The 57,671-nt window shown below is 61.4% G+C and carries 47 protein-coding genes and 1 riboswitch (1 of these 48 running past the window's edge); of the genes, 34 read left to right on the forward strand and 13 right to left on the reverse strand.

Going from position 1 to position 57,671, the window contains the following annotated elements:
* The coding region (locus tag RNA01_RS23910) for a hypothetical protein (RefSeq protein ID WP_210245777.1) at window positions 1–188 on the forward strand (188 nt) is incomplete at its 5' end.
* 191 nt (window positions 189–379) lie between these two features.
* Here RNA01_RS23910 and RNA01_RS19080 read toward each other — a convergent pair.
* Both RNA01_RS19080 and RNA01_RS19085 read right to left on the reverse strand, forming a co-directional pair.
* Entirely contained in the window at window positions 380–1,825 is a 1,446-nt protein-coding gene (locus tag RNA01_RS19080; RefSeq protein ID WP_147181758.1) for an aldehyde dehydrogenase, read from the reverse strand.
* 58 nt (window positions 1,826–1,883) lie between these two features.
* Window positions 1,884–3,335 carry an aldehyde dehydrogenase gene (locus RNA01_RS19085; RefSeq protein WP_147181759.1) on the reverse strand — a complete coding sequence of 484 codons (1,452 nt, stop codon included), beginning with the start codon at window positions 3,333–3,335 and terminating at the stop codon, window positions 1,884–1,886.
* Between the two features lie 118 nt (window positions 3,336–3,453).
* On the opposite strand from RNA01_RS19085, the gene RNA01_RS19090 reads away from it, so the two are divergent.
* Both RNA01_RS19090 and RNA01_RS19095 read left to right on the forward strand, forming a co-directional pair.
* Window positions 3,454–3,888 (forward strand): hypothetical protein, encoded by a 435-nt coding sequence (locus RNA01_RS19090; protein ID WP_147181760.1) that lies wholly within the window; start codon window positions 3,454–3,456, stop codon window positions 3,886–3,888.
* On the forward strand, window positions 3,885–4,331 hold the full coding sequence (locus RNA01_RS19095; RefSeq protein ID WP_235916771.1) for a helix-turn-helix transcriptional regulator: 447 nt from the start codon (window positions 3,885–3,887) through the stop codon (window positions 4,329–4,331). Before RNA01_RS19090 ends, RNA01_RS19095 begins: the two co-directional genes overlap by 4 nt.
* 237 nt (window positions 4,332–4,568) lie before the next feature.
* On the opposite strand, the gene RNA01_RS19100 is transcribed toward RNA01_RS19095, so the two are convergent.
* A complete protein-coding gene (locus tag RNA01_RS19100) occupies window positions 4,569–4,784 on the reverse strand; it encodes a hypothetical protein (protein ID WP_147181761.1) in 216 nt (71 codons plus the stop codon).
* 184 nt (window positions 4,785–4,968) lie between these two features.
* A riboswitch (cobalamin riboswitch) is annotated at window positions 4,969–5,182 on the forward strand.
* Window positions 5,183–5,234: 52 nt separating this feature from the next.
* Here RNA01_RS19100 and RNA01_RS19105 point away from each other — a divergent pair.
* From RNA01_RS19105 to RNA01_RS19130, 6 genes are all read left to right on the forward strand, one after another.
* Entirely contained in the window at window positions 5,235–5,888 is a 654-nt protein-coding gene (locus tag RNA01_RS19105) for an energy-coupling factor ABC transporter permease (RefSeq protein WP_147181762.1), read from the forward strand.
* Window positions 5,889–6,085: 197 nt separating this feature from the next.
* The gene (locus tag RNA01_RS19110) at window positions 6,086–7,036 is read left to right on the forward strand and encodes a phosphoribosylaminoimidazolesuccinocarboxamide synthase (RefSeq protein WP_147181763.1); all 951 of its coding nucleotides are present in this window, start codon (window positions 6,086–6,088) and stop codon (window positions 7,034–7,036) included.
* Window positions 7,037–7,164: 128 nt separating this feature from the next.
* Window positions 7,165–7,716, forward strand: a complete 552-nt coding sequence (locus RNA01_RS19115; protein ID WP_147181804.1) for a TetR/AcrR family transcriptional regulator — start codon at window positions 7,165–7,167, stop codon at window positions 7,714–7,716.
* 159 nt (window positions 7,717–7,875) lie between these two features.
* Window positions 7,876–9,078: an efflux RND transporter periplasmic adaptor subunit gene (locus tag RNA01_RS19120; protein ID WP_147181764.1), complete on the forward strand. Its 1,203-nt coding sequence runs from the start codon at window positions 7,876–7,878 to the stop codon at window positions 9,076–9,078.
* A gap of 41 nt (window positions 9,079–9,119) precedes the next feature.
* Complete coding sequence (locus RNA01_RS19125) at window positions 9,120–12,233, forward strand: efflux RND transporter permease subunit (RefSeq protein WP_147181765.1); 3,114 nt, start codon at window positions 9,120–9,122, stop codon at window positions 12,231–12,233.
* Between the two features lie 142 nt (window positions 12,234–12,375).
* Entirely contained in the window at window positions 12,376–13,788 is a 1,413-nt protein-coding gene (locus tag RNA01_RS19130) for an efflux transporter outer membrane subunit (RefSeq protein WP_147181766.1), read from the forward strand.
* Window positions 13,789–13,894: 106 nt separating this feature from the next.
* On the opposite strand, the gene RNA01_RS19135 is transcribed toward RNA01_RS19130, so the two are convergent.
* Window positions 13,895–14,725: a MerR family transcriptional regulator gene (locus RNA01_RS19135; protein ID WP_147181767.1), complete on the reverse strand. Its 831-nt coding sequence runs from the start codon at window positions 14,723–14,725 to the stop codon at window positions 13,895–13,897.
* Window positions 14,726–14,881: 156 nt separating this feature from the next.
* Here RNA01_RS19135 and RNA01_RS19140 point away from each other — a divergent pair, with 156 nt between their 5' ends.
* Window positions 14,882–16,165, forward strand: a complete 1,284-nt coding sequence (locus tag RNA01_RS19140) for a 4-aminobutyrate--2-oxoglutarate transaminase (protein ID WP_147181768.1) — start codon at window positions 14,882–14,884, stop codon at window positions 16,163–16,165.
* Complete coding sequence (locus tag RNA01_RS19145; protein WP_147181769.1) at window positions 16,165–17,649, forward strand: NAD-dependent succinate-semialdehyde dehydrogenase; 1,485 nt, start codon at window positions 16,165–16,167, stop codon at window positions 17,647–17,649. Before RNA01_RS19140 ends, RNA01_RS19145 begins: the two co-directional genes overlap by 1 nt.
* A gap of 131 nt (window positions 17,650–17,780) precedes the next feature.
* Here RNA01_RS19145 and efp read toward each other — a convergent pair whose 3' ends face one another.
* Window positions 17,781–18,350, reverse strand: coding sequence for an elongation factor P (gene efp / locus RNA01_RS19150; RefSeq protein ID WP_147181770.1), 570 nt, complete (start codon window positions 18,348–18,350; stop codon window positions 17,781–17,783).
* A gap of 147 nt (window positions 18,351–18,497) precedes the next feature.
* On the opposite strand from efp, the gene epmA reads away from it, so the two are divergent.
* From epmA to RNA01_RS19200, 10 genes are all read left to right on the forward strand, one after another.
* Window positions 18,498–19,562 carry an EF-P lysine aminoacylase EpmA gene (gene epmA, locus RNA01_RS19155; RefSeq protein ID WP_147181771.1) on the forward strand — a complete coding sequence of 355 codons (1,065 nt, stop codon included), beginning with the start codon at window positions 18,498–18,500 and terminating at the stop codon, window positions 19,560–19,562.
* On the forward strand, window positions 19,559–20,599 hold the full coding sequence (locus tag RNA01_RS19160; RefSeq protein ID WP_147181772.1) for a lysine-2,3-aminomutase-like protein: 1,041 nt from the start codon (window positions 19,559–19,561) through the stop codon (window positions 20,597–20,599). Before epmA ends, RNA01_RS19160 begins: the two co-directional genes overlap by 4 nt.
* A gap of 195 nt (window positions 20,600–20,794) precedes the next feature.
* Window positions 20,795–21,046 (forward strand): acyl carrier protein, encoded by a 252-nt coding sequence (locus RNA01_RS19165; protein WP_147181773.1) that lies wholly within the window; start codon window positions 20,795–20,797, stop codon window positions 21,044–21,046.
* Window positions 21,046–22,227 carry an acyl-CoA dehydrogenase family protein gene (locus RNA01_RS19170; protein ID WP_147181774.1) on the forward strand — a complete coding sequence of 394 codons (1,182 nt, stop codon included), beginning with the start codon at window positions 21,046–21,048 and terminating at the stop codon, window positions 22,225–22,227. The genes RNA01_RS19165 and RNA01_RS19170 overlap by 1 nt, the downstream gene beginning before the upstream one ends.
* Before the next feature lie 5 nt (window positions 22,228–22,232).
* Window positions 22,233–23,141: an amino acid--[acyl-carrier-protein] ligase gene (locus tag RNA01_RS19175; protein WP_147181775.1), complete on the forward strand. Its 909-nt coding sequence runs from the start codon at window positions 22,233–22,235 to the stop codon at window positions 23,139–23,141.
* 4 nt (window positions 23,142–23,145) lie between these two features.
* The gene (locus tag RNA01_RS19180) at window positions 23,146–24,114 is read left to right on the forward strand and encodes a DUF1839 family protein (protein WP_235916772.1); all 969 of its coding nucleotides are present in this window, start codon (window positions 23,146–23,148) and stop codon (window positions 24,112–24,114) included.
* A gap of 9 nt (window positions 24,115–24,123) precedes the next feature.
* Window positions 24,124–26,598 carry a glycosyl hydrolase 2 galactose-binding domain-containing protein gene (locus RNA01_RS19185; protein ID WP_147181777.1) on the forward strand — a complete coding sequence of 825 codons (2,475 nt, stop codon included), beginning with the start codon at window positions 24,124–24,126 and terminating at the stop codon, window positions 26,596–26,598.
* A 195-nt stretch (window positions 26,599–26,793) separates the two neighbouring features.
* Complete coding sequence (gene purU, locus RNA01_RS19190) at window positions 26,794–27,678, forward strand: formyltetrahydrofolate deformylase (RefSeq protein ID WP_147181778.1); 885 nt, start codon at window positions 26,794–26,796, stop codon at window positions 27,676–27,678.
* 105 nt (window positions 27,679–27,783) lie between these two features.
* Window positions 27,784–30,711 carry an aminotransferase gene (locus RNA01_RS19195; RefSeq protein ID WP_147181779.1) on the forward strand — a complete coding sequence of 976 codons (2,928 nt, stop codon included), beginning with the start codon at window positions 27,784–27,786 and terminating at the stop codon, window positions 30,709–30,711.
* Between the two features lie 174 nt (window positions 30,712–30,885).
* Window positions 30,886–31,290 (forward strand): DUF3307 domain-containing protein, encoded by a 405-nt coding sequence (locus tag RNA01_RS19200; protein WP_147181780.1) that lies wholly within the window; start codon window positions 30,886–30,888, stop codon window positions 31,288–31,290.
* Between the two features lie 10 nt (window positions 31,291–31,300).
* Here RNA01_RS19200 and RNA01_RS19205 read toward each other — a convergent pair whose 3' ends face one another.
* Window positions 31,301–32,218, reverse strand: coding sequence for a LysR family transcriptional regulator (locus tag RNA01_RS19205; protein WP_147181781.1), 918 nt, complete (start codon window positions 32,216–32,218; stop codon window positions 31,301–31,303).
* A 213-nt stretch (window positions 32,219–32,431) separates the two neighbouring features.
* On the opposite strand from RNA01_RS19205, the gene RNA01_RS19210 reads away from it, so the two are divergent.
* The 3 genes from RNA01_RS19210 (at window position 32,432) to RNA01_RS19220 (ending at window position 37,028) form a co-directional block, all read left to right on the forward strand.
* Window positions 32,432–33,715 carry an NAD(P)/FAD-dependent oxidoreductase gene (locus RNA01_RS19210; protein WP_147181782.1) on the forward strand — a complete coding sequence of 428 codons (1,284 nt, stop codon included), beginning with the start codon at window positions 32,432–32,434 and terminating at the stop codon, window positions 33,713–33,715.
* Window positions 33,716–33,777: 62 nt separating this feature from the next.
* Window positions 33,778–35,319, forward strand: a complete 1,542-nt coding sequence (amaB, locus tag RNA01_RS19215; protein ID WP_147181783.1) for an L-piperidine-6-carboxylate dehydrogenase — start codon at window positions 33,778–33,780, stop codon at window positions 35,317–35,319.
* A gap of 179 nt (window positions 35,320–35,498) precedes the next feature.
* Window positions 35,499–37,028 (forward strand): bifunctional aminoglycoside phosphotransferase/ATP-binding protein, encoded by a 1,530-nt coding sequence (locus RNA01_RS19220; protein ID WP_147181784.1) that lies wholly within the window; start codon window positions 35,499–35,501, stop codon window positions 37,026–37,028.
* Here RNA01_RS19220 and RNA01_RS19225 read toward each other — a convergent pair.
* From RNA01_RS19225 to RNA01_RS19240, 4 genes are all read right to left on the reverse strand, one after another.
* Entirely contained in the window at window positions 37,025–37,927 is a 903-nt protein-coding gene (locus tag RNA01_RS19225) for an energy transducer TonB (protein ID WP_147181785.1), read from the reverse strand. The genes RNA01_RS19220 and RNA01_RS19225 overlap by 4 nt on opposite strands.
* Window positions 37,924–38,400 carry a TonB system transport protein ExbD gene (gene exbD / locus RNA01_RS19230; RefSeq protein WP_147181786.1) on the reverse strand — a complete coding sequence of 159 codons (477 nt, stop codon included), beginning with the start codon at window positions 38,398–38,400 and terminating at the stop codon, window positions 37,924–37,926. Before exbD ends, RNA01_RS19225 begins: the two co-directional genes overlap by 4 nt.
* A gap of 5 nt (window positions 38,401–38,405) precedes the next feature.
* On the reverse strand, window positions 38,406–39,377 hold the full coding sequence (gene exbB / locus RNA01_RS19235) for a tonB-system energizer ExbB (protein WP_371864079.1): 972 nt from the start codon (window positions 39,375–39,377) through the stop codon (window positions 38,406–38,408).
* Window positions 39,378–39,653: 276 nt separating this feature from the next.
* Window positions 39,654–40,589, reverse strand: a complete 936-nt coding sequence (locus RNA01_RS19240; protein WP_147181788.1) for a LysR family transcriptional regulator — start codon at window positions 40,587–40,589, stop codon at window positions 39,654–39,656.
* 307 nt (window positions 40,590–40,896) lie between these two features.
* Here RNA01_RS19240 and ppsA point away from each other — a divergent pair, with 307 nt between their 5' ends.
* The 5 genes from ppsA to RNA01_RS19265 all read left to right on the forward strand — a co-directional run bounded on the left by ppsA (window position 40,897) and on the right by RNA01_RS19265 (window position 47,774).
* Window positions 40,897–43,293 (forward strand): phosphoenolpyruvate synthase, encoded by a 2,397-nt coding sequence (gene ppsA / locus RNA01_RS19245; RefSeq protein ID WP_147181789.1) that lies wholly within the window; start codon window positions 40,897–40,899, stop codon window positions 43,291–43,293.
* Between the two features lie 221 nt (window positions 43,294–43,514).
* Window positions 43,515–44,753 (forward strand): ABC transporter substrate-binding protein, encoded by a 1,239-nt coding sequence (locus RNA01_RS19250; RefSeq protein WP_210245779.1) that lies wholly within the window; start codon window positions 43,515–43,517, stop codon window positions 44,751–44,753.
* Window positions 44,754–44,870: 117 nt separating this feature from the next.
* Complete coding sequence (locus tag RNA01_RS19255; RefSeq protein ID WP_210245778.1) at window positions 44,871–45,770, forward strand: carbohydrate ABC transporter permease; 900 nt, start codon at window positions 44,871–44,873, stop codon at window positions 45,768–45,770.
* Complete coding sequence (locus RNA01_RS19260; protein ID WP_174824569.1) at window positions 45,767–46,660, forward strand: carbohydrate ABC transporter permease; 894 nt, start codon at window positions 45,767–45,769, stop codon at window positions 46,658–46,660. Before RNA01_RS19255 ends, RNA01_RS19260 begins: the two co-directional genes overlap by 4 nt.
* 4 nt (window positions 46,661–46,664) lie before the next feature.
* Entirely contained in the window at window positions 46,665–47,774 is a 1,110-nt protein-coding gene (locus tag RNA01_RS19265) for an ABC transporter ATP-binding protein (protein ID WP_147181792.1), read from the forward strand.
* A 27-nt stretch (window positions 47,775–47,801) separates the two neighbouring features.
* Here RNA01_RS19265 and RNA01_RS19270 read toward each other — a convergent pair whose 3' ends face one another.
* Window positions 47,802–48,725 carry a 1-phosphofructokinase family hexose kinase gene (locus RNA01_RS19270; protein WP_147181793.1) on the reverse strand — a complete coding sequence of 308 codons (924 nt, stop codon included), beginning with the start codon at window positions 48,723–48,725 and terminating at the stop codon, window positions 47,802–47,804.
* Window positions 48,726–48,967: 242 nt separating this feature from the next.
* Here RNA01_RS19270 and RNA01_RS19275 point away from each other — a divergent pair, with 242 nt between their 5' ends.
* Complete coding sequence (locus tag RNA01_RS19275) at window positions 48,968–49,588, forward strand: riboflavin synthase subunit alpha (RefSeq protein ID WP_147181794.1); 621 nt, start codon at window positions 48,968–48,970, stop codon at window positions 49,586–49,588.
* Window positions 49,589–49,677: 89 nt separating this feature from the next.
* On the opposite strand, the gene RNA01_RS19280 is transcribed toward RNA01_RS19275, so the two are convergent.
* Together RNA01_RS19280 and RNA01_RS19285 are read right to left on the reverse strand one after the other, a co-directional pair.
* A complete protein-coding gene (locus RNA01_RS19280) occupies window positions 49,678–50,688 on the reverse strand; it encodes a diguanylate cyclase (protein WP_147181795.1) in 1,011 nt (336 codons plus the stop codon).
* A gap of 409 nt (window positions 50,689–51,097) precedes the next feature.
* The gene (locus tag RNA01_RS19285) at window positions 51,098–52,276 is read right to left on the reverse strand and encodes an acyl-CoA dehydrogenase (RefSeq protein WP_371864080.1); all 1,179 of its coding nucleotides are present in this window, start codon (window positions 52,274–52,276) and stop codon (window positions 51,098–51,100) included.
* 108 nt (window positions 52,277–52,384) lie between these two features.
* Here RNA01_RS19285 and RNA01_RS19290 point away from each other — a divergent pair, with 108 nt between their 5' ends.
* The 4 genes from RNA01_RS19290 to RNA01_RS19305 all read left to right on the forward strand — a co-directional run.
* Window positions 52,385–53,308, forward strand: coding sequence for a LysR family transcriptional regulator (locus tag RNA01_RS19290; protein ID WP_147181797.1), 924 nt, complete (start codon window positions 52,385–52,387; stop codon window positions 53,306–53,308).
* 77 nt (window positions 53,309–53,385) lie between these two features.
* On the forward strand, window positions 53,386–54,063 hold the full coding sequence (locus tag RNA01_RS19295; RefSeq protein ID WP_147181798.1) for a FadR/GntR family transcriptional regulator: 678 nt from the start codon (window positions 53,386–53,388) through the stop codon (window positions 54,061–54,063).
* A 2-nt stretch (window positions 54,064–54,065) separates the two neighbouring features.
* Window positions 54,066–55,343: a CynX/NimT family MFS transporter gene (locus tag RNA01_RS19300; RefSeq protein WP_147181806.1), complete on the forward strand. Its 1,278-nt coding sequence runs from the start codon at window positions 54,066–54,068 to the stop codon at window positions 55,341–55,343.
* A gap of 106 nt (window positions 55,344–55,449) precedes the next feature.
* On the forward strand, window positions 55,450–57,671 hold the 5' portion of the coding sequence (locus RNA01_RS19305) for an alpha-2-macroglobulin family protein (RefSeq protein WP_147181799.1). Its footprint extends 3,238 nt past the window's final position; the window shows 2,222 of its 5,460 coding nt (coding positions 1–2,222); the start codon lies at window positions 55,450–55,452; its stop codon lies off the right edge, out of view.

Raw genomic sequence — 57,671 nt, forward strand, 5'->3', positions numbered from 1 at the left:
CTCGCCAAACCGTAAAGCCCGGCAAACAATCAGCGTCTCAGCCAATTTTAAGAGGTTTAAGTCTGAACCAGAGTGCCGCTCGCCTCGTCGGCGCCGCCCTCTCGTTCGGTGAAGCGGCTTATACGGCCACTCCCTTTTCCCGTCAACAGCCAATTGTCAAAAAACTGTCGTTTTTGATAAGCAGCTGAAAAAACGAGATAAATTCAGACCATGCATTCAACTTAGATCCGGTCCGCTGGAAATAGTCTCGCCAACGCCTTAGCAATTGCTGCTCTATAAACGGGAGCCACAATCTTCAATTTTAATGCTGGATATCCGATCGCGCGATGGGTGTGGGACCAGCGAGAACCCCTTCCCGCTGGCCGCTTCGTGGCTATCCTCAGAACGGATAGTGCTGCTGCGGATCCTCGATCGTTACCCAGCGCAGCGTGGTGAATTCGGCGATGGCCGCCTTGCCGCCGAAGCGACCATAGCCGCTGCCCTTGACGCCGCCGAACGGCATCTGCGCCTCGTCATGCAGGGTCGGACCGTTGATATGGCAAATGCCGGTCTCGAGCTGGTCGGCCACCCGCAAGGCACGCTGCACATCGCGGCTGAAGACAGCGGAGGAAAGACCGTATTCGCTGTCATTGGCGACACGGATCGCCTCCGCCTCGTTAGCCACCCGGATCACCGGCTTGACAGGTCCGAAGGATTCCTCGGTAAAGACACGCATGCCATCATGGACGCCGTCGATGACCGTCGCCTCGAAGACCGAACCGTGGCGTTCTCCGCCCGCCACGACCTTTGCCCCCTTCGCCACCGCATCGGCCACCATGGCCTCCATCTTGGCGGCCGCCTCCGGGCTGACCAGCGAGCCGAGGACGACATGGCCACGCGGATCACCGGCCGGCAGTTGCGCGGCGCGCGCCGAGAGCTTGGTGACAAATTCGTCGGCGACCTTTTCATCAACGATGAAGCGCTCGGTCGACATGCAGATCTGACCCTGGTTCATGAAGGCGCCGAAAACGGCCGCATTGACCGCACCGTCGATATCCGCGTCATCAAGGACGATCAAAGGGGCCTTGCCGCCGAGCTCGAGCAGCGCCGGCTTCAGGTGGCGACCGCAAAGTTCGCCGATGATCCGGCCAACGCGCGTCGAGCCCGTGAAGTTGACCCGTTTGACCTCGGGCGCGGCGATCAGGGCCTCGACGACCTGCGGCGCGTCCTCGGGCGCATTGGTGATGACGTTGACGACACCAGCCGGCAGGCCCGCCTCGACCAGCACCTGGCCGATCATCACATGCAGGCCGGGGCATTGTTCGGAGGCCTTCAGGATCACCGTGTTGCCGCAAGCGAGCGCCATAGCGATGGCGCGCGTGCCGAGAATGACCGGCGCGTTCCATGGAGCGATCCCGACGCAGACGCCGGCCGCCTGGCGAACACCCATCGACAACGAACCCGGCTTGTCGGACGGAATGATCTCACCGTGGATCTGGGTGGTCATCGCCGCCGCCTCGCGCAGCATGTTGGCGGCCAGCATGACATTAAAGCCCGCCCAGGGGGCGGTGCCGCCCGTTTCGGCCGTCAGCAGGGCGATGAAATCAGGCGCCTTGGCGTCCATCACATCGGCAGCCTTGGAGAGAAGTGCGCGCCGGGCGCCGGGGCCGGTCTTCGACCAGGCCGGGAATGCGGCCGAGGCCGCAGCGACAGCCGCCTTGACGTCCTCGACGCCACAGGCCGGCGCCGTGCTGGCGACGGCTCCGGTAAAGGGATCGTGGCGGACAAAGGTCTTGCCGGAGATTGCTCCGACCGCTTCGCCATTGATGATCTGCTTGATGTCCATCTCTCGGTGTCCTCTTTGTTTATGGGAATGGGCTGACGGAAAAGTGGTGGTGGTGATCCTATATCGGATAGGGTTCGCGGCGCGGATTGACGGTGATCCAGCGCAATTCGGTAAAGGCTTCGATCGCCTGTTGGCCGCCGAAGCGACCGTGGCCGCTGGCCTTGACCCCGCCAAATGGGGCATGCGGGTCGTCGGAAACTGTCGCCCCATTGATGTGGCAGATGCCGGATTCAATGCGCCGCGCCACCGCGAGCGCCTGACTGATGTCACGGCCGAAAACAGCGGCCGACAGGCCATATTGGCAATCATTGGCGATCGTCACAGCCTCATCGACATTTCTTGCCCGGATCAGCGCCGCAACCGGCCCGAAGCTCTCCTCGCGATAGAGCCGCATGTGCGGCGTGACATGGTCAAGCACTGTCGCATCCATGAAGTTGCCATGGACCGTTCCGCCGGCCAGCAGAAGCGCACCCTTATCACGCGCATCATCGACAAGCCCTCTTACCCGCTGCACCGCCTCCGCGCCGATCATCGAGCCGAGTGCCATGCCCGATACCCGCGGCTCACCGGCTCGGATCGCCCGCGCTCTTGCGGCAAAACGCTCGGCAAAATCGTCGGCGATCGCGTCGAGCAAGATGATCCGCTCGGTCGACATGCAGATCTGCCCCTGATTGAAGAAGGCGCCGAAAGCCGCCGCATCGGCTGCATGATCGAGATCGGCGTCAGCGAGCACAAGGAATGGCGCCTTGCCGCCAAGTTCCAGCAGACAGGGCTTCAGATGCCGCGCCGCGATTTGCGCGACGATCCTGCCGACGCGGGTCGAGCCGGTGAAATTGACGCGACGGACGGCCGGATGGGCGATCAGAACCTCAACAATGTCTTCGGCATCGGCTGGCGCATTGCTGACGACATTGACGACACCCGGCGGCGTTCCTGCCTCGATCATCACTTCGCCGATCAGGCGATGGGTCTGCGGACACAGTTCGGAAGCCTTGAGCACCACAGTGTTTCCACAGGCGAGCGGCATGGCGATCGCTCTGACCCCGAGAATGACAGGAGCATTCCACGGCGCCATGCCGAGGCAAACACCGGCCGGCTGACGCAGCCCCATGGAGAGCAAGGCACCTTGGTCGGAAGGCAGAAGAGAGCCGCAGATCTGCGTCGCCATGCCGGCCGCGTCACGCAGGATCTCCGCACCAAGCTCAAGATTGAAACGACACCAGGCCTCGGTGGCCCCCGTCTCGGCGGTCATGGCGGCGATAAAATCATCCGCGCGGGCCAAGAGGCGGCCGGCTGCCTCGGTGAGGATTTTGCGTCGCGTGTTCGGCCCGGTCACGGACCAATCGGAAAAAGCCGCGGCTGCGGCATTGGCCGCCCGGCTCGCATCATCCAACGTCGCGGCCGACGCGATCGTCGCGGTAGCGCCGCTGATCGGGTCAAGCCGCGTGAAAGCCGCCGAGCCCTCGGCGTCCTCGTCGCGATTGTCGATAATGAGCCTCGAATGGAACATGCCTATAATGCCTCCTCCCAAAGGCAGGGTGACATTAGACGGCTGGTACGCACTTGAGAATGCGATATTTTGGGTTTAAAATGAGTTTTTTCGGGAAAATTTCGAGAGGCGCGAGACCATGGAGCAAGATGCCAACGAGACCGACTTCCTGTGGCTCCAGCCGTCCCTTGCCCCGCGAACGCTACGCGTCGTTTCCGGGACAAGAACGATGGGACGACTTCTCTTCGTCCAAAGCGGCCGGGCGCGTCTCGATGACGACTCAGGTGCAGAAGCCTGGACGGGTCCGTGCCTCGTCATGCTGCCCGGCGGGGAGGACCTCCCGCTTTTTATCGAGGCTGGGTCAAGCACCAGCCTGATCAGCCTTGGCCCCGCTATGCTTGATGAACAGGCACAAGAGAGGAGTGATCTTCTGCTCGGTCTTCTGGCCGGAGACGGTCGGGCGGCCGCCGTGGAGCGGCGCGACATGGCGCGGCTTTCGCCGCTGCTTGCCGGCCTTGCGCGGGAGCGTGACGGTGACAGCGGCGACGCGCGCCGGCCGCCGGTTGCTACTTGAAACTTGTCCTGATCGAGGCCTGCCGCCTGATGCTTCAGGACCACGACACAGCCGCGACCGAGGCCGGATCGGCAAGCCTGCTTCATCGGTTCCGCCAACTGGTCGAGCGCAATTTCCGGCGCCAGCGCCCCATGACCGCCTATGCCGACGATCTTGGCATAACGGCAGACCGACTGCATGACATCTGTCGTCGCACGACGGGCCGACCACCATTGCAGCTTGTCCATGAACGACTGACGCGCGAGGCGATGCTGCACCTCGAGCGTTCGGCTCGCACTATTCAGCAGATCGCAGAGCAATTGGGGTTTCGCGACCCAACTTATTTCAGCCACTTCTTCAAACGGCAGACCGGTCTGTCTCCAGCCGCCTACCGCCGGCGCGTCCGCACGGCAGGCGAGGAGCAACGAGCTGCCGGCGCAGCGAGCTACGCCGACTGGCCTTGAGAGGCGCCATAAGGCATATACGTCCTGTCATGCCCTTCGTCCGGCATCATCACCACAAGCTTGGAACACACAACGCGTTCCCGTCGCAGCGCCAATGCCGGGGCATGGTCATGGAGCAAGAGTGGTCAATCTGTCGGCCGCCGGCATCGACAGCCGTGTGGTGTTCTTCGCACCCCGCGAACAAGGCCGCCATGCCGCCGCATTTATTGCCACCGTCAGCCCCGGGTACGCAAGCCTTCAGCCCTTGGTGATCAGGATCAGAATCACGAACATGCTCGGCACCGCCGCCAGCGCCGGAATGATAATGGCCGGATAGCCGAAGGTGAGGATGGCGAGCAGCCAGACAAGCAGCAGATTGAGAATGAACAATACCTTGGCGGTGATCGGCCCGCTGACGGCCTCCTTCAGCATCCAGCCGAACACCGGCACGTGGTAGACCATCCTCGCAATCATCGCATTTTCCTTTCCGGGGCAGGCCCGTTCTTGATTTTCGTCACACCTATCGACTCAGACAGGGAGCGACAATGCGGCAAAATGACATTTGCCAGATGCAATGGCGGTGAAGCAACGCCATCCCCCAGCAAAGACGGGCCGGCAAAATGGATGGCGCTTCTGGACATGCGCTGGGCATTGATCCTATTAGTGTCGAAGTGATGGTTTCACCGATCCGAACGGAGAGGTGAACGAAGAGGGAATACGGTGAGGATTACCCATCAGGGGCCGAAACCGTGGCTGCCCCCGCAACTGTGAGCGGAGAGCAACGTCCATAATGTCATTGGCCTTGACGGCTGATAAGGCGGACCGAGCGAAGACCCGCGAGCCAGGAGACCTGCCATTACAGACGCCGCGAGAGCGGAACCCCACTTAAAACCGCGCGGCGGGCGCGGACGAAAGGAATGACAAATGCATATTGAAGTTGGAATTATCGATCCGGTCCGTATCGCCTTGGCGAACGCGGCAGCCCTCGCCGTTGTGGCCTCGCAGGTGCCGGCACTCATCAAGAATCCGCTCAACATCCCCAAGACCGCGCTGGCAGCCGTCGGCTTCTCCGCGATGATGCAGATCTGGCACCTGCCGGTCGGCCCATCCGAACTCCATCTGATCGGCGCGACGACGATCTATATGCTGTTCGGCTTTGCACCGGCCATGCTCGGTTTCGCACTCGGCCTCGTTCTGCAGGTGTTCCTGTTCGAGCCCGGCGACATCCCGCATCTCGGTGTCAATGCGCTGTCGCTGATGATTCCGATGATCGCGGTTCACTACAGCTTCGGCCGTCGCCTGTTCGACGCCAATGTCCGTGATCGCTTCAGCCTCGGCAAGGTGCTGAGGATCGATGCGGTCTACTATGCCGGCGTCTCGACCATGGTCGGCTTCTGGCTGATGATCTCAAATGACAGCTTCGCCGTTGCCGACTGGGCGACCTGGGTTGCCGCCTACTTCCCGGTCTTTGTCGTCGAAGCCTTCATCACCTTTGCGACCGTTACCCTCATCAAGGGCATCCGTTCGAACGGGATCGTTGCCAAGATGACGGAAGTGAACCGGCTGACCTTCGCCTGAGCAAGTCGCGGCCGGGAGGCCACGAAAATGGCATCCAGAGGAGCGCGTGACCAGGTCACGCGCTTTTTTCTTTGAAAAAACCGCCCGCTTGCGCTACCGGCCTTACAGAAGCCGCCGCGCTCGAATTTCGGCTGGCTCAAAACCACGGTCCGGCTGGCATGTCCGCCGTTTCGACCCCTGATCAAAGGGCAACGCCGTTGCGCATTCTCTCCGAAGCACATTTCCCCGAACTGCCCAACTACTATCGTGGCAAGGTGCGGGAGAACTACGATCTGCCCGATGGCCGTCGCATCATCATCTCGACCGACCGCTTGAGCGCCTTCGACCGGATCCTCACCTGCATTCCCTACAAGGGCCAGGTACTGACCCAGACGGCGCGCTACTGGTTCGAGCAAACCGCCGACATCTGCCCGAACCACGTGCTCGACTATCCGGACCCAAATGTCGTGGTCGGCAAGCGGCTCGACATCCTGCCGGTCGAGATTGTCGTGCGTGGTTATCTCGCCGGCACAACGGGCACCTCGATCCTCACGCTCTACAAGAAGGGCGAGCGCAACATGTACGGCATCACCCTGCCGGATGGCCTGCGCGACAATCAGGCCCTACCGCAGGCGATCATCACGCCGACCAGCAAGGCTTTCGATGGGGGCCATGACGAACCGCTCAGCGCCGAGCAGATTGTCTCCGAGGGCCTGTTGACGAAGGAGCAGTGGGACACCGTCTCGCGTTATGCCCTGGCACTCTTTGCCCGTGGCCAGGAAGTCGCCGCCAAGCGCGGTCTGATTCTCGTCGATACCAAATACGAATTCGGCACAGACAGCGACGGCCGGATCCTGCTCGCCGATGAGATCCACACCCCGGACAGCAGCCGCTACTGGATCGCCGAGAGCTACCAGCAGAGCTTCGCGAACGGCGAACGGCCGGCGAGCTTCGACAAGGACTTCGTCCGGGCCTGGGTCGCCGAACGTTGCGACCCCTACAAGGACGAAATCCCGGAAATCCCGGTCGCGCTGGTCGAAGAGACTTCGAGGGTCTATATTAAGGCTTATGAGACGATCACCGGGCAGCAATTTGTGCCCGACGAGCGTGGCGAGACGCCGCGCGACCGCGTGCGGGCAAATCTCGCCGCCTATTTTCCGAGGGGCTGAGGACCTTGTCTACCTTGAGCGACCAAGCGAAATCACTAAAGGGCGCAGCATGTAGCAATGCTACGTCTGCTTCGCCGGTCCGCCGCACTAGACGCCCCGCCGAAGAAACGCGCGAAGCCATCCTCAATATGGCGGAGGAACTGTTTCGCACGCGCGGCTATGCCAGCGTAGCGATCGCCGACATCGCCGCCGCGCTCGGCATGTCGCCGGCCAATGTGTTCAAGCACTTCCATTCTAAGACGAGCTTGGTCGACGCGATTTCCGCACACCACATCGAAACCACGCTGGCCCGCCTTGCCTGCCTCGACGCCGGAAAGCCCGCACCCGAGCGGCTGTATGATCTCGTCAAGCAACTGATGGATAGCCATCTGCGCGATCTGGCGGAAAACCCCTATCTGTTCGAGATGGTGTTGCTGACAGCCAAGGACGACCTCGAGTGCGGCCACCGTTACCGAGACATGCTGCTCGCAACTGTCCGGACCATCATCGACGACGGCATTGTCCAGGGCACTTACACCGCCACCAACAGCCGCCAGGCCGCACAGACGGCCATATTCGCTCTCGCCTGCGTGCTACATCCCGTGATGATCGCCAACGAGAAGGCTGACATATTGGCAACACGTTGCCGCGAAGTCGTCGCCCTCATCAATGCTGCGCTGCAAAGCCCGCTTGCTAAGTGACGATAGTTCGAATACGTCACTTAGCGATAAATGCGAGGCCTCCGTTCCACTGACCAGTGGGGCGCGTGGCCGACTGATTAACGAGAGTTAATTTTCCTGGCAGTCCGTTCTATAGTAGCGCTAGATTGACTCCGCCCCATTGATGACCCGGAAAAGACAATGAAAAGACATCTTAAGCTGACCACAGCCCTTTTGGCCCTCTCCACCGCTCTGGTTGGCTGCAGCGACGCAGGCACAGCAAGTAAAGCTCCTGCCGGCGCCGAGCGTCCACCGTCCCCGGTCAGCGTCGTCATCATGAAAAAGGGCGAGCAACCCCTGACAACGCTTCTTCCGGGCCGAGCCGCGGCCTTTCAGGTCGCCGAGGTGCGCCCGCGCGTCAGTGGCATCATCAAGGAAATCGCCTTCAAGGAAGGCAGCGAAGTCAAGGAAGGTGACCTCCTCTACAAGATCGAGGACGACACCTACCGCGCCCAGGTCGCCCAGGCGGATGCAAGCCTTGCCAAGGCTGAGGCCAGCGTACCGAGTGCCGAGGCCAATCTCGCACGGTATGAGCGGCTCGTCGGCAGTGGCGCGACGCAGATCGAATTTGAAAACGCGAAAGTGACTTTGCTGCAGGCAAAGGCTGACGTTGCCGAAGCCAAGGCCGCGCTGAACTCCTCGCAGATCAACCTCGACCTCACCGAAATCCATGCGCCCTTCGAAGGCGTGACAAGCGCGTCGAACTTCTCGATCGGCAACGTCGTGACAGCCAACCAGACGGGTGCCCTGACCACGCTGCGTCGCCTCGACCCGATCTACATCGAACTGACGGAATCGAGCGCCAACCTCTTACGCCTGAAGCAGTCGATCGCCGCCGGACGCACGAGTGATGGCGAAGAGACGACCGACATCAAGCTGACGCTGGAAGATGGCATCGAGTATCCGCATGTTGGCAAGCTCGACATGTCGGAAATGGCGGTCAGCGAAACGACTGGCACCTATTCGATCCGCGCCGTATTCGACAATCCGGACAATCTTATCCTGCCGGGTATGTATGTCCGCGCTTTGGTCACGGTCGGCAAGGAAAACGGCTACCTGATCCCGCAGCGCGCAGCCATGCGTGATGCGCGTGGCGCATTGACCGCCAAATTTGTCAACGTACAGAATGTTGTGGAGACACGCACCTTCGCCGAAAGCAGCGTATCCGGCAACAACTGGCTGGTTGCCGAAGGGATCAATGACGGCGACAAGCTGATTGTCGACGGGTTCCAGTGGATCGGTGACGGCGCGCCGGTCGCACCGGTGGAATCGACCATCGACGACAAGGGATTCGTTGTTGAAACGCCAAAGGCACCGGAAGCAACCCCGGCCGCAAAACCCTGAACGGGCACGGCAGGCAGTATCAAGGCGCTAAGGGGTAACCAATGGCCAAATTCTTTATTCATCGTCCAATCTTTGCCTGGGTGATCGCGATCGTGATCATGCTGGGCGGAGCTATGGCGATTTTCACGCTTTCAATTTCCCAGTATCCGGAGATCGCACCGACCACCGTGCGCATTTCCGCGACCTACAACGGCGCAAGCGCCGAAACGGTCGAGAAATCAGTGACATCGATCATCGAAGACGGCATGACCGGCCTTGATGACCTGACCTATATGACGTCCTCGTCCAACACCGGACGTGCCACTGTAACGCTGACTTTCGGCAATAGCATCGAACCCGACATTGCCCAGGTCCAGGTGCAGAACAAGCTACAGCTCGTACAGTCGCAGCTTCCGGACGTCGTGCAGACGGCCGGTATCTCTGTAACCCGTTCAACGTCGAGTATTCTGCTCGTCGGCGCCCTGGTTTCGACGGATAGCGCCCGCAGACCGGTCGAACTCGGCGACATCTTCTCCTCTCAGATCGAGGACCAGATCAAGCGCCTGGAAGGCGTCGGCAGCATCGAAGTCTTCGGCACGGGCTATGCCATGCGCGTCTGGCTTGACCCGTTCAAGCTCAACAAATTTCAGTTGACGCCCAACGACGTCACCAGCGCCATCCAGGCCCAGAACACCCAGGTGTCTGTGGGTTCGCTAGGCGGCCAACCCGTTGCGGCGGGCCAGCAGTTGAACGTCACCGTGACCGCGCAGAGCCAGTTGCAGAGTGTCTCGGATTTCGAATCCATCATTCTGAAGGTGGAAACCGATGGCGCGACCGTTCGGTTGAGCGATGTTGCGCGCATCGAAATCGGCCAGGAGAGCTATTCCACCAACACCCGCGCCAACCGCAAGCCGGCGACCGGCTTCGCCGTCAACCTGGCAACCGGCGCCAACGCCCTGGATACGGCTGCGCGTGTGAAGAGCGCGCTGAGCGCAATTGCGCCGACGCTGCCCGAAAACGTCATCATCACCTATCCGTACGATACCTCGCCCTTCGTCCAGCTTTCGATCGAGAAGGTGGTCCATACGCTGATCGAGGCGATCGTTCTTGTCTTCTTCGTGCTGCTGATCTTCCTGCAGAACCTGCGCGCGACCTTCATTCCGATGATCGCCGTGCCGGTTGTTCTGCTCGGAACCTTCGGCATCCTGGCGCTGACCGGCTATTCGATCAATACGCTCACCATGTTCGCCATGGTTCTGGCCATCGGCCTGCTCGTCGACGACGCTATTGTCGTGGTCGAGAACGTCGAGCGCATCATGTCCGAGGAAGGACTTTCGCCGCTCGAGGCGACCGAGAAGTCGATGGGTGAAATCACCGGCGCGATCATCGGCATCGCTCTAGTCCTCACCGCGGTGTTCATTCCGATGGCCTTCTTCGGCGGCTCGACCGGGATCATCTACCGGCAGTTTTCGGTGACCATCGTTTCGGCGATGCTGCTTTCGGCCGTCGTGGCCATCGTACTGACACCGGCCCTCTGCGCAACCATGCTAAAGCCGATCGACCACACAAAAGAGCGGCACGGGCTCGGCGCCTGGTTCAATCGGAATTTCGACCGGACCACGAACGGCTATGTCTCCAGCATCGGCTATCTGCTGAAGCGCCCCATGCGCGTCATGCTGATGTTCGCCATCGTCGTTGGCGGCTGCGCCTGGATCTTCACGCGCCTGCCGAGCTCCTTCCTGCCACAGGAGGATCAGGGTGTGCTGATGACGATCATCCAGCTCCCCAACGGCGCAACGACGGCCCGCACCGAAGAGGTGATCAAGAAGATCGAGGACTACTATCTCGAGAAGGAAACCGCCGCCATTCAGGACGTCTTTGCGGTGTCCGGCTTCAGCTTCGTCGGACAAGGCCAGAACTATGCGCTGGTGTTCGCCAAGCTGAAGGACTTCGACGAGCGCAAGGCACCGGAACTCGCCGCCTCGGCGGTCGTGCGGCGCGCGATGGGATATTTCTTCACGCTTCGCGACGCCATGGTATTCCCACTTCAGCCGCCGGCCATCCCAGGTCTCGGCACATCCAGCGGCTTCTCCATGTATATCGTCGACAGCGGCAACACCGGAACGGAGGCGCTGACGGCGGCATCGAAAAAGCTCATTGGATTGGGAGCCTCGAACGCCAAGGTCAGCTCACTGCGATCCAACAGCCCCGATGCTGAAAGTCAGCTCAAGGTTCTGCTGGATCAGGAGAAGATGGGCGCCATGGGCGTAGACCTGGCGACGGTGAACTCCATGCTGTCCACGATATTCGCCGGCCGTGACGTCAACGACTTCACGCTCAACAATGAACTGAAGCCGGTTTACGTTCAGGGCGACGCGCCCTATCGCATGCAGCCGGACGATCTCGGCCACTGGTATGCCCGCAATAAAGGCGGCGAGATGGTGCCCTTCTCCGCCTTCAGTCAGGTCTCATGGGTGGGCGGCCCGCCGACCTTGGCGCGCTACAACGGCACAAGCGCTATTTCGCTGGAAGGGGCAGCAGGACCGGGCGTCAGCTCCGGCGACGCGATGGATGAGATGGAACGCCTCACGGCAAGCCTTGACGGCGGATACTCTGTCGCTTGGCAGGGAATTTCCTACCAGGAACGGCTGTCCGGCTCCCAAGCCCCCGTTCTCTACGCCCTGTCCATCCTGATTGTCTTCCTCTGCCTTGCCGCACTTTATGAAAGCTGGTCGATTCCCTTCTCCGTCATCATGGCCGTGCCGGTCGGCGTGCTCGGGGCGCTTACCGCAGCGCATTTCTTCGGACAGGCGAACGACGTCTACTTCAAGGTCGGCCTGCTGACGACGATCGGCCTCGCCGCGAAGAACGCCATCCTGATCGTCGAGTTCGCTCGCGATCGGATGGAGCAGGGAGCTAGTTTGATGGACGCCACCCTTGAAGCGGCACGCCTCCGCCTGCGGCCCATCATCATGACCTCGCTTGCCTTCATCCTCGGCGTTGTGCCCTTGGCAGTTGCCACGGGCGCCGGCTCGGCGGCGCAGAACTCGATCGGCATCGGCGTTCTGGGGGGCATGATGGCGGCGACCCTGCTCGGTATCTTCTTTGTACCGTCCTTCTTCGTGATCGTGCGCAAGCTCACAACCCGTGCAAAACCGAAAGAAGCGCTGTCATGACAATCAACGACTTGTTAGGTTAACAAAATGTCTGCGCCGGGGTTTGCGAATCACGGCGCAGTTGATGCATGGGGCGCACGGCGGATGGTCATAAAGGCCTTTCCCTGCGTTCGACACCCTGAATGCAATCTAGGATAAGACGATGGTATCCATTCGCGTAGCCGCTCCCCTTGCTCTGCTTCTGCTGTCCGGCTGTGTCACTGGCCCTGATCACACGCAGCCGCAGACCCCACTTCCAGAAAAATTTGCCGAAGGCGGCAAGAAGAGCAATGGCGAGGTCGCCATGGCAACTTGGTGGACCGCTTTCAACGACAGGCGACTGGATGGCCTGGTTGCACAGGGTATCGACCAGAATCTCGATGTTCTACAGGCGCTTGAGCGGATTACATCCGCAGAAGCCAGCGTCGTTGTCGCAGGCGCAGGCGCCCTGCCCTCTGTGAATCTGTCTGGCGACGAAACGCTCTCAAAGTCCAAGGGCACCCGCGACTACAGCGCCCGCACCAGCGACACCACCTCAACCGCCAGCGGCGGCCTCAGCGTGTCGTGGCTGCTGGATCTCTTCGGTCAATATCGTCGCGCCAAGGAAAGCGCCTCGGCCTCGCTCGATGCAGCCTATGCCAGCGCGGATGTAGCCAAGCTTTCCTACCTGTCCGACCTCGTCACCTCCTACATTGATGTGCGCTACTATCAGGAGCGGATTGCGATTGCCCGCAAGAACCTGGCTTCGCGGCGCGAAACGCTGAACCTCACCAAGCTGCAGCTGGAAGCCGGCGCAGCCTCGCGCCTAGACGTCGTTCAGTCGGAAGGCCTGGTCAACTCGACGCTTGCCGACCTGCCCGGCCTCGAGACCAATTTCCGCAAGTCGGCCCACCATATCGCCACGTTGCTCGGCCTGCCGGCATCTTCTCTCATCAAGGATTTGCAGAAGGGCTCGCCCCAGCCGATCGCCCGCCGCAGTATCAATGCCGGCGTTCCGGCGGACTTGATCCGCAACCGTCCCGACATCCGAAAGGCCGAACGAGATCTTGCCGCCGCCGTCGCCGAGATCGGCGTTGCCGAGGCTCAGCTCTATCCGTCGATCACTCTCGGTGGTTCAATCTCACCGTCGTGGATCTCGACAAAGTCGCTCGCCGGAAGCCTTACATCATGGTCCTTCGGCCCGAGCCTGACGCTACCGATTCTAGACGGCGGCCGCCTGAAGGCCAATGTCGACATCGCCCAGTCGTCCGCACGTGGCGCCTATCTCGCATGGAAGTCGTCCGTGCTCAGCGCGGTCGAGGAAGTCGAAAACGCACTGGCTGCGGTCAACCGCGACAGCCAGACCGTCAGCGCGCTGAGGGCGACCGTCCGCTCCTACGAAGAGGCCCTGTCGCTCTCGACCGCAAGCTACAAGGACGGCGCCTCCTCGCTGCTCGACGTGCTGGACGCCCAGCGTTCGGTTTCGACGGCGCAGGCGAGCCTAGCACAGGCTGTACAGCAGATGGCGATCGACTATGTTGCGCTCAACGTCGCCATCGGTGGTGGCTATGCCTTCGACAAGAAGGCGGGCATGTAAGCAGGCCCGCAAAACGAATAAGCCCGGCACCGGAAACGGTGGCCGGGCTTTTTTTTGGCTAAAATGCGCGAAGGCACGACAAAGGGCGCCGTGCCGCTACCGCGCGTCAGAAGGTGGCGGGCGTATTGATCCACAGAAGCACTGTCTCACCGTCGAAACGGTTGTGCCAGGAGTGCGGCCTGCGGCTTTCAAAATAGAAGCTGTCACCGGCGTGCAGCTCGAAGAAGCGGTCACCGTCGAGAATGATCTCCAGGCTGCCGGAAAGCACGTGGATGAACTCCTCACCGTCGTGCTGATAGGCCCCTTCGCTGGAGGCACCGGGCGCCAGCTGGAAGCGATTGCATTCCATCTGGTTGCGGCCCTCCGCCAGCACCTGGACCGTCACGCCGGAAGAAGTCGTTGGCCAGGTCGGCCATTTCCCGTCGCGAATGATCGATTCCCCCCCCTCACGCAGCTCCTGCCCGCTGAGTGAGGCAAGCGTCGTCCCGAGAACGCGCGCCACGCCATGCAGGGCCGTAAACGAGAGCCCCTGCGAGGTCCGCTCAAAGGTCGAAAGCTGGGATACCGATACGCCGGTCGCCTGCGCGACCGCTTCCAGCGTCTTGCCGGCATCGCGCCGCAAGCGGCGGATCTTCAGGCCTACGGGAATCTCGGTGGGTTCGGAGCCGTCTTCATTCTGGAAGTCAAAGGCGCTCCCATCCTCCCCTATAGCCTCATCACGAAGGCTTTCGCGTATGGCCGCAGGGTTCAGTCCTTTCTCGCTACGCAGCCAGGCGATCGTTTTTAGCCGTTCGACCAAGGCACGATCATACAGCCGCTGCCCGGACGGCGTGCGTATCGGCTGGATAAGATCCTGCGTTTCCCATAGCCTGAGCGTCGAAGGGGAAACCCCGGCCATCCTGGCCGCCTCGGCAATCTTGAAACGGATGTCATCCATGAGGACTAAGCCCTGTCTGCGCGCTGTCGCTGCCATGCGTAATAATCGCGACAAACCATATTGCAAGTCTACAGAAAAAATGTAGGAAATATTGCAGCCTTGCGATCGAACAGAATGGCCGACGCCGAGGGTCAACATTACCAGAGGATTTTTGAAATGAAGAACTCCGAAATCGCAGTTCGCAAGAACGACGCCATCTCGCGCGGCGTCGGCATGACCACCCAGATCTATGCCGCAAAGGCCGAAAACGCCGAGGTCTGGGATGTCGAAGGCAATCGCTATATCGACTTCGCCGGTGGTATCGCGGTTCTCAACACTGGCCACCGCCACCCGAAGGTCATCGAAGCGGTGAAGAAGCAGCTCGATTGCTTCACCCATACCTGCCATCAGGTCCTTCCCTACGAAAACTACGTCGCGCTCGCCGAACGTCTGAACAAGATCGTTCCAATCGCCGGCCCGAAGAAGACCATTTTCACCACCACGGGCGCCGAAGCCGTTGAAAATGCTGTCAAGATCGCCCGCTGCGCCACCGGCCGCTCGGCTGTCATCGCTTTCACCGGCGCCTTCCACGGCCGCACGTTCATGGGCATGGCACTGACCGGCAAGGTCGTCCCCTACAAGGTCGGTTTCGGCCAGATGATGGGCGACGTCTTCCACGTTCCCTTCCCGATCGAGATGCACGGCATCAGCGTTGAAGAATCCCTCGACGTGCTCGACAAGCTGTTCAAGGCCGACGTCGATCCTAAGCGCGTCGCCGCGATCATTCTTGAGCCGGTGCAGGGCGAAGGCGGCTTCTACGAAGTGCCGCGCGCATTGATGAAGGCCGTGCGCCAGTTGTGCGACGAGCACGGCATCCTGCTCATCGCCGACGAAGTCCAGACTGGTTTTGCCCGAACCGGCAAGATCTTCGGTATGGAAAACTACGATGTCCAGCCGGATCTCATGACCATGGCGAAGAGCCTCGCCGGCGGCTTCCCGCTGTCGGCCGTTACCGGCCGCGCCGACCTGATGGACGCACCTGGCCCGGGCGGCCTCGGCGGCACCTATGCCGGCAACCCGCTGGCGATCGCTGCCTCCCATGCCGTTCTCGACGTCATTGAGGAAGAAAATCTCTGCGACCGCGCCAATCAGCTGGGCGCTCGCCTGAAGCAGCGCCTGGAAGCCCTGCGCGCCGACATTCCGCAGATTTCCGACATTCGTGGTCCGGGCTTCATGGTTGCCGTCGAATTCGGCCATGCCGGCTCCGTCAAGCCGGATGCCGAGCTTACCAACGCCATTCGTCTGAAGGCACTGGAAAAGGGGCTTATCCTGCTGACTTGCGGCGTCTATGGTAACGTCATCCGCTTCCTGTCGCCGATCACCATTCAGGACGAGGTGTTCAACGAGGCGCTCGACATCCTCGAAGCCTCGATCCGCGAAGTCGTGGGGGAAAAGAAATAATGAGCATCTCCAACCTTCTGGCCTCTAAGCTGAAGGACGCTTCACTTGCCACCGACAAGGCGCTTGTCGGTGGTGAGTGGGTCTCGGCGTCCGACAGCGGCAAGACCTTCGAAGTCACCAATCCCGCGACCGGCGATGTGATAGCCGTCCTGCCGGATCTCGGTAAGGCGGAAGTGACCCGCGCAATTGACGCCGCCGACAAGGCGCAAAAAGCCTGGGCTAAGAAGACCGGCAAGGAACGAGCCGGAATTCTGCGCAAGCTCTTCGATCTGATGGTCGCCAACGCCGACGATCTTGCCACGATCCTGACCATGGAGATGGGCAAGCCGTGGCCGGAAGCCCGCGGCGAAATCCTCTACGGCGCATCCTATGTCGAATGGTTCGGTGAGGAAGCCAAGCGCGTCTATGGCGACACAATCCCCGGCCACCAGGCCGACAAGCGGATCATGGTTATCCGCCAGCCGATCGGCGTTGTCGGAGCGATCACGCCGTGGAATTTCCCGAATGCCATGCTGGCCCGCAAGATGGCACCTGCCATCGCCGTCGGCTGCGCCATGGTGTCGAAGCCTGCCGCCCAGACGCCGCTCTCAGCTCTGGCGCTCGCTATCCTCGCCGAGCGCGCGGGTGTCCCGGCAGGCGTGTTCTCTGTGCTGACCGCGACCGACGCAGCCATGGTCGGCAAGGAGCTTTGCACGAACGACAAGGTGCGCAAGCTGACCTTCACCGGCTCCACCAATGTCGGCAAGATCCTGATGCGCCAGGGTGCGGATCAGATCCTCAAACTCGGCCTTGAACTTGGTGGCAACGCACCCTTCATCGTCTTCGATGACGCCGATCTCGACGCGGCCATCGAAGGCGCCATGGTGTCGAAATACCGCAACGCGGGCCAGACCTGCGTCTGCGCCAACCGCATCTACGTACAGGCCGGCGTCTATGACGCCTTCGCCGAGAAGCTGGCGGCCAAGGTCGCCGCGCTGAAGGTCGGCGACGGCTTCGGCGAGGGCGTGACGACGGGACCGTTGATCGATGACAAGGCCCTGAGCAAGGTGTCGGAACTTGTCGCCGACGCCACCTCGAAGGGCGCGTCCGTCGCGACGGGCGGCAATGGCTCCGAACTCGGCGGCCTGTTCTTCCAGCCGACCATCCTGACAGGAGTCACCTCCGCCATGCGTGTGGCCCGGGAGGAGATTTTCGGCCCCGTTGCCCCGCTCTTCAAGTTCGAAACCGAGGAGGAGGTCATCGCCATGGCCAACAACACCGAGTTCGGCCTTGCTTCCTACTTCTATTCCAAGGACGTCTCGAAGATCTTCCGGGTCGCCGAGGCACTCGAATACGGCATCGTCGGCATCAACACCGGCCTGATCTCGACCGAGGTCGCCCCCTTCGGCGGCATCAAGCAGTCCGGCCTCGGCCGCGAAGGCTCGAAGTACGGCATCGATGATTATACTGAACTGAAGTACATGTGCCTGGGCGGCGTCGAATAAGCCTCAAGCCGTGCAAGCGATCGATCCCCGGCCTCACGCCGGGGATTTTCTTTTGTCCAGTCCAGAGAATTGAAAAGGCCCGGCGCCATTGGCGGCCGGGCCTTTTCGTCAAATCGGAGATGAGCCGAGAATCAGTTCTTTGCGCGCTCGACGTAGGAATTGTCTTCCGTTGCAATGACAACGCGCGTGCCGGCGTCAACATGCGGCGGGACAAGCGTGCGAAGACCGTTCGACAGGATCGCTGGCTTGTAGGAAGACGACGCCGTCTGCCCCTTCACGACCGGTTCGGTCTCGACGATCTCGAGCGTCACGTGACGCGGAAGCTGGATGGCGAGCGCAATACCTTCGTGCATGGAGAGAACGCAGGTCATGCCTTCCTGCAGATAAGCCTTCTGGTCGCCCATGGTTTCGGCATCGACCACGACCTGGTCGTAGGATTCCGGGTTCATGAAATGGAAGCCTTCACCGTCCTCATAGAGGAACTGGAAATTCACGTCCTCGACGAACGCGCGCTCGACCTGTTCGGTGGTGCGCCAGCGTTCCGACACCTTCACACCGTCAACGATGCGGCGCATGTTCACCTGCGTGACAGGCGTGCCCTTGCCGGGATGGAAGTTTTCGGCGGTGAGCACGACATAGAGTTTGCCGTCCACATCCAGAACGTTGCCCTTGCGAACTGAAGAGGCGATGACCTTGACCATTGGATTTCCTTGTAACTGCGAGGGTCCCGTCGTAAAGGACGACCCGCCGTCCCTGCTGACGTCTTTATTGAGATTTTCTTGGGCGCAACTAACCCAAAATCGACGAAATAGCCAGCCCGTGTTGCAACAAGGACCGAGAATGCCGGAATGATCGAACGTCGTCGCTCCTCTGCTGCCTGGTGGACGCCCTCGGCCCACGCCGACCGACGCCCCTTCCTGCTCGGCCGTAACGCCATCCAATCGGCTTTCCGGGACTATTTCGCCAGTCGCGACTTCATCGAGGTGGACACGGCGACACTTCAGGTTTCCCCTGGCAATGAGGCCCATTTACACGCCTTTACGACAGAGGCCATCGGCAACGACGGCGTCGCCTCGCCACTTTACCTGCACACCTCCCCCGAATTCGCTTGCAAGAAAATTCTGGCGGCCGGAGAGCCGCGCATCTCCTGCTTCGCCCACGTCTATCGTAACCGTGAGCGCGGCCCGCTGCATCACCCCGAATTCACCATGCTGGAATGGTACAGAGTCGGCGAAAGTTACGAAGTCCTGATGCAGGACTGTGCCGCTCTTCTGGCCCTGTCAGCCGAAACGATGAAGACCCGGGGCTTCCACTATCGCGGCCACGGCTGTGACCCGTTTCTCGAACCTGAGCGCCTGTCGGTGGCCGAAGCCTTCGAACGCCATGCCGCAATCGACCTGCTCGCCTCGGTTGAGGCCAGCGGCGCCACCGATCGCGATCACCTCGCGGCCGAACTGCGCAAGGCCGGTATGCGCGTCGCCGATGACGACACTTGGGCCGATCTGTTCAGCCGGGTGATCGTCGAGAAGGTCGAACCCCATCTGGGATTCGGCCGGCCCACCATTCTGGACGAATACCCCGTCTGCGAGGCGGCCCTTGCCCGACCGGCCGCGCGTGACCCCCGCGTCGCCGAGCGGTTCGAACTCTATGCCTGCGGCGTCGAACTGGCCAACGCCTTTGGTGAATTGACCGACGCCAACGAACAGCGCCGCCGTTTCGAGGCCGAGATGGCCGAGAAGCTGCGCGTCTATGGCGAGATTTACCCACTCGATGAGGATTTCCTCGACGCGCTGGCCATCATGCCGGACGCCTCTGGTATTGCGCTCGGTTTCGATCGCCTCGTCATGCTGGCGACGGGTGCATTGCGTATCGATCAGGTGATGTGGGCACCAGTGGCGGAGACCTCATCGTGACGTCGGCGAGCCTGCGCAGTGTCGACGACCTGATTGCCGCCGGGCTCGTTTCTGCCGATGAGCGCAAAAATCTCGACACGGTCGCCGCTCGCTATGCAATTTCGATCACGCCGACAGTCGGATCGCTGATCGACCGGACAAACCCCGACGATCCGATTGCCCTCCAGTATGTCCCGACGGCAGGCGAGCTCATCGAGACACCTGACGAGCGCGCCGACCCGATCGGCGACCACGCCCATAGCCCCGTCGAGGGTATCGTCCACCGTTACCCGGACCGCGTGCTCCTCAAGGTCGTACATGTCTGTCCGGTCTATTGCCGCTTTTGCTTCCGCCGCGAAATGGTCGGCCCTCAGGGCGACGGCAACCTGACGGCGGCCCAAGTGGAAAACGCCCTCGCCTATATCCGTTCTCATCCGGATATCTGGGAAGTCATCCTGACCGGTGGAGATCCGCTGATTCTCTCGCCTCGCCGCCTGCATGACATCATGGCAGAACTGGCGACGATTCCGCATGTGAGGATCGTGCGCCTCCACAGCCGCGTCCCCGCCGTCGACCCGGAACGCATCAACGATGCGCTGATCGACGCGCTCAAGGCCAGTGGCAAGACGCTCTATGTCGCGCTGCACGCGAACCACCCGCGTGAGATGTCGCAGCCCGTCCGCGACGCCTGCGCCCGGCTTGTCGACGCCGGCATCGCCGTGGTCAGCCAGAGCGTGCTCTTGAAGGGTGTGAATGACGACCCGGATGTGCTTGCCGCGCTGATGCGCATCTTCGTCGAGAACCGGATCAAGCCCTATTACCTACATCACCCGGATCTGGCGCCGGGAACAGGGCATTTCCGTCTGTCGATCGCCGAGGGCCAGGCCATCATGCAGGCCCTGCGGAGCAAAGTCTCGGGCCTTTGCATTCCGACCTATATCCTCGACCTGCCGGGGGGCCACGGCAAGGTGTCCATCGGCGATGGCATGTTGAGCGAAATCGAGCCCGGTCGCTATGCGGTCATTGATCGCAAGGGCGAGCTCCATAAATATCCCTAAGAGCGTGCGAATCGCCTCTGCACGCAGCAGGCGTCGCGCCATCTACAAACGTTAAACGCTTTCGCCGCACATCCATTGACGAACGTCAGAGCCGCTCATTTTTCCTTAACTACGGCATTTAGCGAAATATTATGCTTTCAACGCTAAGAAATCACCCAGCATTTAGCAAGAATAGCATCCGGGAAAGGTAAGTAGATGAACGAAACAATTCGGGCTTTGCTAGCGAAACTCGGTGGCCTGCCTGTATCCGTCGACACTGTCGCCGATGATGCCGATCTCTATGCGGCCGGCCTGTCGTCCTTCGCCTCCGTGCAGCTCATGCTCGGCTTGGAGGAAGCCTTCGATATCGAATTTCCAGATCACCTGCTGAACCGCAAATCGTTCGCCAGCATCGCCGCCATCGAAACCACCGTCCAATCCATTCTCACGGACAGAAAGGTCGTCTGATGGACGTTTCCCCGCAGCTCCACGAAACGAACCTGAAGGCCCGTGCTATCCGGGTCGCAACGGTCGCGGCTGTCTATGCCGACGATGTGGACAAGGTCGGACGCTTCCCCCGCGAAGCGATCGAGGAAATGAAGGCTGCCAAGCTGCTGGGGATCGTGATCCCCACCGAACTTGGCGGCGAAGGGCTGTCGACCTCCGAGATCGCGGAAGTCTGCACCATCATCGGCCAAGCCTGCGCCTCGAGCGCCATGATCTTCGCCATGCACCAGATCAAGACTTCAAGCCTCGTGTCGCACGGTCACGAGGCGGAGTGGCACCGGGATTTCATGCGGCGCGTCGCGAAGGAACAATTGCTCCTCGGCTCGGCGACGACCGAAGCCGGCATCGGCGGCAATATGCGCAACAGCATCTGCGCGATCGAAGTCACGGATGGCCGCTGCTACCTGGAAAAGGACGCGACCGTCATCTCCTACGGCATCGATTGCGACGCCATCCTGATTACCTCGCGCAGCCACAAGGACGCGGCGTCCTCCGATCAGGTGATGACCGTCTTCCTCAAGGATCAGTATACGCTCGAACGCACCCAGACCTGGGACACGCTCGGCATGCGTGGCACCTGCTCCGATGGCTTCATCTTCAAGGGTGAGGCGCCAGCTGAACAGATACTGCCGAAACCCTTCGCCGAGATCGCCGCACAGTCCATGCTGGCGAGTGCCCATCTCTTGTGGAGCTCACTCTGGTACGGCATCGCGGTCGACGCATTCTCACGCGCCCAAAGCTTCGTGCGCGCCGCGGCCCGCAAGGCGCCCGGTACGCAGCCACCGGGCCTCGTCCAGCTCGCAGAGATGTCGAGCCAACTGCAGGTCGTCCGCGCCAACATCGTCAGCGGTCTGCAAACCTTCGAAGCGGCCCGCAAGGACCAGGACCGGCTTTCGTCTATGGGCTTCGCCGTCGCGATGAACAACGTCAAGATCGCATCCTCGGAAATGATCTTGCCGATCATCAACCAGGCCATGCGGATCTGCGGCATCCTCGGTTACAAGAACGGCACGCCCTACAGCCTCGGCCGGCATTTGCGTGACGCCCACTCGGCCGAACTGATGATCTCGAACGATCGCATTCTCGCCAACACCTCCACCATGCTGCTTGTACACAAGCAAGAAACCGGATTGCTGGGATAGGAACCATGGATATGCAGGTAAGCTTCCTCGACCGCCTTTTCGAAAGCGGCCTCCTGATCGAAACCGGCGTCGATGGCCTCTATGGTCGTGGCGGACGCTTCGAGGACGTAATCGCCGCTTTCGAGCGGCTGATCGATCGCTACGGTTCTGCCGATGGCGCTGAGGCGATCCGCTTCCCGCCGGGCATGAACCGCGCCTATTTCGAAAAAAGTGGCTACATGAAAAGCTTCCCGCAGCTGGCCGGCACCGTGCACAGCTTCTGCGGCAACGAGCTCGACCATATCAGCCTGCTGAAGTGCATGGACGCCGACGAAGACTGGACGAGCGAGCAGAAGGCGACAGACATCGTCCTGACGCCAGCCGCCTGTTATCCGCTCTACCCGACCATCGCCAAGCGCGGGAATCTACCGGAAAAGGGCGGATTGTATGACCTTCAGTCCTATTGCTTCCGCCATGAGCCCTCGAACGATCCGGCCCGCCAGCAGCTGTTCCGCATGCGCGAATATGTCTGCATGGGCAGCCAGGAGCACGTCACCGACTTCCGCCAGCTCTGGATGGATCGCGGCCAGCAGATCATGGCGGAGGTTGCCCTGCCGGTCGAGATCGACGTCGCCAACGACCCGTTCTTCGGTCGCGCCGGCAAGATGCTCGCCAACAACCAGCGCGACCAGAACCTCAAGTTCGAACTGCTGATCCCGATCACCTCGACCACGGCACCAACCGCCTGCATGAGCTTCAACTACCATCAGGATGCCTTCGGATCGAAGTGGGGGCTCAACCAGGCTGACGGATCCGTCGCCCATACCGCATGCGTCGGCTTCGGCTTGGAGCGCATCGCCCTAGCCCTGTTCCATCACCATGGGCTCGACGTCGATCAGTGGCCTGAATCGGTCCGTGCCGCGCTCTGGAGCTGATCCGGTGACGCCTGCGGTATTCCCCGGACTGGATCCGGCCACCTATAAGCCGCATGCGCTGCATGCGAGCGATCGTATGTGGCCGGAGACCAACTGCTATGTCGACCTGTGGATCGAGGTGCTGGCCACACTTGGCCTTGCACCCGAGTCCATGCTCGGCTTCACGCTGACCCAGGACTTCGAGGGCGACCAGCTGACCTTCTTCAAGGTACCGCTGGAAGATCTCGAGGAACTCTACGGCATCCGCGTCACGGAATTGGCAATCTTCGACAGTGTTGAGGCACATGTCGCCGAGCAAATCGCGCGCGGCCGGCTCTGCCTTGTCGAGATGGACAGCTATTTCATGCCAGACACCCGTGGCGTCGGCTACCGCCAGGACCACGGCAAAACGACGGTTGCCATCAACCGGCTGGATCTCACCGGGCGCACGATGGATTATTTCCACAACGGCGGCTTCTTCACCGTCGGCGGCGAGGATTTCGACGGGCTGTTCCAGCACGACCTGCCCGAAGGCGCCCTACCTTTCCTACCCTATACCGAATTCGCCAAATTTCCGACCGCGCCATCATCGCCTGAGCACCAGCGCCAGACGGCCGAACGTCTGCTGAAGCGTCACTTCGCCAGACGGCCGGACAGCAATCCGCTCGCCGCCTTCGCTGCCGTTTTCCCGGTCCAGGTCGAGGCGATCGCCGAGCGCCCCTTTGGCTATTTCCACAAATACGCTTTCAACACGCTACGCCAGTTCGGCGCCAATTTCGAACTGCTCGCCAGCCATCTCGCATGGCTCTCTGAAAGCCGGCATGGCGAAGCCATCGCCCAGGCATTGAGGGTTTCCGAAACGGCCAAAACCGTGCAATTCCAACTCGCCCGGGCCGTCACGCGGAAAAAGTTCGACCCGCTGCAATCGGCTCTGGACCCGGCGGCGCAGGCTTGGGACAAGCTCTTCGCGGAACTTGGCAAAACCCTCGCCTGAGGAGGCACAATGACTGGCATGACCACTTATCTCGCAGCGGACGAACGCCCGCTGGAGCATGGCTGGACGCTGCTGGTCACCGAGGCAGGACGCTACAATGGCCCAAATGAGGTTCATCGCCCCGCCGCCCGGATTCCCGCACGCGTTCCCGGTACGGTGGCCGGCGCACTGACCGATGCCGGTCTGTTCAATCCCGAGAAGCCTGACCCCTTGCACAACAAGGACGCCTGGTATTTTCGCTCGCTCGAGGGAGAAAGCGCCGGCTCCGCGATTCTGCGCTTTGCCGGGCTCGCGACCATTGCCGAGATCTATGTGAACGGCGCGCTCTGCCTGTCTTCAGACAGCATGTACGAAGCGCACGACATGGAACTGACGCTGAGCGGCCACGACGAACTTGCCATATGCTTTCGCGCTCTTGGCCCCCACCTAGACAAACGGGGCCCCCGCGCGCGTTGGCGCCCGCAGATGATGGATCATCAGGGCCTACGTCTGATCCGCACCACGCCGCTTGGACATATGCCCGGCTGGTGTCCGGAAATTCACCCGGTCGGCCCGTTTCGACCGATCAGCCTGATCCGGAAAGGCAGTCATGCGCTGTCCGGTCTGGCGATCCGCGCCGACCTCGAAACCGGCGGCAGTGGCCGTCTTTCGGTCGCTTTCGCCATGCACGCGGAGGGGGCGGATTTGCGGCTTACCTGCGCAGGGCACGAAATACCTCTGAGCCAGGATGACACCGGAAGGTGGACCGCAGAACTCGTCATCCCCTCGGTCGAACCCTGGTGGCCTCGCACGCACGGAGAACCGAAACTTCACGATGCAGGGCTCACCATCGATGGTGAGCCCCATTCGCTCGGACTCGTCGGCTTCCGCCGCATCGCGATCGATCGTGGAGCGGATGACCGAGGCTTCGGACTCGTCGTTAATGGTCAGCCGGTCTTTTGCCGCGGCGCCGTGTGGACCAACGCCGATGTTCTGCGCTTGCCCGGGACTGCGGAAGCCTATGCGCCCTGGCTCATGCTTGCCGCCGAGGCCGGCATGAACATGATCCGCATCGGCGGCACGATGACCTATGAGAGCGCCGATTTCTTCCGCCTCTGCGACCGACTCGGGCTTCTGGTCTGGCAGGACTTCATGTTCGCCAATTTCGACTATCCGATTGCGGACGAGGCCTTTGCGGCAAACGTCGCGCGGGAACTGCACCAGCTACTCGGTTCGATTCAGGGCTGCCCTTCGCTCGCGGTTCTGTGCGGCGGCAGCGAAGTCTATCAGCAGGGCGCCATGCTGGGCCTGCCCGAACGCATATGGAAGACACAGTTCTACGAGGAGACCTTGCGGGAGCTGTCGACCGGACTGTGCCCGGACGTTCCCTATGTGGCAAACTCGCCCTCGGACGGTGCGATGCCCTTTTCGCCGAACGAAGGTGTCACCCACTATTACGGCGTCGGGGCCTATTGCCGGCCGCTGGAGGATGCCCGCCGCGCCGAGGTTCGCTTTGCCGCCGAGAGCCTGGCGTTTGCACATGTGCCGCAACAGGCGACGCTGGACACCCACCTTCCAATCGCCCCCGTTCACGATCCACGCTGGAAGGCGCGAGTGCCACGCGATCGCGGCGCCTCCTGGGATTTCGAGGACATCCGCGACCATTATCTCGAGGACCTCTACAAACTCGACCCGGCCCGGCTGAGACGCGAGGATCCCGCCCGTTACCTCGACCTGTCGCGCGCCGTCACCGGTGAGGTCGTGAGCGAAACCTATGCCGAGTGGCGCCGCGCCGCCTCGACCTGCAAGGGCGCCCTTGTCTGGACTCTGCAGGATCTCTTGCCCGGTCCCGGTTGGGGCGTCATTGATTCGACCGGCGAACCGAAACCGGTCTGGTACGCGCTGAAACGTGCCTTCCGGCCTGTACAGGTGAACCTGACGAACGAAGGCACCAATGGTCTCGATGTGCATGTGTTGAACGAGACCGACACGTTGTTGGCGCTAGACCTCGACCTTACCTGCCTGCGCGACGGCGCCCAGCCGGTTGTGGGCGGCCGACGCTCGCTGAGCCTCTCCGCACGAGGCACCCTGCGCATCCCGGCAACCGAGCTGTTTGGCGCCTTCTTCGACGCGCCCTACGCCTTCCGTTTCGGCCCGCCGTCCCACGATGTGACCGTCGCACGCCTCACCGATCCCATCTCCGGGAAAGTAATCGCGGAGGCCTGCCATTTCCCGCTCGGCCGGGACAAGGCCATGCACGATGCCGCCATCGAGGCCCGCGTCGAGGACGAAGGCGGAGCTTGGCACTTACTTCTGTCGACCCCGACCCTCGCCCAGTCGCTGCATATTGAGGTCGATGGCTTTCGCCCGGAGGACGACTGGTTCCACCTGGCACCAGGCCCGATCCGACGCATAGCGCTCATCCCGCGAGACATGACCGTCGGCGGCCAAAAGCCGTCGGGGGTCATCACCCAGCTCGGCTCACGTAGCCGCATCGCCTTCTAGCGAAACCCGAACCAGCTCCGGAAGCAGGTGACTCTGTGCTTGAGCATCGACGACGGGGATACGCTCGCGAAAGACGCAATGGGAACGGAGTTTTCCGAGGCCGCCCCTAAGCTTGTCGTCAATGGGTTTGCGACGCCGCCAGACTGCGATAAAGACAGCGGCGTCCACCCTCGGGACGAGGAAAAGGTTGAAAAGATGACGAGCTTTGTACTGACGGTATCCTGCAAATCCACCCGTGGCATCGTGGCCGCCATATCCGGCTATCTCGCCGCCAAGGGCTGCAACATCATCGACAGCTCACAATTCGACGATCTTGGCACCGGTCAGTTCTTCATGCGCGTCAGCGTCATTTCGGAGGAAGGCGCAAGCCGCGAGGCCCTGCTTGAGGGGCTCAAGCCGATCTCCGACAAATTCGGCATGGACATTGAGATCCACGACTCCGCGCATCGCATGAAGGTGCTGCTGATGGTCTCGCGCTTCGGTCACTGCCTGAACGACCTGCTCTACCGGTGGAAAATCGGCGCCCTGCCGATCGACATCGTCGGAGTCGTGTCGAACCACTTCGACTATCAGAAGGTCGTGGTGAACCATGACATCCCCTTCTACCACATCAAGGTGACGAAGGAGAACAAGCCGCAGGCCGAGGCGCAATTACTGGATCTGGTCGAGCAGACCGGCACGGAGCTTATCGTTCTCGCCCGCTACATGCAGGTGCTCTCCGACAACCTGTGCAGGAAGATGTCGGGCAAGATCATCAACATCCATCACTCCTTCCTGCCATCGTTCAAAGGCGCCAACCCTTACAAGCAGGCCTATGAGCGCGGCGTAAAGCTGATCGGCGCGACGGCGCATTACGTTACCGCCGACCTCGACGAAGGCCCGATCATCGAGCAGGACGTCGCCCGCATCACCCATGCCCAGAGCGCGGACGACTATGTCTCGATCGGCCGCGACGTCGAAAGTCAGGTGCTGGCCCGCGCCATCCACGCCCACATTCACCACCGCACCTTCATCAATGGCAATCGCACGGTAGTTTTCCCGGCGAGCCCCGGCTCCTACGCCTCCGAGCGCATGGGCTGAAGGCCAGCGGAAGCGCCCGCTCTGTGGCGCGTGCGCTCATGCCGGGATGGACGGCGGTCATACCTTTGATAAGGTCGGCGATGTGATTCCCGAGGGAGAACAATCATGCCCGACTCCGACCTGCTCAAACGCACCGAACTGCCCCGTCCGACCGTTTCGGAAGAGCAGGCAAGGGACATTTTGAAAACGCACTACGGACTGGAAGGCACCATAAAGGAGCTTGGCAGTCAGCAGGATCGCAATTTTCGCATCGACACGCGCGAGGCACGCTATGTCCTGAAGATCAGCCGGGAGGAATACGCGACGATCGAGCTGGCCGCGCAAAACGCCGCCATGCGCCACTTGGCGACATTTCCCGGCATGGCACGCATCCCGGAGCCAGTTCTGGCGACCGGCGGCGAAGACATCCTCTTTGTAACGCTCGACGACGAGGACTATCAGATCCGGCTGCTCACCTATCTCGACGGAGAGCCGCTGACCCAGCACAAATATCTGGCGCCGCAGGTCGTGGCGGAGCTGGGAGCGCTCACCGCCCGCATCGCCCTTGGCCTCAAGGATTTCATCCATCCAGGTCTCGACCGCGAATTGCAGTGGGACCTTCGCCGCGCAGGACCCGTCGCCCTTCACCTGCTGAAATCCGTCACCGACCAGACGCGCCGCGACCACATCGCAAAGGCGATGGTGACCGCGGTCAAACGGATCCAGCCGCTCGCTGGCGCGCTCCGGGTGCAGGCGATCCACCATGACATCACCGATGACAACGTGGTCGCAAGGCCTAACGACAAAGGTCGTCTGATGCCGGATGGAGTCATTGATTTCGGCGATGTCGTCACCGGCTGGCTGGTCGCCGATCTGGCCGTCGCCTGCGCGTCTCTCCTGCACCACGCCGATGGCGACCCCTTCTTCATTCTGCCGGCGGTGCGCGCATTCCAGCAACACTATCCACTCAACGAGGCGGAACTGAAGGCGCTCTGGCCTCTGATCGTGGCCCGCGCCGGCGTGCTGGTCGCCAGCACAGAGCAACAACTCGCCATCGATCCGGACAATGATTACGTCAAGGGCAATGCCGAGCATGAGCGGGAAATGTTCAAGGTCGCCACGTCGGTGCCCTTCGCGCTGATCGAAACCGCAATTCTGGGCGCGGTCGGCCATGATAGCGCACAGTACGAGACGGACGGCTTCCTCGGGCTACTGCCCGACATCGCTCCGGAAACGATACGGCTCACCGACCTGTCGGTAACGAGTGAGGCGTTCATAGAAGATAATTGGTCCGATCCGCAGATCGACTGGAAGCTCCTGGCACACGCCGCCGCGGAGACTGGTGCTGCCTCGACCCGTTACGGCGAATACAGGCTCTCCTATACCAGAACCTTGTCGGTGCACCCACCCGCCACCTTCGCACTGCATGTCGACATCTGCCTTCCCGCTGGCACGCCCGCAATCGCGCCGTTTGCCGCAAAAATCGTCAAGGACGGCCAACATCTGATCCTGTCGACCCAGGAAATCTCACTGCATATCGACGGTGTTGACTGTCCGCTCGACGACGGCGACGAGATCGAGGCGGGGTCACCGATCGGAACTATCGCGGGTGCCGAAGGCGCGGTGGGCGGACTGCGCCTTCAGCTTTGCCGCGACCCGGATCTTGTTCCACCACTCTTCGCTCGTCCCTCCCATGCCGCAACCTGGGCAAGGCTCTGTCCTTCGCCCGCAGCACTTATTGGCACCAACCTCGATGCACCGCCCCCGCAAAGTGCCGCTCTTCTCGCAAAGCGACGAAAGAGCTTCGCTGGAGCCCAGAAAAACTATTATGCCGATCCGCCACAGATCGAGCGCGGCTGGCGGGAGCACATGTTCGACGTGACAGGCCGATCCTATCTGGACATGGTCAACAACGTCACTATCCTCGGCCATGGCCACCCGCGACTGGCCCACGCGGCCGGTCGCCAATGGTCACTACTCAACACCAATTCACGCTTCCATTATGCCTCGGTCGCCGAGTTCTCCGATCGATTGGCCTCGCTTGCGCCGGATGGCCTAGACACCGTATTCCTCGTCAACAGCGGATCCGAGGCGGTCGATCTCGCGCTGCGCCTCGCCTGGGCAAAGACCGGTTCGCACAATATCGTCAGCCTGCTTGAAGCCTATCACGGCTGGACGGTCGCGAGCGACGCTGTCTCCACGTCGATCGCCGACAATCCGCGCGCGCTCGAGACGCGGCCCCGCTGGGTTCATCCGGTCACAGCTCCCAACACCTACCGCGGCCCCTATCGCGGCGCGACATCGACCGAAGACTATGTGTCCAGGGTGTCGCGGACTCTCGACACGATTGATGCGGCCGGCGAGCGCCTCGCCGGTTTCATCTGCGAAAGCGTCTACGGCAATGCCGGCGGCATTCCGCTGCCGCCCGGTTATCTCGCCGAGGTCTACGGCATGATCCGCGCGCGCGGCGGCGTGTGCATCGCAGACGAGGTGCAGGTCGGCTACGGACGCCTCGGCCATTTCTTCTGGGGGTTCGAAGAGCAGGGCGTGGTGCCGGACATCATCACCGTTGCCAAGGGCATGGGCAACGGCCAGCCGCTCGGCGCGGTCATCACCAGCCGGGAGATCGCCGACGCGCTGGAGAACGAAGGTTACTTCTTCTCCTCCGCCGGCGGCAGTCCGGTCAGTTCGGTGGTCGGCATGACGGTACTCGACATCATGCGGGACGAGAACCTGCAGCAAAACGCCCGCGACACCGGCGACTATCTGAAATCACGCCTGGAAGCGCTCGGCCAGCGCTTCCCCTTGGTTGGTGCGGTCCACGGCATGGGCCTCTACCTCGGCCTTGAATTCGTCCGGGATCGTGAAACGCTGGAACCCGCCACCGAGGAGACCGCGGCGATCTGCGACCGACTGCTTGATCTCGGTGTCATCATGCAACCGACGGGCGATCATCTTAACGTTTTGAAAATAAAGCCGCCGCTCTGCCTGTCCCGCGATAGCGCAGACTTCTTTGCCGCGATGCTGGAGAAGGTGCTTTCCGAGGGGTGGTGAAGGGCGCGCAGTCCGCAGACAGACTGCTTAATTCTCTATAACGACGATCATTCAAGTTTTCCGATATTATAAACGCTTCGCAAATCGCAAAACCAGGCTTGTCAGGAGTCGCCTTCACAGCCGTTTGAGGCCGTGCCTATCCTTCGCCTCAACAGCCCATGGTGAGGAAAAGCGATGCCAGGCATGCCAGAGATGATCTCAACCCCTTGGATCGTATGGGGCATCGCTTTGTTTCTGCTGAAACAGCTGATCGCCGATTTCCTGCTCCAGACACGATGGATGGCCATCGGCAAGCAGCGGCGACACCGCTGGCTGTTTCCGCTTTCCGTGCATGCCGGATTGCATGGCGCCCTGACTGGCCTCATCTTCTCGATCTTGGCCCCGGCGCTTGCCTGGATCGGGCTTGTCGATTTCATCGTGCACTTTGCCATTGACCGGGCAAAGGCGGCGATCCAGACGCGTCTCGGCCTCGATGTGAGCCAGACCGGCTTCTGGTGGTTATTCGGTATGGACCAGACACTGCATCACCTGACCCATCTTGGCCTTGCCGCACTTCTGGCCGTTAGCCGCACACTCTGACGACGGAGGGTCAGCCGGCTTGCGTCGCCGCGCTGCGTTCTCGTGCCACCTCGTCGAGGATCCAGTTGCGAAACGCGACGAGCGGCAGATAGCTGGCCCGTTCCCGCGTGAAGGCCAGATAGTAACGCCCCTCGCTATCCACCTCGTGATCGATAGCGGCAATCAGATCACCGCGCACCAATTCCTCGCGGAACAAAAAAACCGGCAGCAGCGCCACGCCAAGCCCGCCGATCGCCGCCTGCGCAGCCGCGGCGAACTGATCGAACAACATCCCGTGTACCGACTCGAACGCCACGCCATTGGCCGAAAGCCATTTTTCCCAGGCGTCCGGACGGCTCGTCAGATGCAGCAGCGGCACGTCGAGAAGGTCGGCCGGCGTTTCGAGCCGATGGGCGGCCTTGAACGCTGGACTGCAAACCGGAATAACCGTCTCGCCCATCAGTGGGGTAAGATCGGCTCCAGGCCAGACCGGCGCGCCGAAATGGATCGCCGCATCGATCGAATCCAGATGAAAATCGAAAGGCGACAGGCGGGTGATGAGATTGATCGTAATACCCGGATTGGTCGCGAGAAAATCAGCGAGCCGGGGTGCGAGCCAGCGCGCGCCGAAGGTCGGAAGAACGCCAAGGTTCAACGTTCCGCCGTTGGGGTTGGCGCGAAGATTGAGCGAGGCACTGGAGATGCGGCGCAGGGCCTCGCGGATTTCCCGCGCATAGCCATCACCAGCGACCGTCAGGCGAATGGTCTGGCGTTCGCGCAGGAACAGTTCGACGCCCAATTGGTCCTCCAACGCCTTGATCTGCCGGCTGACGGCGCTCTGGGTCAGGTCGAGTTCGCGCGCCGCGGCCGTGATACTGCCGGTCCGGGCCGCCGCCTCGAAAGCGGCAAGCAATGAGAGCGACGGAAGGAAGCGCCGGGCCGGCAGCATGTTATACCTCAACGGAATGAACTCTTGAGAAATTATCGTTGGAACGGGTTAGTTTCGTCTTCTAGATTTCGCAAGACTTTACGTTTCGCAATAACACGGGCGAACCGCGCTTCTGGCGATCCTCCCACCCAAAAGGGCGGATCGCAACTGCCTGCCAATCGAAACGATACGTCTTTTCGGCCGCCTCCCACGGCCACCCTAGAGGAAGACATCATGCTGAACGACCCCCGCTCCCACGGTTTGTGGGAAAAGACTGCACCGGCCGCACCGGTGACACCGCCGCTTGCAGGCCCCGTGGACGCCGACGTGGTGATCGTCGGTGGCGGCTACACCGGCATATCCGCCGCGCTGCATCTCGCTGAGGCGGGAACCAAGGTCGTCCTCCTCGAGGCGACCGAGATCGGTTTCGGCGGCGCCGGTCGCAATGTCGGCCTGATCAACGGCGGCATGTGGGTCATGCCAGCGGAAATCCCCGGCGTACTGGGGCCCGTCTATGGCGAACGCGTGCTCGACCTGCTGGGTAATGCGCCGCTCCTCGTGCGGGCGCTGGTGGAAAAGCACGACATCGCCTGCGAAATCGAAAAGAACGGAACCCTGCACTGTGCCGTCGGTGAAGAGGGCCTCAAGGAGATCAAGGAGCGCTGCAGCCAGTGGGCAGCGCGTGGCGCGGATGTCCGCGTCCTGTCAGCCGAAGAGACGGCGAAGCGCATCGGCACGACGGCCTATACCGGATCGCTGCTCGACATGCGCGCCGGAACGCTCCAGCCACTGGCCTATGTTCGGGGGCTCGCCAAGGCGGCGATCGCTGCCGGAGCGAAGATCCACACTGGCAGCGCCGCCGTTTCGACGGAACGCAATGGCAGCCGCTGGGTGGTGAAGACGGCGAACGGCTCGGTGTCGGCCGACTGGATCGTCGTCGCCTCCGAATACTATTCGACCGGTCCCTGGGAAGCGGTGCGCAACGAACAGGTCTTGCTGCCCTATTTCAACTTTGCCACGAAGCCGCTGACCGCCGCCCAACTGAAGAAAGTCCTGCCCGGCCGCGAAGGCTGTTGGGACACCAAGGAAGTGCTCTCGTCCTTCCGCATGGATCAGGCCGGCCGTCTGGTTTTCGGCAGCTGCGGTGCGCTGCGCAACACAGGCCTTGGAATTCACCGCGCCTGGGCAAAGCGGGCCTTGAAGAAGCTTTTCCCCGAACTCGGCAATGTCGAGTTCGAGGCCGAATGGTATGGCCGCATCGGCATGACCGATGATGCCATTCCGCGCTTCCACAAGTTTGCGCAGAATGTCGTTGGCTTCTCCGGCTATAATGGCCGTGGCATTGCACCCGGCACGGTTTTCGGTAAGACACTGGCCCGTCACATCCTCGGCGAGCTTTCAGAAGCTGATCTGCCTCTGCCTGTGAGGGAAGTCGTCGAAGCCCCGCTGCGCAACCTGAAAGGCGCCTATTACGAAGCCGGCGCCCAGATCGCCCATTTCGCCGGCGCGCGTTTCTGAAGCGAAACGCGGCTCAACGATAACCAGATAATGGAACATCCGAAATCACTGGAAGGAACACCATGACTCTTGCCAACCTGAACTTCTCGGCCGAAGTGGCCGCCATCATGGGCCGCCTCGGCGTACCCGCCGCAAATCTCGCCGGCGGGACGCTTGCCGTCCGCTCGCCGATCAACGGCGAGAAGATCGCCGCCATCGCCGAGATCAGTGCCGCAGACACCAAGGCGGCGATCGACGCCGCCCACCAAGCCTTCCTCGAATGGCGCCTCGTTCCGGCTCCCAAGCGCGGCGAATTGATCCGCCTGCTCGGCGAGGAGCTGCGCGCCGCCAAGGCAGATCTCGGCCGCCTCGTTTCGATCGAAGTCGGCAAGATCGTCTCCGAAGGCCTCGGCGAAGTGCAGGAAATGATCGACATCTGCGACTTCGCCGTCGGCCTGTCGCGTCAGCTCTACGGCCTGACGATCGCCACCGAGCGCGCCGAACATCGTATGATGGAAAGCTGGCATCCACTCGGCGTCACCGGCATCATCTCGGCCTTCAACTTCCCGGTCGCCGTCTGGTCCTGGAACTCGGCTCTGGCGCTTGTCTGCGGTAACTCCACCGTCTGGAAGCCGTCGGAAAAGACCCCGCTGACCGCCATCGCCACCCAGGCGATCTTCGAGAAGGCTGTCAGCCGCTATGTCGCCGACGGCGGCAAGGCGCCCGCCAACCTCTCGACACTGCTGATCGGCGGCCGCGAGATCGGCGAAGTTCTGGTCGATAGCCCGAAGGTTCCGCTCATCTCGGCAACCGGCTCGACCCTCATGGGTCGCGCCGTCGGTCCGCGCGTCGCCACCCGTTTCGGCCGCTCGATCCTTGAACTCGGCGGTAATAATGCAGCGATCGTCTGCCCGACGGCAGACCTCGACCTGACGCTGCGCGGCGTCGCCTTCGCCGCCATGGGCACGGCCGGCCAGCGCTGCACGTCGCTGCGCCGTCTGTTCGTCCATGAAAGCGTCTACGACCAGCTCGTTCCGCGCCTTATCCAGGCCTATGGCTCGGTCACGGTCGGCAACCCGCTGCAGTCGACCACGCTCGTCGGCCCGCTGATCGATGAAGGCTCCTTCGGCCGCATGCAGAAGGCCCTCGACGAAGCCAAGGCTGCCGGTGGCAAGGTTTCGGGTGGTGAACGCCTGATGCAGAATGAAGCAGCAGACGCCTTCTATGTGCGCCCGGCGATCGTCGAAATGCCGGCCCAGACCGGCCCGGTCAAGGAGGAGACCTTCGCGCCGATCCTCTATATCGTCAAGTACAGCGATTTCGACGAAGCGCTGGCACTGAACAATGACGTGCCGCAGGGCCTGTCGTCGTCGATCTTCACCAACGACCTGCGCGAGGCGGAAGCCTTCGTGTCGGACCGAGGTTCTGACTGCGGCATCGCAAACGTCAACATCGGTCCGTCTGGTGCCGAAATCGGCGGCGCATTCGGGGGTGAAAAGGAAACCGGCGGCGGTCGCGAATCCGGCTCCGACGCCTGGAAGGCCTATATGCGCCGCGCCACCAACACGATCAACTACGGCAAGACTCTGCCGCTCGCTCAGGGCGTCAAGTTCGACGTAGGCTGATCGCTCATCCTGCCCTTTGGGGTCGAGCGGCCGCGCGGTTCAAAAGGACCGCGCGGCTTTTTTGTATCGTGCTTGAAAGGCTCGCCACATCAGACAAAGGTTTCATCGGCCGCACTGGCCATCCCATTCGGAATCGGCCAAGGTGCGGGTGTGAGCTGGCGGCACCTCGGGGAGGGCGAATGAACATTCACGATCAGTCGGCGGTAATCGCCTTCTTGAGCGCTCCTGAGAGTTATGGGGAAGCGGGCGCAGTGAAGATCATCGAGACCCATATTTCGCTGGTCTTTCTGATCGACGGCCGCGCCTACAAGTTGAAGCGCGCCGTCAAGCTGCCCTATGTCGACTTTTCCACCTACGCGCTGCGACTGCATTATTGCCACCGCGAGGTCGAACTCAACGGCCGCGCCACGCCCGACCTCTATCTCGGCATCCGCCACATCACGCGTGAAGCAGACGGCACGCTCGTCTTCGACGGTAAGGGCGAGCCGCTCGACGTCGTGGTAGAGATGAACCGCTTTGCCCAGCATGACCTGTTCGACCGCATGGCGACCGAAGGCAAGTTCGATGCAACGCTCATGGAGGCGACAGCCCGGATGATCGCGGCCGTCCATGCCGACGCCCCGGTGGTCCGCGCCGGCAGTGGCTCCGCCAATATGGCCGGCGTGCTGGAGATCAATGCGGCAGGCTTCGCCACCAGCCATGTTTTCGAACCGCAGGCCATAGCCCGGTTGAACGAAGCCTTCCGTACCTCGTGGGCGCAATGGGCCACGCTGATGGATCAACGGGAGAACGAGGGCAAGGTGCGGCTATGCCATGGCGACCTGCACCTGCGAAACCTGTTCGACAGCCCTGCCGGGCCGCGCATGTTCGACTGCATCGATTTCAACGACCAGATCGCGACGATCGACATTCTCTACGACCTCGCCTTTCTGTTGATGGACCTCTGGCATCGCGGTTTCCCGGATTTCGCCAACATCGTCGTCAACCGCTACCTCGACATCAGTCGTGACGACGAGGGTTTCGCTCTCCTGCCCTTCTTCATGGCGGTCCGGGCAGCCGTTCGCGCCCATGTGACCGGCACCCAGATCGAGGAGGGAAACGACCCCGACGGCAAGCTGACGCAAGACGCCAAGGCCTATTTCGACTTCGCCGCATCGCTGCTTGTGCAAGGCGCACCTCGACTGGTGGCCATCGGCGGCCTGAGCGGTTCCGGTAAGTCGACGCTCGCCGACCGGCTCGCCCCGCGGCTTGCCGGACCGCCAGGCGCCCGCCTGATCGAGAGCGACCGCATCCGCAAGGCGATGTTCGGCGTCGCGGCCAACGAACGGCTGCCGCTTGAGGCCTACCGTCCAGATGTTTCGGCGAAAGTCTATTCGACAATGGCCGACTTGGCCCGGCTGGTGATTGCCGGCGGCGGCACCGTCGTCGTTAATGCGGTGTTCGACCGGACCGACGACCGCAACGCCATCCGGGCGGTCGCTGAGCAACTGCACGTACCTTTCACCGGCCTCTGGCTGGAGGCTGGCGCCAGCACCCTGCAATCGCGCATTGCATCAAGACCGAAGGGTCAATCCGACGCGACACTTGATGTGCTTGAGAGGCAGCTGTCGAAGGACCTCGGGCCGATGGACTGGCACCGCGTCGATGCGGCCGGCACAATCGATGCCGTCCTTCTTGCCGCCGAAACATTTCTTCGCCAGCCATCCTAGCGCATATTGAAGCGCACCGGCGCGGTGATCGTCTTGCTCACACCCGGCGGCGGCGCTGGAACAGGAGAGGCGTGACGCACCATATCCAGAACGGCCTGATCCAGGCTCGCATGGCCGGACGAACGCGACAGCGAAACTGAAAGCACATTGCCACCGTCATCGATCCGAAACCGAACATAGACGGTTCCTTCCTCACGCTCGCGGCGCGCCTCCGACGGATAGCGCTTGCGGCGTTCCAGATGCGACATCAGGCGGGACTGCCATTTGGCGGGGCTGACATTCCGACCGCCTCCATCGCTTGTCGCCTTCGCCGCGGTGCGATCTGCTTGCTCAATCTCGGCCTTGGCCTTGCGTGCCGCTTGGGATGCCGGCGGCGGAGGCTGCCGCTTGGCGACCGGCTTCGCCTCGACCTTCTTCTTGGGCCTCTCCACATTCAACCGGGGCGGGCGCATGACGGGAATGGGCACGACCATGTTTTCCAGCTGCGCCAACGCCATCTGCTCAAGAGGAGCGGTTTCATCGACCGGCGGCGGCTCGGGTTCGAGCGGGGGCGGTTCTGTGACTGGCTCCACGACCTCTTCGACCGAAAGTTCCGGCAGCGGCTCGGGTTCCACGATCGGCGTCAACTCCGGCTGGTGCGAAGCCGTCTTCACCTCATCCGCATCGAGCTGATCAGGGACGATCTGCTTTTCCTCGGTCACATCCACCACGGGCTCGGGCGCCAACTCAATCATGATCGCCGCCGGCGGTGCGGCATCGGCAGCCACTATCTCCGGCTGCTGCATCAGCAAAGCGACAGCACCGGCATGGGCCGCGGCCACACAGACGGCCGCAGTCGACCAAAGCAGAAGCTCACCGACCGCCCTGCCCTTGGAGCGTTCAATCGGATCGCGGGTCATTGCGGTGTCCCTTGCACCGGAGATTCCACACCCGGCGAGAGTTGTGACGACGCCAAGGTCTCAAGCCCGACCAGGGCGATCTTCAGATACCCCGCATCGCGCAACAGGTTCATCACCTCCATGAAGGCGCCATATTCTACCGCCTTGTCAGCGCGCAGGAAGATCCGCTTATCCCTGTTGCCCTTGGTCAGACGGTCGATATCGGCCCCCAATGTCCCGCGCGCCACTGTCTCATTGCCGATCGACAGGCTCATATCTTCCTTCAGCGTGACATAGACAGGCTCATCAGGGCGTTCCACCGGTTTCGAGGTGGAGGCGGGTAGGTCGACACTCACATCGACGGTCGCGAGCGGCGCGGCCACCATGAAGATGATCAGCAGAACGAGCATCACATCGATGAACGGCGTGACGTTGATCTCGTGGTTTTCCGCCAGATCGTCGCCGGAGTGGTTTTCTCGGATGCCACCAGCCATTCCCGCTACTCCGCAGCAAACGCCAAAGCGGCGGCTTTGGCACCGTGGCGGACCGTGCGATAGTCGAGGTCACGGCTGATCAACCGCTCGATGCCAGCCGCAGCGTCACCCAGTAACTGCCGATAAGCGGTCACCGAGCGGGCAAGAACATTATAGATGATGACGGCGGGGATCGCTGCGACCAGACCGATGGCCGTGGCCAACAGCGCTTCTGCTATGCCCGGAGCGACGATGGCCAGATTGGTCGTCTGGGATTCGGAGATGCCGATAAAGGAATTCATGATCCCCCAGACTGTGCCGAACAGACCCACGAATGGTGCGGTCGAACCGATCGTCGCCAGCACGCCGGTACCCTTGGCGATATGGCGACCCGCGCGAACCTCGATGCGCGCGAGTGCCGAGGCGACGCGTTCCTTGACGCCCTCGCCGCCAGCCTGATCGATGGCCGCGTCCGAAAGTCGGATTTCCTCGCCAGCGCTGCTCAGCATCGATACGACGACTCCGCCACGGCCCGCCATGTCGGCCAGCGCGCGCTCAAGCGTATGCGCCTTAAGAACGACGTTCAGGCCTCGTGTCGTCCGAACCCGGGCACCGGCGAGTTGCAGCGTCTTGGCAAGCCAAACGGTCCAGGTAACGAGCGAGGCGAAGGCGAGCGACACCATCACCGCCTTGACGACCCAGTCGGCGGCCATGAACATACCGAGCGGCGAGAGATTGTGCGGTAAATCCAGGCGAGAAAAGCCTTCGTCCGTTGCTGATTCCCCAACCATCGGCGCAGCGGCCGCCTGCTCAGCCACCACCGGAGAAAGAGCCGTTGCCGGCATGGATTCAGGCGTTGCCGAAGGCGGTTCGCTCAAGGCGGGCGCAAATGGTCGAACCGAGGCCGGAGCGGCGGATGAGGTCGAGACGACGGGCGCGATCATGGCCGGCTCCTGCGCAAAACACGCGACAGGGGCGAGAACCAGAAAACCGGTCAGCGCGAGGCCCTTGATGCAGAGCTGCGAATGACGAAGATACACTGGGAGCTCCTTTTTCTGGTGACAGGTCCCGATAGACCGCCGCAGACTTTGCCCACCGGTATCGCGACGCCGCCCTTGTCGATAAATAACTTGAGTTATTTTGACAAGTATTAAGCACCCCATCGGTCAAAAAAAGTTGAATGCGAAACGAAAGATTAGTGACGAACTTCCCAAGGAATCGCAGGTCCAGGCGATTCCGGCGGTCCGCAACGGACGAGAACTACGGAGGGGGGGCTACTCGCCGAGATCCGTCGACTTGCGTGAGGCCTTGACCGGCTTTTCCTGACGAAACTCGCGTATGACCAGACCAAACAGTGCCTCGGCGGGCGGACTGAGCGGAATGCCCTTGCGCGTGATGATGCCGATCGTGCGCGCGACGGAAGGATTACGGATCGGCACGGCGACGATTTCGGTGGCCCGACTCCCTTCAAGGGCGAACTCCGGGAGAACCGTCAAGCCGAGCCCCGCCTGCACCATGTTGATGGCAGTCGCGATATGGCGCACTTCGTAGCGCCACAACAGGCTCTCCCGGCGACTGCCAAGCGCATCGTCAATCAGGATACGGTTTCCAGTGAGTGTGCCAATGCGGATCAGCGGCTCCCCCTCGAGATCCTGCCAGGTTGCAGTTTCGCCCTTGGCCAGTGGATGGCTCTTGGGACAGGCAAGGACGAAGGCCTCCTTGAAGAGTGGTGTGATCTCGAGATCCATCGCCATCGACGAGACGATGGAAATTCCGAATTCCACCTCGCCCTTGCGAAGATGGTCGATGATCTCGGAGGCCGAGTGATCGAGAATCCGCACACGGACATCGCGGTATTCATCGAGAAAGCCACCGAGAATTCCCGGTAGGTAGATTGATGCCACTGTCGGCAGGCAAGCGATCGAAATATGTTCCTGCCGTTCTCTGCCGCGCAATCGCAACTGCTCGAACGACGAGGTGATCTCCTCCATGATACGTCGCGCCTTGGGCAGCAATTCGACCCCGGTCGGCGTCAAGGCCACTTGGCGTGTCGTACGCGCCAGAAGTTTCAGTCCAAGATCGTCCTCGAGCTTCTTCATCCTGTGGCTGAGAGCCGTCTGAGAAAGATTGAGGTGGGCGGCCGCCCGGTGAAAGCTGCCGCGATCGGCAATGCACAAAAAGGCCTCCAGGCCGAGAAAGTCGACGCGCATGAAACAGCTGTTCCTTTAATGAATCCTATGAATGAATACTGCTGGAAATTGAATCTGATTCAAGCGTTTAAGCGAGGGCGCCTTCAAGAGCGGACGCAACCATTGAGCGCAGTCACCGCCAGCGTATGCCGAAGCCGGCGCGGAACAAACACCGAAGGCGCCGTCAAGCGAGCGAGGCCCGGAAGGCTGCATTCACAGGCCCGTTTGATTATTGTCAAAGCACGGTGACAAAGCGGTGCTTATAGTTGAGAACATTATAGTCGTTTCAAGCGATCCATCACAAAAGACATTATCCGGGAGAATTCTCATGTCCGCAGTGCAGCAGTCCATCGCATGGTTTGAAACACTGGGGCGCCATGACGTTCCCCGAGTCGGCGGCAAGAATGCCTCGCTCGGCGAAATGGTCCAGACGCTCGAGGCCAAGGGCATTCGGGTTCCACCAGGCTTCGCCACCACATCCGACGCCTATTGGAACTATGTGTCGGCGAACAAGCTCAAGGACCGCATGACCGACTTCATCGCCGAGTGGGAGGCGGGCAAGGCGACGCTCGCTGAAACCGGACTGGCGATCCGCAACATCTTCCTCAAGGGCGACTGGCCGGCCGAGATGGAGTCCGAGATCCGCACCGCCTACCGAGAGCTATCCAGCCGCGCCGGGGTGGACGAGGTCGAGGTGGCCGTGCGTTCCAGCGCAACCGCCGAGGATCTGCCGGATGCCAGCTTTGCTGGCCAGCAGGAGACTTTCCTCAACATCCGGGGCGAAACCGCGCTGATTGACGCCTGCCGCCGCTGCTACGCCTCGCTCTTCACCGACCGCGCGATCAGCTACCGCAAGACCAAGGGCTTCGATCATATGAAGGTGGCGCTGTCGATCGGCGTACAGCAGATGGTGCGCTCCGACATCGGCGGTTCCGGCGTGATGTTCTCGATCGACACCGAAACCGGCTTCGACAAGGTCGTGCTGATCAATGCTGCCTGGGGGCTCGGCGAAAATGTCGTGCAGGGGGCGGTCGACCCGGACGAATACCAAGTGTTCAAGCCTTTGCTCGACAATAGGGCGCTTTCGCCGATCATCGAGAAAAAGAAGGGCGCCAAGGACATCAAGATGATCTATGCCGTCGGAGATAACCCGACGCGCAACGTCCCGACCTCCAAGGTCGAGCGGGCTGCTTGGGTGCTGAGCGACCGGGAGATCGTCGAACTCGCCCGCTGGGCGACAACCATTGAACAGCACTACGGCTGCCCGATGGACATGGAATGGGCGCGTGACGGCAACACAGGCGATATGTTCATCGTCCAGGCCCGCCCGGAAACGGTTCAGGCGCGGCGTGATGTCGGCGCCTTCAAATCCTATACCATCCATAAAAAGGGTAAGATCCTGACCAAGGGTCTGTCGATCGGCGATGCCATCGCCAGCGGGCAGGTTTGCCTGATCGAAAGCGCCAAGGACATCGATCAGTTCGTCGATGGCTCGATCCTCGTCACGCAAACCACCGACCCGGACTGGGTGCCGATCATGAAACGCGCCGCGGCCATCATCACCGACCATGGCGGGCGTACGTCACATGCCGCTATCGTCAGCCGTGAACTCGGCCTGCCCGCCGTCGTCGGCAGCGGCAACGCGACCGAGATTCTGCACACTGGCCAGGAAGTGACCATCTCCTGCGCCGAGGGTGACGAAGGCTTCGTTTATGAGGGCATCGCTGATTTCTCGGTCGAGAAGCTTGATGTTACCGGTCTGCCGGCGACCAAGACCGCGGTCATGCTGAACTTGGCCAACCCTGGCTCCGCCTTTCGCTGGTGGCGCTTGCCGGCCGATGGCATCGGCCTTGCCCGCATGGAGTTCGTCGTGTCAAACGCCATCCGGGTGCATCCGATGGCACTCGTTCATTTCGACACATTGAAGGACGAAGAAGCCAAGGCCGAGATCGCCAAATTGACCGCCGGCTATGACAACAAGCCGGACTATTTCGTCGACAAGCTCGCGCTTGGACTGGGGAGGCTGGCCGCCGCCGTCTATCCGAAGCCTGTCATCATCCGCATGAGCGACTTCAAGACCAATGAATATGCCGGCCTCGTCGGCGGTGCCGAGTTCGAGCCTGCGGAAGAAAACCCGATGATCGGCTTCCGTGGCGCATCGCGCTACTACTCGCCCCGTTACCGCGAGGGCTTTGCGCTCGAATGCCGTGCCATCAAGCGCCTGCGTGATGAAATGGGCTTCACCAACGTCGTCGTGATGATCCCATTCTGCCGCTCGGTCGGCGAGGCCGACAAGGTGCTTGGCGTCATGGCGGAGAACGGCCTGAAGCGCGGCGAGAACGGCCTGCAGATCTACGTGATGTGCGAGATCCCCTCGAATGTCATCTTGGCCGCCAAGTTCGCCGACCGCTTCGACGGCTTCTCAATCGGCTCGAACGACCTCACCCAGCTTACCCTCGGCGTCGATCGCGATTCGGGCGAACTCGCCGACCTGTTCGACGAGCAGGACGAGGCGGTCAAATGGATGATCGAGAAGGTCATTTCGGAGGCGAATAAGGCCGGCGCCAAGATCGGCCTGTGCGGTCAGGCACCGAGCGATCATCCAGAATTCGCCGAGTTTCTGGTCGATTGCGGCATCGACTCAATGTCAGTCAGCCCTGACAGTTTCATCGCCGTTAAGCAGATCGTCGCCAAGGCGGAAAAGGCCAAGGCTGGCCGCAGCTGATTGCTCGCCCGGCCAGCCAATCGGCGCGGGGTTATTTTCCCGCGCCGATTGATCCGTGTCAAATAAGCCTATCATTATTGTTGTAGTCTGTTTTCGTCTATGGGCCGCTGAATGCGGACGATCGCTCGGCAGCTTTTATGCAGATCCAAGTAGCTTTTTCCAAGGCCATTCAGGCATCGGGCGTTTGAGCCCGCAATTTACGGGAGGGTACCATGCGCAATTTGAAATCTCTTTTGACTGCAACTGCCATTTCGCTTCTGATGCTGCCAGTCGCTGGCCATGCCGGCGGCACCGTCGAGGTCCTGCACTGGTGGACATCAGGTGGTGAAGCCAAGGCCGTAGGTACTTTGAAAGAAGCCTTCGAGAAGCAGGGTGGCAAGTGGGAAGACTCGCCAATCGCCGGCGGCGGTGGAGATGCCGCGATGACGGCACTTCGCGCCCGCGTTATGGCCGGCAATCCCCCGGCGGCTGTTCAGCTGAAGGGCCCCGGCATCCAGGAATGGGCCGAACAGGGCGTTCTGGCCGATGTCGAGGACGTGGCCAAGGCCGAGAAGTGGGACGATGTCCTGCCACCGTCCATGGCGGAGATTATGAAATACAAAGGCAAGTACGTCGCAGCTCCGGTCAACGTTCACCGGATTGACTGGATGTGGGTCAACCCCGCAGTACTCGCCAAGGTCGGAGCGGAAGTTCCCAAGACCTGGGACGAATTCAACGCGGTCGCTGACAAGCTGAAGGCAGCCGGAATTACACCACTCGCCCATGGTGGACAACCTTGGCAGGATGCCACCGTATTCGAAACGATCGTGCTGAGCATGGGTGCCGACTTCTATCGCAAGGCGCTGATCGAGCTTGACCAGGAAGCCCTGACCGGGGAGACCATGGTCAAGGTCTTCGATCAGCTCCGCAAACTGCGTGGCGATGTCGATCCGGGCTTCTCCGGCCGCGACTGGAACCTCGCGACCGCTATGGTGATGAACGGCGAAGCCGCCTTCCAGATCATGGGCGACTGGGCCAAGGGCGAATTTCTCGCCGCCGGCAAGGTGCCGGGCAAGGACTTCATTTGCGCACCGACGCCCGGAAATGGCTTCAGCTTCAACACCGACAGCTTTGCCTTCTTCAAGGTCTCAGGCGCCGACCGCATCGAAGGTCAGAAGGTGTTGGCGAGCTTGATCATGTCGCCCGAGTTTCAGGAAACCTTCAACCTGGCTAAGGGCTCTATTCCGGCCCGGACCGACGTCAAGCTGGACAAGTTCGACAGCTGCGCCCTAAAGTCCCACGAGGACATGATCGCTGCTGTGAAGAACAACACCTTCGTTCCCTCCATGGCCCATGAAATGGCGGTTCCGCGTACGGTACGGGGCGAGTTCCTCGACGTCATCACCAATTTCTTCAATTCGGAGATGAGTTCGGCCGATGCCGCCAAGGCCATGGGCGAAGCCGTGAAGCGCGCGCAGTAAGGCATTTCCTCGATCGATGCCCACCGGGGTCCGGCCATGCCGGCCTCCGGTGCATCCCGCTTAGGGCGGCGCAGACCGCGGGTGGGTGATGAAGATAATGCGGGGAGGAGCCGAAGCATGAGTGACAAGAGCCGACGGATCGCGTTTGATCGCTTTTTCGAGCGGTGGCTACCGCAGATGGTCGTGTCACCGATGTTCGCCGCCAGTCTCGTGTTCGTTTATGGCTTCATCGCCTGGACAATCTATATTTCATTTACCAAGTCCGGCGTCATGCCGAACTACACGCTGATCGGCCTTGCCCAGTATGAGCGGCTGTGGAGCACACCGCGTTGGTACGTCGCGCTCGAAAACCTGTTCATCTTCACCAGCATGTTCATCGTCGGCTGCATGCTGATCGGCCTCATCCTTGCCATACTGCTGGATCAGCGGATTCGTGCCGAAGGCGTGATCCGCACCATCTATCTCTATCCGATGGCGTTGTCCTTCATTGTCACCGGCACCGCATGGAAATGGATCCTCAACCCTACCCTCGGCATCGAGAAGATCATCCAGGGCTGGGGGTTTCCCAACTTCAACTTCGACTGGCTGGTCGACCCGAAGATGGCGATCTACACCGTCGTCATCGCCGGTGTGTGGCAATCCTCGGGCTATGTCATGGCGCTGTTCCTGGCTGGACTGCGCTCGGTCGACGACGAAATCATCAAGGCTGCAGCGATCGATGGCGCCGGCCCGTTCCGCACCTATTGGAACATCATCCTGCCGATCGTGCGCCCGGTCTTTTTTTCTTCCTTCGTCATCCTTTCGCATCTGGCGATCAAGAGCTTCGACCTGGTCATGGCGCTCACCGGCGGCGGCCCCGGCTATGCGACAGACATGCCGGCAACCTTCATGTATTCCTTCGCCTTCCAACGCAGCGAACTTGGCACGGCGGCTGCGAGCGCGGTGATGATGCTGGTGACCGTGACGGCGATCTTCATCCCCTATCTCTATTCCGAACTGCGGAGGCCGACGAAATGAGCAGAACCGCCGTCTCCGGCATCGTCCGCCCCAAAGGTTTGCATAATACGCTGCTGCGGATGCTGCTCTTCGCCATCCTCGGTCTCTTCTGCCTCTATTACCTGATGCCGCTCTTCGTGATGATCGCGACTTCTCTGAAGTCGCTTGAGGAGATCCATACGTCGTCTCTGATCAGCCTGCCGAAGGAGATAACCTTCGCCGCCTGGGCAAAGGCATGGAGTTCCGCTTGCGTCGGCGTTCGCTGCACCGGTCTGCAGCCTTACTTCATGAATTCCATCCTGATGGTCATCCCGGCCGTTACCATCTCCACCCTGCTCGGTGCGCTCAACGGTTACGCGTTGACCAAATGGAAGTTCCCCGGCGCCGACTTCATCTTCGCGCTGATGCTGTTCGGCTCCTTCATCCCCTTTCAGGTCGTGCTACTACCGATGGCGCGCATGCTCGGCTATTTCGGTCTCGCCGGCAGCGTCTACGGCCTGATCCTGGTGCACACGATCTACGGCCTGTCCTTCACCACGCTGTTTTTCCGCAACTTCTTCGTCGGTGTGTCGGACGGCATCGTCCACGCAGCAAAGATCGACGGCGCTGGCTTCTTCCGCATCTTCTTCACGCTGCTGTTGCCCATGTCGCTGCCGACCATCGTCGTGACCGTCATCTGGCAATTCACGCAGATCTGGAACGACTTCCTGTTCGGCGTCGCCTTCACGGTCGGCGACAGTAATCCGGTCACGGTCGCGCTCAACAATATCGTCGCGTCGAGCACCGGCGTAAAGGAATATAATGTCGACATGGCAGCGGCGATCATCGCTGCCCTGCCAACCCTTCTCGTCTACATCGTGGCGGGCAAATATTTCGTCCGCGGCTTGGCCGCAGGTGCCGTGAAAGGTTGAGAGAATGGCAAAAGTAGAACTGCGGAACGTCTGGAAGAAATTCGGCCCGGTCGAGGTCATCAAGGGTGTGAGCATCGACCTCGAGGATGGCGAATTCGTCGTCCTGGTCGGTCCCTCGGGCTGTGGTAAATCCACCCTGCTCAACCTGATCGCCGGCTTGGAGACATTGACCAGCGGAGAGATCCGGATCGGCGACAAGCTGGTCAACGACGTACCGCCGAAGGACCGCAACATCGCCATGGTGTTCCAGTCCTACGCGCTCTATCCGACAAAAACGGTGCAGGAGAACATCACCTTCGGCATGCAGACCCGCGGAGTCGATCGCGCCGTGCAGGATGAGGCACTCGCCGACGTCTCCCAACTTTTGCATATCGAGCAATTGCTTGACCGCAAACCGGGACAACTGTCTGGCGGCCAGCGCCAGCGCGTCGCAATGGGGCGTGCGCTCGTGCGTAATCCGGACGTCTTCCTGTTCGACGAGCCGCTCTCGAACCTCGATGCCAAGCTCCGCATCGAGATGCGGACCGAGGTAAAAAAACTCCATCTGCGCCTTGGCAAGACCATCGTCTACGTCACCCACGACCAGATCGAGGCAATGACACTCGCCTCGCGCATCGCCGTGATGGACAACGGCCATGTCCGGCAATTCGGCACGCCGGAGGAAGTCTACGAGAACCCGGTCGACCTTTTCGTCGCTGGCTTCATGGGATCGCCGTCGATGAACATAGTCAAGGGGCGGGTCGTCAATGAAGGTGGCTATGCGATCGCCGTCTCCGACGAGGAAGGCACGATCCTGTTTCCTCTCAATTCGAACCAGACGGAAAAGGTCACGGGCCGCGAAGGCGAGGAGATCCATCTTGGACTGCGCCCGGAAGCGATAACCCATGTCGGCGCCCATAGCGTACGGCAATCGGATCTGTTCGCTTTCGAACGCGTGGTCGACGTGGTCGAACCGACCGGACCGGACACCATGCTGGTCTTCACGCTGGGCGGCATAGAAGCGATTGCACGCGTCAGGCCTGAAGAACGGGTCAAGCCGGGCGAAATCTTCCGGTTCGAGGTCAACATGGGCAAGGCAAAGCTGTTCGACGGCAAGAGCGGCATGCGGCTCTGATCCTGAAGCCGGGCAGCGCTGTCAGGATTAGCCCTTGATTGCACCGTAGAGCCGCAGCACATCATCGCGCAGGCAGAGTTCGGTGCCTGCAGTCATCACCGCCGCTGCCCCCGCAGCAAGGCCAAAGCGGAAAGCCTCGCCAATGTCGTGCCCCTCGGCCAGCGACCAGGTCATTCCCGCGACGAAACTGTCCCCGGCACCGACCGCCGACTGAACGGGAACGTTGATCGCGGGCAGCCGATGAACCCGGTCAGCACTGACGAGGATTGCGCCCTCGCCCCCGAGTGTCACGGCGATATATTGAGCAGCTCCGCTGCGGACGATGGCCTGAGCCACCTCACCCGCATTTTCATGGTCAACCTTTTTCCCGACAAAGCTCTGCAACTCGCCAAGGCTCGGCTTGACCAGGAAGACCTTGGCCTTCACAAGCGTAACATGCAGTGCCTCGCCGGACGTGTCGAGTATGAAACGGGCATTATTGCGGGAGGCTATGTCGGCCATCCGGGCATAGATGTCCTCGCCGACGCCACGCGGCAGGCTGCCACTGGCGACCACATAGTCCGCGTCGCTTGTTTCCAGCAGGTCGAAGACCGGCGCCAGCTCCTCCTCGGTAACCAGCGGTCCTTCCGGCACGAAGCGATATTCTAGATTGGTCGACAACTCCCGCACGTTATAGGCGACCCGCACCGGATCGTGGATCCCGAATCTATGTTGCCGCACATCAAGCGGCTTCAGCATGGCTTCAAGCAGTGTCCCGGTGGCCCCGCCCGAGAGATAGAGCAATTCGCAATTGCCCCCCAGTTCGACGATCACGCGCGCCACGTTGACACCGCCGCCGCCAGCATGCTGGCGTTGGTTGTGCGTACGGGTCTTGTGCGTGTGACAGACCGTGTCGGCGTCGCTGGAAATATCAATGGCGGGATTGAGTGCAATGGAGAGAATTTTCGACATGCCCGAACCTAGCGTTCCTTCATGACAGATCCAAGAAATCGTTTGCACCGCAACCGTTCGACAGACCTATAGCGCTGATGCTTCACGCACGGCAAGGTCATCGGCTGGCTCTGAAGGAATGTTCAGAAAATCTTGATGCGGCATCCAGTTTAAGTGGTTGTTTTTGGCGCATTGCGCATTACGTTTGGCGAAAATCGTCGCGGGTGGCTCATCCAGGCTAAGAGAAGAACACAGGAAGAAACATGTATACCGGTATCGTTCAGGCGGTGGCTCCAGTCACCAACATCATCCGTCATGAGGGATACACCGAGTTCCACATCGAGTTTCCGGAGCGCCTTGTCGAGGGATTGCAGATCGGCGGCAGTGTTTCTGTGGAGGGCGTCTGCCTTTCGGCAACCTCGATCAACGGCTCGACCGTAACGTTCGATGCCATGGACGCCACGCTCGAGCGCACCAATCTGTCCGATCTCACCGCCGGCGACAGCGTCAATATCGAGCGTTCAGCCAAGCCCAATGACGAAAATGGCGGGCACGCGATTGCCGGTCATATCGCGACGACGGCGACGTTGGTCGCTGCCAAGAGCGAGATGCCTGGCGCTTTCATTCGTTTTTCCGTGCCCGAAGCCTGGGCGAAGTACATATTTCCGCGCGGTTTCCTCGCGGTCAACGGCGCAAGCCTGACTGTGGCCGAAGCACAAGGCAATGTTTTTCAGATCAACCTCATTCCCGAGACACTTCGGCAGACGACGTTTCCACGTTACGCGCCAGGCGACAAGCTGAACATCGAGGTCGATCACCAAACCATGGTCATGGTCGATGTCGTGGAACGCACGCTTACCCGCCTCCTCGACAAGCGCCAGTGAAGGCGACCGGCCAGACGGACGAAGACAAAGCGCTGCGGTGGCGCATCCCTTGCTTTTGCCAAAGCGTGTGGCGAAATCGTGCGCGCCGGTCAGTTCCGCGAGACGTCGGTGATCACTTCGAAATCATAAAGCTCTCCGGCGAGATTCAGTCGCCGGGCCGAGATCAGTATCGGGATGATTTCGCCCTTTGCGTTGCGGATTTCCGCGCGCTCGCCCGAATAGGCGCCGTCCCGATCCAGCATCGCAAGTCGCCGCTCACGCGCCTCATTGCCGATGGCCAACCCTGAAGAAACCATTTCGTGGCCGCGGATCTCCTCCCAACGCTTGCCGACAAGATCGAGATAGGCCTTGTTGACGCGGACGTAGCGTGAACTGTTCTTGCCGATGGTCGAAATCGAGAAAGCCGCAGGCGACAGATCGAAGAGGGTTTGAATGAGCGAATCCGAGACGCCTTCGCTCTCTCTGGGATCGCCGATCAGCCTGTCCAGCTCGTCCAGTTCAAGCGCCGACGGCACCTCGTAGTCGACTGACATGGAGGCCTCGTCGCGAACAACCGCCACAAGGCGCCAGAGATCAACCTCCAGAAACAGCGGCTTGGTCTCCTCGGTCACATCGTCCAGTCGCGCGGGCACCAAAAGCGCAGCCTTACTCAGCCGATCAGCCTCCTGCGGCGACCCAGCGGATCCGGCAAGTCCCTGGTACGCGTCGACGGTCATCTTCCGTACGATTTCATAGGCTTCATCAAGCACACTCCGGCGACTGGCCTCCAAAGTCTCGTCCACCAGCACCATTTCGTCACACGTCGGCAACCTTTCGAGAATGCGCCAGACGCGCGCCTCCTCCGGGCTTTCCCAGCTCCTGGGCGTGCCGTGCGGGGCGAAGCGGATAAGCGCCAGTATGGTGTCGGTGGAAAACACGTTCGTGTCGGCCGGATAGTCGGCGCCATCAGCACCCACAGAGACCGCCGACAGCCGCGCGGGACACCCGTTGTCATCGAAGAACAGCGAAACTTCACGGATATCGTCCGGAAATTCCAGCCAGGGATGCTCCCGCGTGAATGTGGCAAGGGCTTGTCTGTCGAGCACGGCAACGGCATACATGTCTGCTTCTCCTGGCTTCTCGGCGGACCCAGACTAGAAAACTCACGATCCGGGTGTGCGGTCTCTCAACCAGATCAACGGGGTTTCGTGACCACGCGCGTGACAAAGGGCATCCAACGACATAGCTCAAGATGACGGTCCGCTAATACTCTAACAAACCGTGAATCGCTTGTTCACTGCTAATGGCGCAGCGGTTGATGAACAGTTAAATTTCACCATGGAATGACAAACAACAAGAATCCGGGGATTCCCCGGAAAATCTTGCTCACACTCGCAAACAGGACGCTGCCCGATCGCCCCCCCCCCCGGAGGGGGCTCCAGCGACGAAGCCGCCCCATCTCCGACAGAACTGCGAGATGAAAAAGGCGGCCCGAAGACCGCCTCTACAGTGAATTAGATGCAGATAAACTCAGAAGAACGCCTGGATTCCGGTCTGCGCACGGCCAAGGATCAGCGCATGGACATCATGCGTCCCCTCGTAGGTATTGACCGTCTCCAGGTTCTGCGCATGGCGCATGACATGGTATTCGATCTGGATACCATTGCCGCCGTGCATGTCGCGGGCCATGCGAGCGATGTCGAGCGCCTTGCCGCAGTTGTTGCGCTTGATGATCGAGATCATTTCCGGCGCGAACTGATGCTCATCCATCAGGCGGCCGACCCGCAGCGAGGCGAACAGACCGAGCGTGATTTCCGTCTGCATGTCGGCCAGCTTCTTCTGGTAGAGCTGCGTGCCGGCGAGCGGCTTGCCGAACTGCTTGCGGTCGAGGCCATACTGGCGAGCGCGATGCCAGCAATCTTCGGCCGCCCCCATGACGCCCCAGGAAATGCCGTAGCGGGCGCGGTTGAGGCAGCCGAACGGTCCCTTGAGGCCGGAGACACCGGGCAGAAGAGCATCTTCGCCCACTTCGACACCGTCCAAGACGATTTCACCGGTGACAGAAGCGCGCAGCGAGAGCTTGCCGCCGATCTTTGGAGCGGAGAGACCCTTCATACCCTTTTCGAGCACAAAGCCGCGAATCTCACCGCCATGGGCTTCGGATTTCGCCCAGACGACAAAGACGTCTGCGATCGGCGCATTCGAAATCCACATCTTGGAACCACGCAGGCGGTAACCGCCCTCGATCTTCTCGGCGCGGGTCTTCATGCCGCCTGGATCGGAGCCGGCATCCGGTTCGGTGAGACCGAAGCAGCCGATCAGATCGCCGGAAACGAGACCCGGCAGGTACTTGTCCTTCTGCTCTTCCGAGCCGTAGGCATAGATCGGATAGATGACCAGCGAGGATTGCACGCTCATCATCGAGCGGTAGCCGGAATCGATACGCTCGACTTCGCGGGCAACAAGGCCGTAGGCAACATAGCCGGCATCTGCCGCGCCGTATTTCTCCGGCAGCGTCACGCCGAGCAGACCGGCTTGCCCCATCAACTTGAACAGTTCAGGCGCAACCGTCTCGTTGAGATAGGCCTCGCTGACGCGCGGCATAAGCTCGCTTTGGGCAAAAGCCTCGGCAGAGGCCTGGATCATGCGCTCATCTTCGGTGAGCACCTCCGTCATCAGGAATGGATCACTCCAGGAAAATGGCCGCATTTCGCTCATAGGTCTGAAATCCTCTCTAAAGTCGGGTATAGATTGACGAAACAGGGTCGTAACGCAAGACATGTTTACTCATGCGGCCATCAGGTCTATTCATGGCCAATGCTGACCCACCAACGCCGTTTCCTACCTTCGACCAGCGCGCTCGCCGCCTTTGATTCCGTCGCCAAGCTGGGTAGTTTTTCCGCCGCAGCCAATGAACTGAACCTCACCCAAGGGGCGATCAGTCGACAGATATCCCTCCTGGAAGACCAACTCGGGGTCAAGCTGTTTGATCGCAACAACCGCGGCGTGGAGCTCACCGGCATCGGCCGCGATTATGCCAAGGGCATTGGCGACGCACTGGCGACGATCCGCACGCTTTCGCTCGAGGCCATGGCCAAGGCGGAGGATACCCATTTGCGCCTGGCGATCCTGCCAACCTTCGGCACACGCTGGCTGATGCCGCGCATCCCGGATTTCCTGCAGAAGAACCCGTCGATCATCATCGATTTTGCCACGCGCATCGGCCAGTTCGACTTTGAAGCCTCGGGGCTCGACGCCGCCATCCATATCGGTGAGCCGAATTGGCCCGGAACCGATTGCCAGTTCCTGATGCAGGAAATGGTCGTTCCCGTTTGCAGCCCCGCCTTCCTGCACGACCACCCCGTTTCAACCCCCGAAGATATGCTGTCCATGCCGCTCTTCGACATGGCTTCGCGACCGCGGGCATGGGAACACTGGTTCGCAAGTCTGGGAATAGCCAACGGCCGTGGTGGTGGCATGCGGTTCGAACAATTCTCCAATGTCGTGCAGGCCTGCCTTGCCGGCCTCGGCATCGCGCTGGTACCGACATTTCTCATCGAGCCGGAACTCGCGAGCGGCCAGTTGGTCCGTGCATGGAAACACGAGGTGAAGAGCGCCAGCGCCTATTACCTCGTGCGACCGCTGTCGAAGATGGCCTACCTCCCGGCAACGGCCTTCTCGAACTGGCTTCTGGCACAGGTGCGGGAATTCAACACCTCCCAAGATCGCAGCGCCGACTGACCTGGCCGCCAGCCAGTGCTTCTGCACGGGGGGAGTTTCCGCTTGCCAAAGTCATCTGATGATTTTATCTATTCGTCATGAAGCCCGTTCAGAAGACCAGCCTCGCCGACACGGCGACCGAAGCCATCCGCGAAGAGATCATATCCGGTCGCTTCCCGGTCGGCTCGCGTCTGCCGAACGAAGCGACGCTGTGCACCACGCTCGGCGTCAGCCGTGGCACCGTGCGCGAAGCGGTGCGCGTGCTCGCGTCCCAGGGCCTGCTGGAAGTACTGCAAGGGTCCGGCACCTACGTTCGTTCCGCCTCTGACGGCAGTCGCACGCTGGACGCCGCTCGCCATGCCAGCCTCCGCGACCGTTTCGAGGCCCGCTGCGCGCTCGACGTCGAGGCCGCCAGACTTGCCGCCCGGCGCGCCACGCCCGCAACGATCGCCCGACTGCGCGCCCTGCTGGCCCAACGTGGCAATTCCGATGTTGGCGACAGGGAGAGCTTCATCACCCGAGATCTCGCCTTCCACAAGGCCGTCATCGCCGCCTCGGGCAACAGGGCCATGATCGAACTTTTCAACTTCTTCTCGGCTTCGATCACGGAGACGATCCAGGCGACGACCGGCGGAGAATTGCCCGAACCCGACATCGCCGCCCACGCGGCGATCATTGACGCGATTGAAACCGGCGATCCGGACAAGGCCGATGCGGCGGTGCGTCGCTTCATGGCGCCGGTCTTCGCCTTTCTCGATGGAAAGACCGACACGTGACCATGACCGAACAGACCAAGCCACTCGATCTGGGCGACGAACTCCTGATCGATGCGGAGGACACACCGCCTGCGCCACCGCCCACCGCAGTGATGAGCCCGCTCGCGCGCCTCCTGCTTGGCATCAGCCTGGTTCTGATCGCCTTCAATCTGCGGCCGCTCTTTTCCAGTGCCTCGGCCCTACTGCCGGAAATCCGCTCGCAACTGGGGCTTTCCGCGGCCGGCGCCAGTCTGCTGACCACCGTGCCGGTCGCCTGCCTCGGCCTGTTCTCTCCGCTTGCACCGCGCCTCGCCGGACGTTTCGGAGCAGAACGGACACTGCTCGCGGCCGTTGCCCTGCTTGCGCTCGGCACCGCGCTGCGCGGCCTGCATTCCGTTCCCCTGCTCTTTCTCGGCACAGCACTCGCCGGCGCCTGCATCGCCATCGGCAATGTCCTTCTGCCCGGCCTGGTCAAGCGCGACTTCCCCGACAGGGCCGCACTGATGACCGGCTTCTATACAATGGCGCTCTGTGCCGGGGCGGCCGGTGCCGCCGGCCTGACCTTGCCGGCGGAGGCAGTCCTAGGTGGTTCTCTCGGCGCCACGCTGGCGATCTGGGCCATCCCCGCCGCCATCGTTGGCGTCATCTGGTTACCTCAGGCCCTCGGCAGCAGGGCTAAGCCGGCGAAGACCAGTTTTCGAGTCGAGGGATTGTGGCGCGACCGTCTGGCCTGGCAAGTGACCCTTTTCATGGGGCTACAATCGGCTCTCGCCTACTGTGTCTTCGGCTGGCTGGTGCCGATCCTTCGGGATCGCGGCATCGATGGCGTCACCGCCGGAGCGATCGTCTCGCTCTCGGTCATGGTACAGGCCGCATCCTGTATCGTCTCGCCGCAGATCGCCGTACGCGGCAAGGATCAGCGACTGGTCCATGTCGCCCTCGCCGCCATCGCCGTCATCGGCCTGCTCGGCCTCTTGTTCGCACCGCTCTCGACCGTCTGGCCGTTCGCCGTGCTGCAAGGCATCGGCCAAGGTGGGCTGGTCGCCGTGGCCCTGACCGCCGTCGTGCTGCGCTCACCTGACCCGCATGTCGCCGCCCATCTGTCCGGCATGGCGCAATTCGTCGGCTATACGCTGGCCGCGATCGCACCGCTGCTGGTCGGCCTCATCCGGGACTGGACCGGCAGCTTCGCCGCCACCTCGACTGTCTTCGTCGCCTTCGGTCTCGGCGCGGCAATCAACGGATGGGGAGCCGGCCGCGCCTTGCATGTCGACGTCAGGACCATCCGTAACGAACCCTGACGCAGGTCGTACAGGCGCGGTGCGCGACCTCGGGTACAATTGACAAGCGCGTGTTATAGACGAAGACTATCCTTCACCAAAATGTACACGCGTGGGGAGGGGCATCATGTCCAGGCACAGGTCTAAAGGCTTCATCGCACTTCTGTTCGGCCTTCTTTCTCTGGCGCCACCCGCCCTATCGGCCGGCGGTCGCAGCATCGTCACCACACGAGACGGCGACTATTTTGGGTTCGATCTGCGAACAGAACAGAACGTATCCCTAGCCCAGTGCGAAACGAGCTGCATCGCCGACAGCGAATGCAGGGCGTTCACCTATAACCCCAAGGTCAAGTGGTGCTTCCTCAAGCATGACTTCAACCAGCTGAACACCTTTGCCGGTGCCATCGCCGGCCGTATCGTCGAACAAGGCCGCGAGCCGGACATCGGTGCGCCGTCCCGGCCCGATTTTGTGTCCGAGCAGTTGGCGCAGGATGCGCGCGAGCAACGCGCCGACTTGGCTCTGACTGAAGATCAGCAGGGTTTAGGCCATAACGAATTGCTCGCCCTCGGGCGGCAGGCGCTCGCGGTTCGCAACTATGAAAGTGCACTGCACGCCTTCAAAGGCGCTCTCGCGCTCACCCCGGAAGACCCCTCCGTTTGGCTCGACGTGGCGCGTGCCGCCAATGCGATCACAAACAACAGCGAAATGACCGGACAAGGCGTGCTGGCCGCTTTTAACGGCTACCTGCTGACGCGCTCCACCCAGGCCCGCGCCGATGCGCTGGCCGTGCTTGCCAAGGGGCTCGAGAACTCGGAGAACTATCGAGGCGCGCTCAATGCCTACAAGGCAAGCCTCGGGCTCGTGACCGCCAAGACCGTCCAGGCCGCCTATAACGACCTACGTGCCCGCAAGGGCTTCCGCGTCGTCAGCAATACTGTCGATGCCGACAGCCTGACACCGCGCGCCTGCGTCGAGTTTTCCGATCCGCTGATCAAGCGTGGCGTCGACTACACTCCCTTCGTGACCCTTGACGGGGTGGCACCGAAAGCCGTCGAAGCCAAGGATAACCAGATTTGCGTCGAGGGACTGACCCACGGCGCGCGCTACAAGCTCGCTTTGCGTGCCGGCCTGCCGTCCTCCGTCGAGGAGGATCTCCAGGCCCAGGTGGACCTTGATATTTATGTGAAGGATCGCTCCGCGTCCGTCCGCTTCACCGGCGATAATTTCGTCCTGCCGTCAACCGCGCGCCGCGGCATTCCGCTGGTCTCGGTCAACACCGAGAGCGCCAAGCTGCAGCTTTATCGCATCGGCGACCGCAACGTCGCGCCGCTCTTGGCCGCATCACAGTTCCTCACCCAGCTCGACGGCTACGGCGCCGACCGTATCGAAAGCGAGAGCGGCGAGCTGATCTGGCAGGGCACGATCGACATCGCCAGCGAACTCAACAAGGACGTGGTCACCAGCTTCCCGGTCGACGAGGCATTGCCCAAGCGCCGTCCCGGCATCTATGTCATGACCGCCACCGTCGCCAACGCCAATAGCGAAAACTGGGATACCCGCGCGACCCAATGGTTCGTCGTCTCCGACATCGGCCTCTCGACTTTTGCCGGCACAGACGGCCTGCACGTTTTTGCCCGGTCGCTGGCGAGCGCCGCACCCCTGGCCGATGTCGACCTGCAACTAATCGCCAAGAACAACGAAGTTCTCGCGACCGCCCGCACCGACACCGAGGGCCGGGCACGCTTCGATGCCGGCCTGATGCGGGCCGGAGCCGCCCTTGCCCCTGCAGTGATCGTCGCCCGTAAGAACGAGGACGACAATGTCTTCCTCGACATGACCCGCGCCGGCTTCGACCTCTCCGACCGCGGCGTCACCGGCCGGCCCGCTCCGGGCGCGATCGACTTGCTCGCCTGGACAGAGCGGGGCATCTATCGTCCCGGAGAAACGGTGCATGCCGCAGCGCTGTCACGCGACACTGAGGCCACCGCGATCGAGCGACTGCCGCTGACCTTCATCTTCAACCGTCCTGACGGGGTCGAATTCCGCCGCATGGTGGTCACCAGCGAAACGCTCGGCGGCTATTCTGCCGATCTGCCTCTGCTTGCCGACGCCATGCGCGGCACCTGGACGATCAACATCTACACGGATCCGAAGAAGGAGCCGATCGCCCGGAAGGGCTTCCTGGTCGACGATTTCGTGCCGGACAGGCTGGAATTCGACATAACCAGTGACACAACCAGCATCGAACCAGGTGTTGCCGTGTTGGTTGCCGTCGATGGCCGCTATCTCTATGGCGCGCCGGCCGCCGGACTGACGCTGGAGGGCGAAGTGAACATTCGCCCGACCCG

It is taken from the genome of Paenirhizobium naphthalenivorans (assembly GCF_007992095.1).
Lineage (GTDB): Bacteria > Pseudomonadota > Alphaproteobacteria > Rhizobiales > Rhizobiaceae > Allorhizobium > Allorhizobium naphthalenivorans.

What these genes read in the sequence shown, in the direction of transcription:
- RNA01_RS19080 (WP_147181758.1), bottom strand. Translation starts at nt 1,825, where the DNA reads ATGGACATCAAGCAGATCATCAATGGCGAAGCGGTCGGAGCAATCTCC.
- RNA01_RS19085 (WP_147181759.1), bottom strand. Translation starts at nt 3,335, where the DNA reads ATGTTCCATTCGAGGCTCATTATCGACAATCGCGACGAGGACGCCGAG.
- RNA01_RS19090 (WP_147181760.1), top strand. Translation starts at nt 3,454, where the DNA reads ATGGAGCAAGATGCCAACGAGACCGACTTCCTGTGGCTCCAGCCGTCC.
- RNA01_RS19100 (WP_147181761.1), bottom strand. Translation starts at nt 4,784, where the DNA reads ATGATTGCGAGGATGGTCTACCACGTGCCGGTGTTCGGCTGGATGCTG.
- RNA01_RS19105 (WP_147181762.1), top strand. Translation starts at nt 5,235, where the DNA reads ATGCATATTGAAGTTGGAATTATCGATCCGGTCCGTATCGCCTTGGCG.
- RNA01_RS19115 (WP_147181804.1), top strand. Translation starts at nt 7,165, where the DNA reads ATGGCGGAGGAACTGTTTCGCACGCGCGGCTATGCCAGCGTAGCGATC.
- RNA01_RS19120 (WP_147181764.1), top strand. Translation starts at nt 7,876, where the DNA reads ATGAAAAGACATCTTAAGCTGACCACAGCCCTTTTGGCCCTCTCCACC.
- RNA01_RS19125 (WP_147181765.1), top strand. Translation starts at nt 9,120, where the DNA reads ATGGCCAAATTCTTTATTCATCGTCCAATCTTTGCCTGGGTGATCGCG.
- RNA01_RS19130 (WP_147181766.1), top strand. Translation starts at nt 12,376, where the DNA reads ATGGTATCCATTCGCGTAGCCGCTCCCCTTGCTCTGCTTCTGCTGTCC.
- RNA01_RS19135 (WP_147181767.1), bottom strand. Translation starts at nt 14,725, where the DNA reads ATGGATGACATCCGTTTCAAGATTGCCGAGGCGGCCAGGATGGCCGGG.
- RNA01_RS19140 (WP_147181768.1), top strand. Translation starts at nt 14,882, where the DNA reads ATGAAGAACTCCGAAATCGCAGTTCGCAAGAACGACGCCATCTCGCGC.
- RNA01_RS19145 (WP_147181769.1), top strand. Translation starts at nt 16,165, where the DNA reads ATGAGCATCTCCAACCTTCTGGCCTCTAAGCTGAAGGACGCTTCACTT.
- efp (WP_147181770.1), bottom strand. Translation starts at nt 18,350, where the DNA reads ATGGTCAAGGTCATCGCCTCTTCAGTTCGCAAGGGCAACGTTCTGGAT.
- epmA (WP_147181771.1), top strand. Translation starts at nt 18,498, where the DNA reads ATGATCGAACGTCGTCGCTCCTCTGCTGCCTGGTGGACGCCCTCGGCC.
- RNA01_RS19165 (WP_147181773.1), top strand. Translation starts at nt 20,795, where the DNA reads ATGAACGAAACAATTCGGGCTTTGCTAGCGAAACTCGGTGGCCTGCCT.
- RNA01_RS19170 (WP_147181774.1), top strand. Translation starts at nt 21,046, where the DNA reads ATGGACGTTTCCCCGCAGCTCCACGAAACGAACCTGAAGGCCCGTGCT.
- RNA01_RS19175 (WP_147181775.1), top strand. Translation starts at nt 22,233, where the DNA reads ATGGATATGCAGGTAAGCTTCCTCGACCGCCTTTTCGAAAGCGGCCTC.
- RNA01_RS19185 (WP_147181777.1), top strand. Translation starts at nt 24,124, where the DNA reads ATGACTGGCATGACCACTTATCTCGCAGCGGACGAACGCCCGCTGGAG.
- purU (WP_147181778.1), top strand. Translation starts at nt 26,794, where the DNA reads ATGACGAGCTTTGTACTGACGGTATCCTGCAAATCCACCCGTGGCATC.
- RNA01_RS19195 (WP_147181779.1), top strand. Translation starts at nt 27,784, where the DNA reads ATGCCCGACTCCGACCTGCTCAAACGCACCGAACTGCCCCGTCCGACC.
- RNA01_RS19200 (WP_147181780.1), top strand. Translation starts at nt 30,886, where the DNA reads ATGCCAGGCATGCCAGAGATGATCTCAACCCCTTGGATCGTATGGGGC.
- RNA01_RS19205 (WP_147181781.1), bottom strand. Translation starts at nt 32,218, where the DNA reads ATGCTGCCGGCCCGGCGCTTCCTTCCGTCGCTCTCATTGCTTGCCGCT.
- RNA01_RS19210 (WP_147181782.1), top strand. Translation starts at nt 32,432, where the DNA reads ATGCTGAACGACCCCCGCTCCCACGGTTTGTGGGAAAAGACTGCACCG.
- amaB (WP_147181783.1), top strand. Translation starts at nt 33,778, where the DNA reads ATGACTCTTGCCAACCTGAACTTCTCGGCCGAAGTGGCCGCCATCATG.
- RNA01_RS19220 (WP_147181784.1), top strand. Translation starts at nt 35,499, where the DNA reads ATGAACATTCACGATCAGTCGGCGGTAATCGCCTTCTTGAGCGCTCCT.
- RNA01_RS19225 (WP_147181785.1), bottom strand. Translation starts at nt 37,927, where the DNA reads ATGACCCGCGATCCGATTGAACGCTCCAAGGGCAGGGCGGTCGGTGAG.
- exbD (WP_147181786.1), bottom strand. Translation starts at nt 38,400, where the DNA reads ATGGCTGGTGGCATCCGAGAAAACCACTCCGGCGACGATCTGGCGGAA.
- RNA01_RS19240 (WP_147181788.1), bottom strand. Translation starts at nt 40,589, where the DNA reads ATGCGCGTCGACTTTCTCGGCCTGGAGGCCTTTTTGTGCATTGCCGAT.
- ppsA (WP_147181789.1), top strand. Translation starts at nt 40,897, where the DNA reads ATGTCCGCAGTGCAGCAGTCCATCGCATGGTTTGAAACACTGGGGCGC.
- RNA01_RS19255 (WP_210245778.1), top strand. Translation starts at nt 44,871, where the DNA reads ATGAGTGACAAGAGCCGACGGATCGCGTTTGATCGCTTTTTCGAGCGG.
- RNA01_RS19260 (WP_174824569.1), top strand. Translation starts at nt 45,767, where the DNA reads ATGAGCAGAACCGCCGTCTCCGGCATCGTCCGCCCCAAAGGTTTGCAT.
- RNA01_RS19265 (WP_147181792.1), top strand. Translation starts at nt 46,665, where the DNA reads ATGGCAAAAGTAGAACTGCGGAACGTCTGGAAGAAATTCGGCCCGGTC.
- RNA01_RS19270 (WP_147181793.1), bottom strand. Translation starts at nt 48,725, where the DNA reads ATGTCGAAAATTCTCTCCATTGCACTCAATCCCGCCATTGATATTTCC.
- RNA01_RS19275 (WP_147181794.1), top strand. Translation starts at nt 48,968, where the DNA reads ATGTATACCGGTATCGTTCAGGCGGTGGCTCCAGTCACCAACATCATC.
- RNA01_RS19280 (WP_147181795.1), bottom strand. Translation starts at nt 50,688, where the DNA reads ATGTATGCCGTTGCCGTGCTCGACAGACAAGCCCTTGCCACATTCACG.
- RNA01_RS19285 (WP_371864080.1), bottom strand. Translation starts at nt 52,276, where the DNA reads ATGCGGCCATTTTCCTGGAGTGATCCATTCCTGATGACGGAGGTGCTC.
- RNA01_RS19290 (WP_147181797.1), top strand. Translation starts at nt 52,385, where the DNA reads ATGCTGACCCACCAACGCCGTTTCCTACCTTCGACCAGCGCGCTCGCC.
- RNA01_RS19295 (WP_147181798.1), top strand. Translation starts at nt 53,386, where the DNA reads ATGAAGCCCGTTCAGAAGACCAGCCTCGCCGACACGGCGACCGAAGCC.
- RNA01_RS19300 (WP_147181806.1), top strand. Translation starts at nt 54,066, where the DNA reads ATGACCGAACAGACCAAGCCACTCGATCTGGGCGACGAACTCCTGATC.